Raw genomic sequence first — 57,671 nt, forward strand, 5'->3', positions numbered from 1 at the left:
GTAAAATAAAGATTAGAGTTTTGCATTTTTACCTCCTTGGTGGAATTTTTGCTATTACAATTTTAACTGCCACCAAGGAGTTTTTTTAGATGTTTTATTTATATTTGAATTTCTCACCCAAAGTATGTATTCATTACAGTATCAAGTGTTAAATAACCTTCCTTATCATAAGTTGCCATAATGATTATTCTGTCAAAAGGTTTCATAACATGAGCTACGATATTTTGAGAAATTATTTTAGGTCTCATATATTTCTTAACTCTTGCGCTGCTTAACTCTGATTTAGTTAGTTTGACTTTATCAATATCTCTATATATTTGGTATTTGTTAATATTTTTTCCTCTTAAAATAGGATAGCCTGTATCTGAAATTTTTCTTTGGAATGGCAAGCCTCTAAAAGTTTCTGAGATGTTATAAAGTTTTAAGCTATCTTGCATTAACTTTTTAAGAATTTCTAATTTGATTTCATCAATGTAGATTGGCAAAATTTCCAATTTTTCAATGATTTCTGAATTAACATCGTTTATAATTTCAATCCTATCGTTCCAAAAATCACCGGCTTTGTAAAAATAAGATTTTTCTTTAATTTTTTGGCTAATCAAAATAATTTGTTCAAGTCTAACATTTTCAAAAGCCTTAGAAATATCAATCAGTGTTAGAAGCTTATTTTCTTTATAAACCAGCTTTCTGGTTCTTTCCCAACTGTCAACATAAGTTATAGATTTTGGTATTACATAAGATAGAATACCTTTTTCTTTCAAAAGGTTAAATCCTTTTTCTATAAATAAAGATGCTGAATTTTTGCGAGTTTCATAAAATTTGTAATGGTCTTCTATATAATCCTTGTATTTTTTAATATCTGCACCATGTGGCGGATTACCAATCACAATGTCAAAGCCATCAACTACTCCAAACATCCACTCTGGGTCAAACCAATCAGCAGATGCATTTTGGTCAAAAATATCAAAATTAGCTATCTTTTCAGCTACTTTATCATTCCAACCATCATTAATCAAAGCATTCTTTAGCTTCTCTCTCAGCTCTTTATCTTTATTTTGTAATTGAATTTTTTCAGCTCTTGACTTAATTCTAAAATATCTGTGTCTCAAAAACTTAAGCTCCTGCTCTAACTTTTCAATCTCCTGACTTCTTAAAGATTTTTGATTAGGCTTTTCAAGTCCAATCAAAGCATTTGCAGAGATAAACTTAGTCTCAAGATTAGGCAATGTCAAAATTCCAAAGTTTGGCTTATCTCTATCTACTTTCTGGTCTAATATCAAAGATATAAAAAATCTTAGCTTGCTAATCTGTATAGCTATAGGCTGTATATCTACTCCATATATACAGTTTTCTATCAAATAAAGCTTTCTTGCGTAGTCTGGATAGTTTATGCTTTCGTCAAAATGTTCTTTTACTTCGTTTAACAACTCTTTTAAAGTGTTTTCATCTTTTGCTATTTCTAATACTTCTTTGCTTTCTTTCTTAATTCTATCTACCTGTATCTCATACCAAACTTTATTAGACGGGTCAAGCTTTTGAAGTAAAAATACAAGCTTATGAAGAATTCCCATTGGAAAAGCACCGGAGCCACAGGCAGGGTCTATTATCTTTATTTGGTCTATTGCTTCAATTAATTTTCTTTTTAAATCATCTGAAGTGTTTGGTTCTTTATCAGAATAAGAAAACAAATCATCAAGTTTATCTTCTGCTTCTGGCACTTTTGTTTTTAGATATTCTCTTAAGCTCTCTTCCACCATATAATCTACTATCTCTCTTGGTGTGTAGTAGCTACCTGTTGCCTTTCTTGCAGTGGTATTAGTTTCTGGATTATAGCTTGCAAGAAGATTTTCAAACACTTTTCCAAGTAGTTCTGGGTCAAGGGCTATCTCTTGGTCTATCGGCGTTGCTTCATCTGTTGTAAAGTTGTAGCTTTTTAAGATATCAATAAGTCCTCTAACTTCTACATTTTTGCCTAAACCATATTTGGATAAATCAACTGTTTTTTCTTCGCTAAAAAATAACTCATCACTGATTTTAGCCTGCTTCTTTTCATTTCTTGAAAATCCATCTATGTAGACTTTATCTTTATCCAAACAGTCAAAAAGTCCACCGTTTATAAATGGAATATTTTTAAACAACTCTGAAATTACTTCTTCTTTACTTATCAAAAACTTATCTTCATACCTGTATAAGCTTTTTACTCCAAAGTCTTTTTTGTTAGCAGGAAAACCTTTATCTTCTGCCCAGCCTCTTTCTTCTATAGGTCTATTTAATGTTGCAAAAAATAGATTCTGTAAAATTGCATTGTAGTAATTATTACCTTTGCCAAAGTCTTTAACTATCTTTTTTAGCTCTTTTTCATCAAATAATTTATTTGGCACTAAGCCTTTTTCTTTCAAAAACCATATAAAAATTAATCTTGTTAAAAGCCTGATTAAGCTTTGGGCGTTTCTGATTTCTCTGTCTTTTTCCGGGTCATCAGAGTATTTATAATCATCAGGAAATTTAACTTTATCAAGTGCATAGTAATACCAATTTTGAAGCTCGTTGTAAAAATCTCTTGTGATAGGTTGAGTGCTAAAAGCTTGCTTTATAGAGTCTAAATCTGTAAAATCACAATCTTGAAGCTGATTTATAAACGTTTTGTTTGGTAAGTTTGGGCTTACGTAAAACGTAAATCTTTTGTAGTGGCTATACGTTGCCTTTGTGCCATGGGTAGTCTTAAACACAAAAGAAAGTCTAAAGTTTTTATTATCGTCATAAAATACAAATAGTCCATAAAATTTTTGATACTTTTCTAAAAGTCTTTTAGCAATATCAAACTGATTTTTCTTACTTGTCCTTTCTGTAAGGTTATCAAGCTTGATGGCAAAAACTACTAAATCTGCATCTTGCTTTAATCTGATGTATCCAATTTCTTTTATGTCTGATACTTTATATTTTTCTTCAATATCTTGAATGTCGTAAACTGGGCTTATATCAACAGTAAAACCTTTGTCTAATAAATATCTTTCTAAATTTTTAAGTGAAAAATCTCTTGCAAGGGTTGAAAGCTTCTCCATCGGCTGACTTTCCTGACTTTTTATTTTAATGCAGGATATTATAAAACATTTTAATATTGTAGGGCAGTTTATAAATGCTATTATTTGTTGGAGCGGTTTTTGAACCCACTTACATAAAAAGATCAATTAAATTGCAGATGCGATTCATGAATCGCCCTTTACAGGTATTAGGTCATTTCTCTCGCTTCTCGAAAGAGGAGATCCTTCACTCCGCTGCTGGATGACAAAGAACAATCCGATAGCGTCATTCTGCAGCCGGCGAAGAATCTCAGCCTTTTATCTTTTACTTCTCACCTCTCACATCTGACTTGTAAACTCTTGATTTTCTACTGCCATAATAACTTCTTGATTTTCTAAATCCAGCAACTTTAACTGACTTTCTACTCTCTCTATAAAATCTTCTCCAATCTCTTTTTTAATCTCTTCTAACTCTTTTTTCACTTCTTCTATGTTATCCAAATACTTTTCAATCTTAACTATTCTTTGCAAGATATACTCTGAAAGGCTTGAATACTCCTCAATATCTTTGATTAAAGCTAAGACAAAAGACCTTAACTCTCCAATGTCTTTATCTTTTAAATCGTTTAATAGGTTAAGAGCGTCTCCTTCTATGGTTCTTGATTTAGGTTTTCTTTTTATGTATGCTTTTTTATCAAGAACTATTTTGTAATTAGCCCAAAAATCCTTTGATACTCTCAATCTTTCTGTCTCAGCAGTAGCTTTTATCTTTTCATAAACTTCTTCAAAGCTTACTGTTTTTGGCTGTTTTTCTGCATAATCTTTATAGCCTACAAATAAGTCTTTGCCTTTTCTTATAAAGACCATTAGCTCGTTTTTATCAGACTGCTTAGCGGTTTTTACTCTTTGAGGCATATTTTGTATTTCTTTTATAACCTCCGGATAGTTTTCTTCTATCTGCTTAAGCTCATCTCTAACTTTCGTAAAGAAGCTTTCTTCTTCATCTTCTTTGTATTCGTTTAATCTCTTATAGAGTTTTGATGCTTCTGGCTCTTCTGATGGGTCAAAGATTTTAGCATCTTCTCCAAGTATGCTATGAATCATAAACATCTTTGTTTGGGCTATCTGTCTTGACCTTACTATATCGGCTCCTTGCTCTGTTGGGAAGAAGTTTACTATATATATCTCATCATATACTTTTTTACCTATCCTGTTTATTCTTCCAACTCTTTGTATAACTCTAACAGGGTTCCACGGTATATCATAGTTTATTACCGCTCCTGCTCTGTTTAGGTTGTATCCTTCAGAAAGCTTATCCGTCGTAAGCAGGATTTTATACTTATCTTCTTGGTGCTTATACTGTGCATCAAAATTTTTTGCTATTTCTTCAAAGGTTGTTTTTCCTATATTTCCATAGGCTACTAAGACTTTATCTTTAAAATGTTTTTTTAGTATGTCATCTAAATGTTTTGCAGTATCTGTATATTCTGTAAATATGACAACTTTTCTATCTTCTTTTAAAAACTCTTCAATGCCTTTTATAAGCCTATCTGCCTTTGGGTCGTTTTGTGTAAGTCTTAATTCTTCCATCTTTTCCAAAAATTCATCAAACAGTTCTATATCGTTTTGTATGTCTTTTATAAATTTATCTTTTTGTTTAAAGTTGCTTAAGTCGTAAATTTTATAATATTCAGCGTTTATCTTTTGTTCTTTTAAATCTTGTTCATATTTTTCAAGTTCTTTTAAAATCTCGTCAGAGTCTTTTTCTGCTAAATCTTCCATTAGCTTTCTATCAAGGATAAACTTATTTGTTTTTTTGACAAAATCTAAGGCTGTTTCATGAATACTTTTAAATCTTTTTATACTTTCATAGAATGAGCCAAAGCTACTTTCAAATCTTTTAACTAAAAGCCTTCTCATAAAGTCATAAAGGTTTCTTTGATATGTAAGTAAAAAGCTTTCTTCTTCTTTTAACTCAGGCTCATCATCATCTTTAATGCCTTTTTCATATTTGATTGGAATGTAGATTGCACCTTTGAACCTTCCTCCCAGCTCTTCTTCGCTAAAAGCTGATATTACTTCATCGTAAAATCCTGACTGCTCTTTTGTAAGCTCATAAAACCACTCTATTGGGTCTTTAACTTCTGACAGGTCAACCTTTTCTTTGTAATGCTTTAAATCAAGCCTGTTTCTTCTTATTACTACCGGTTCAAGTATTGACCTTATATGTCTTGCTAATTCCTTAGTCTCTGTTTTTACGTTGTCTATTTCTACTACTACATTATTTTTACCAAAAATTTCTTTGTAGTAGTTTAAAGCTCTTTCTCTTTTTTTCTTGTTTGGAGAGTTGTAATGGTTTTTTATGTAAGAAAGTTTATTAAAAAGGCTTTCATACTCTTCAAATTTAGATTTAAGGTCTTCGTCAAATACAATGGTTGATTTTTTTGGTATGGTAAAGAGTTTTAAAAGTGCGAAAATGTCAGAAGGTCTGTTGTTAAAAGGCGTTGCTGTTAGAAGTAGTACTGTTTTTCCCCTGCATATCTCTTTAAGATAATGATAGCTAAGAGTATTTTCATTTCTAAACCTGTGTGCCTCGTCAACTATTACAACCTCTATATTATCATGCTCTCTAACAAACTCTAAGGCTTTTTCCAACTTTCCAACGGAGTAAGTTTCCCAGCCATACAGCTCAAAATCTTCTAAATACTTTCTCCATCCTATGGATTTTTCTTCATTTCCAATAAGATGAGGTGGTGCTATGACTATACCTCTTTTTCCTAATGCCTTTGCTACCATGCATGCAACAACGGTTTTCCCAAGACCTACAACATCGGCTAAAATCGTTCCGCCATGAGATTTACAGTTTGCAATAGCCTGAGAAACAGCCTCCATCTGATAAGAGTATGGCTTATAGCCCTTTCTCTCCATAAGCTCTACAAGGTCTTTAAATGTATCTTTTGTTTTATGGGTTTCAATATATGTTTTTAGTAGATAAACATAAGCTGAAAATGGGTCTACATCTCTTAACGCAGTCTCGTTTTTAATAGTATTAACAAGCTTTTTCACATCATCTTCTGACAATGGTATTGAATCTTTCCATAAATCATCAAAATACTTTTCTGCTTCTTCAAATCCATAGTCTTTTATCTCAACGTTAAACTCATTTTGACTTACAAGTCCTGCTCTTGTTAGGTTGCTGCTTCCTGTTATAAAAAGGCTTGGTGCTGATTTTTCTTTTGTTTTAAATAGATAAAGCTTTGAATGATTAGGCTCCCTGGTCTTTCTTATGACTATTATTTTTTCTTCTAAAAGTTTTACAAAAAATTCAGCTTGCTCGTATATATCTTGATTATCTAACTCTTGGCTTGTAAATGCTGTCTTTACAGAGTTTATTAAAGCTTGAAAATACTCATCTTTACTTTTAAGCTTTGTTGCTGCTTCATACAGTCCGTAGTTGCCTTTGTCTACGTTTAATCCTACTAAGATTTTTATATGTTCCTGCGAAAGCTTGCCTTCTTCGTAGAGATTTTTTAAAGTTTCGTAGAACTCTTTTATTCCCGAAAAATAGAAAAACCCAACAAGAAATTTTAACTCTGTGCTGATTTCTATAAGCTCTTGTAGTCTTCTTTTAAGGTCTTTATTTCCATGATTGGTTATAAATGTGCTCAAGGCTGGAAACCTCTTTTGTTAATCTACATTTATATTATATACGGTTGAAAATTCAAAAGATGTTAGAAAGTGAGAAGTGACGAGCATTTTTAAAGTCATTTACATGTCATCTATCACAACATTTCACATTATGACTAAAATTTTATCATTTTGTGGTAAAATATTAACAATTTTTTATTAAATGAGGTTAGAATGCTAAATTTTGCTGGTAAAAATGTACTTATAACAGGGTCTACAAGAGGTATTGGTAAAGCAATTGCAATAGAATTCGCAAAGCTTGGGGCCAATGTAATCATTACTGGTAGAGATAGAAAATCAGCTGAAGTTTTAGCAAATAATATTGAAAAAGAATATAACGTTAAAGCATTTGGAATAGATTTAGATTTGACAGGAGATATTTCAAAAAGCTTTGAAGAAATAAACAGCTTTACACAAGGAAAAATTGATATACTTGTTAACAACGCAGGAATTACAAAAGATACACTTTTTATCAGAATGAAAGAAGAAGATTGGAACAGCGTTATCAATGTAAATCTAAACGGTACGTTTAAAATCACTCAACAAGTTGTAAAACTAATGATTAAACAAAGATACGGAAGGATTATAAATATAAGCTCTATTATTGGTTTTATTGGAAATATAGGGCAGGCAAACTACGCAGCCACAAAAGCTGGATTAATAGGATTTACAAAATCCTTAGCAAAAGAGCTTGCATCAAGAAATATTACAGTTAACGCAGTTGCTCCCGGCTTTATAGAAACTGATATGACAGCAGAACTTCCGGAAGATATTAAAGCTCAGTATCTTAAGCAAATACCTTTAAACAGATTTGGAAAGCCGGAAGACGTTGCAAACGTTGTATTATTCTTGGCATCCGACTTGGCAAGTTATATAACCGGTGAAGTTATCCACGTAAACGGCGGAATGTATTAAAAAATTTTAAATATAGGAGGTATTAAAAATGTCAGTTGAACAAAAAGTAAAACAGATTATAGCAGACCAACTTGGTGTTGATATTGAAAAAATCACACCTGAAGCAAAATTTGTAGACGATTTAGGTGCAGATTCTTTAGACGTAGTTGAGTTAATCATGGCTTTTGAAGAAGAGTTTGGCATTGAAATTCCGGACGAAGATGCTGAAAAAATCACAACCGTTAAAGATGTTATAGACTATATTAACTCAAAACAATCAAAACAAGGGTAAATAAGTATGAGAAGAGTCGTCGTTACTGGTTTAGGGGCTGTAACACCAATAGGTAATAACGTAAAAGACTTCTGGTCAAATCTTGTAGCGGGCGTCAGTGGTATAGACGTAATCAAAAGATTTGACCCAGTAGCCATAGGATTGCCTGTAATCATAGCCGGAGAAGTTAAAAATCTCAATCCAGAGCAGTTTTTAGATTCTAAGGAATTAAAAAGAATGAGTGATTTCGTTAAGTTTGCTGTAATAGCAGCAAAAGAAGCAATACAAGACTCTGGATTAGAACTTGACAAGATTGACTTAACGAGGGCTGGTGTTATAGTCGGAACCGGTATCGGCGGCTTAAGGGACATTGAAGAACAGCAGAAAGTAGTAATGGAAAAAGGAGTAAGGAGAGTTTCTCCTTTCTTTATTCCTTCCGGAATCTCTAACATGGCGGCAGGTTATATATCCATAGAGTTTGGATTTAAAGGTCCGAACTCTTGTGTTGTAACAGCATGTGCAACAGGAACACATTCTATTGGTGATGCATTTAAAATAATTCAAAGAGGCGATGCTGACATTATGATAGCAGGCGGAACAGAATCTGCCATTACGCCACTTGGAGTTGCTGGATTTGCTAACATGAAAGCTTTATCAACAAGAAATAATGAACCTCAAAAAGCATCAAGACCATTTGATGCAGAGAGAGACGGCTTTGTAATGGGTGAAGGTGCCGGTATAGTGGTTTTAGAAGAGTTAGAACATGCAAAGAAAAGAGGAGCTAAAATTTATGCTGAAGTTGTAGGGTACGGACTGACGGCCGATGCTTATCATATTACAGCTCCATGTGCTGATGCAGATGGTGCAAAAAGAGTTATAATGATGGCTCTTAACGATGCAAGAATCAACCCGGATGAGGTTGATTATATTAACGCTCACGGAACATCTACTCCATTAAACGATAAAATAGAAACGTTGGCGATAAAGGAAGTGTTTAAAGACCATGCATACAAACTAAAAGTTAGCTCAAACAAATCAATGATAGGACACCTTCTTGGTGCAGCAGGTGCGGTTGAAGCAGTTGCAACTGTTTTAACTATCAAAAATGGAGTTATTCCACCAACAATAAACTACGAACATCCAGACCCTGAATGTGATTTAGATTATGTGCCAAACAAAGCTATAGAGTACCCTGTAAAAGTTGCAATATCTAACTCATTTGGATTTGGTGGAACCAATGCTTGCTTAGCATTTAAGGCTTTTGAAGATTAAATAAAATGATATGGAAGAAAAAAATCTATCTGCCGATAATTACGAATCGGTAGGAGAATTTAAAGATAGAATAAAAAAGCTTGAACAAATCATCGGATACACTTTTAAAGATAAATCTCTGCTGCTAGCAGCTATAACTCATAGGTCTTTTGTAGCTGAATACCATAAAAAAATACCAGATTATGAAGTTTTAGAATTTCTTGGAGATGCAGTTATATCCTTAATCATCAGTGAAATTCTTATTAAACAGTTTCCCCATGCAAGGGAGGGAGAGCTTTCCCAGTACAGGTCCGCTATTGTAAGCGAAGCTTACTTGTCAAAATTGGCAAGAAATGTACATTTTCAAGATTTTGTTTTGATAAGCAAAGGTGAAAAATCTCAAAAAGGAGCAGAGAGGGAATCACTCCTTTGTGATGTGTTTGAAGCAGTTTTTGGGGCAATATACACAGACTGCCAGTATAATTTAGACATACCAAGAGAGATATTCAACAAAAATTTTAAAGAAATTGTTATAAACGACATACAACAAGAAAATCTACCAAGAGATTATAAATCTCTTTTACAGATAGAAACCCAAAGACTTTATGGTAAAATACCAACATATAAATTAATTTCATCAGAAGGTCCAGAGCACGATAAAACGTTTACAGTAGAATGTCATGTTGAAGAAATAAAAACAACAGGAAAAGGAAAATCAAAGAAAGAAGCAGAAGCAAAGGCAGCAAAAGAAGCTTTCAAAAAACTAAAATCAGAAAGGTAAGCAAAAATGAGACTTGGAGTTAATATAGACCATATAGCAACCCTTAGAGAGGCAAGAAAAACAACAGAACCAGACCCAGTAAAAGGAGCTTTGATAGCCATTGAAGCCGGAGCCGACCAGATAACATTACATTTGAGAGAAGACAGAAGACACATACAAGATGAAGACCTATTTAGATTAAAGTGTGAATTAAAAGACACAAATATCCCTATAAACTTAGAGATGGCACCAACCTATGAGATGCAAAATATAGCATTGGAAGCACTGCCAAACAACGTCACCTTAGTCCCGGAAAAAAGACAAGAAATTACCACAGAAGGTGGATTAGATGTTGTATCTATGGTAGATTATCTTAAAGATTTTATCAAACCAATAAAACAGCAAGGTATTACAGTTAGTCTATTCATAGACCCAGACTTTAAGCAGATAGACGCGTCTGTAGAAGTAGGTGCTGATGCAATAGAGATACATACAGGCGAGTACGCAAATGCTTATGGTAAAAACGTAGAAAAAGAACTTGAAAGAATAAAAAAAGCTGCAAAATATGCTAAGGAAAAAGGTCTAAAAGTGTATGCAGGACACGGTCTAACATATCAGAATGTTTCAGAGATAGCAAAGATAAAAGAAATTGAAGAATTAAACATAGGACATTCTATCATTGCAAATGCTATATTCTTAGGATTATACGAAGCAGTTAGAAAGATGAAAGAGATAATCTTAAATGCGAGGAAAGAATTAGAAAGTGAATAGGTTAAACATTGATGAATACACATTAAGCGTTGCTAAAAGCGAGTTGTTTATATTGGTGATTTTTACAGAATTTAAAAAGGAGGTCCTTAGGATTTCGTCCTCAAGGATGACAAAAAAAGATTGGTTGATAAACATTAGAGAAAAAGATAATTTTATATGTCATTCTGTAGCCGGCGAAGAATCTCATGTTTTTTTAAATTTCTCACCCGACGTATAAAGGTATAATTTAATTACTTATATCATTTTATCATTTTAAATACCCTGGAGGAGCAATAAATGTGCGGAATTGTTGGTTATATAGGACATAGAAAAGCAGTGCCAGTGCTACTTCACGGACTTCAGAGATTAGAGTATAGAGGGTATGATTCTGCAGGTATCGCTGTTTTAGACGAGAATAAAAAACAGATAATTATTGAAAAGCAGGTTGGTAAGGTAAAGGATTTACAAGAGTATTTATGGGGCAAAGATATAAATGGTTCAATTGGTATAGCACATACAAGATGGGCAACCCATGGGCCACCATCTATAGAAAACGCCCATCCACATATAAGTAAAAGTGAAGCTATAGCAGTAGTTCACAACGGAATCATAGAAAACTACGCTTCATTAAAAGAAATGCTTATAAAGAAAGGCTATACTTTTAAATCCCAAACAGATACAGAAGTAATCGCACATCTTATAGAAGATTTATACGATGGAAATCTTCTAAACACTGTTTTAAAAGTGGCAAAACAGCTTGAAGGAGCTTATGCTATTGGAGTTATATCCACCTTAGAGCCGGATAAAATAATTGGACTAAGAAAAGGTAGCCCTTTAATCGTTGGACTTGGAGAAGGTGAAAACTTTATAGCTTCCGACATACCGGCGGTTTTAGAATACACTAAGAAATTCATCACTCTTGATGATGAAGAAATGGCAGTTTTAACAAAAGATAAAGTAGAAATTTACGATATAAACGGAAATAAAAAAGAAAAAAAGCCATTTACTGTGAACTGGGACATAGCTGCTGCTGAAAAAGGCGGTTATAAACACTTCATGTTAAAAGAAATATACGAACAACCAAGAACAATCACAGATACGCTTGCAGGATTTTTCTCAAACTTAGACAATCCTGTTTTTAGGCAGTTAGATAAAATTCAAAATATTGTGATCATAGCTTGCGGAACATCATACCATGCAGGATTGGTCGGCAAATTCTGGATAGAAAAGTATGTAAAAATACCGGTTGTAGTTGATTATGCTTCTGAGTTTAGATACAGAGACTTTCCGGTTTCAGATAAAACATTAATTATAGCAATCAGCCAATCTGGAGAAACGGCAGACACAAGATTTGCAGCAATCGATGCAAGAAAAAAAGGAGCAAAAGTTCTATCTATCGTCAACGTAGTAGGTAGCTCTTTATCAAGAGAAAGTGATTATGTTTTATACACCTACTGCGGTCCGGAGATTGGAGTTGCAGCAACAAAAACTTTTACAGCTCAGTTAATTACATTATTGCTTTTTGCTTTAAAATCAGGTCTTGAAAGAGGAAATATAACAGCGTCGGAATTTGAAGAGCATCACAAAAAGTTAAGCCATTTACCAACACTTATAAACGAAGTTTTAAAAGAAGATAAAATTATAGAAGAAATTTCTTATAAATACCATAATGCTAAGGATTTTCTGTTCTTAGGTAGAGGCTTAAATTATCCTATAGCGTTTGAAGGAGCATTAAAACTTAAAGAAATATCTTACATCCATGCAGAAGGATACCCTGCTGGAGAAATGAAACACGGACCTATTGCACTGATAGACGAAAACCTTCCGGTGGTATGCTTAGCTCCAAAAGATAGCTTATATGAAAAGATGATCTCTAATATTCAAGAAGTAAAAGCAAGAAAAGGCATCGTAATAACCCTTACAGATTCCGAGGATAAAGAGATAAAGGAGCTTTCAAATGAAATCGTTAAAATTCCTCCTGTTTCGGATGAAAACCTATATCCGATAGTCTTATCAGTTCCATTACAATTGCTTGCTTATCATATAGCTGTTATACTTGGCAAAGATGTTGACCAACCAAGAAACTTAGCAAAAACTGTTACGGTAGAGTGAAAATTAAAATTTATAAAACATAGGGTAGTTAAAAGAACTGTGTTTAAATTGTATTTAATTTTAAACTCTGAGAAAGTTTTTCCGAAATGATTCATAGAATTTAATAGATATGAAGGTTTCGAGAAAATGAAATTGAGTAGAATTAAATTACCATCCTTAGATAGAATTTTACCGTTTTCCAAAAAAAACAAATTATTTACAGGAATAGAGCTTGATACAGATTATGCGAGGGTGACAGTTTTAGAGAAAGATAACGAAGATTTAATATTTTCAATTATGCCGTTTGAGATACAACTTACTGGAGATAATTACCAAGATGGACTTATTTTAAGACAGGAGATTGAAAGAAGGGGCTTGAATGTAAAAATTGCCAATTTTAGTATTCCTGTGTCTGCAGTCTTAATTAAAAATTTAAAGCTTCCAAAAGTTAGTGAAAAAGAAATGATTGATGCAATAGAATGGAATATTAAAGAAGATATAGAAAACTTGAAAGTTGAAACTGTTTATGATTATTCAATAATAAATGAAGATAAAGATTTTTATGATATTGTAGTTGTGATTACGAAGATTAATCAAATAAATAGGGTATTAGAAGTCGCGGAAAATGCTAAGATTAAAGTTGACATAATAGAACCATCAGCAACAGCATTGTTAAACTTGGCATTTTTACAAAAAGAAAAGGTTGAAAAGAACAGAGAGGAAAATAATATCTGTTTGATCCACCTGGATAAAAATGACTCCTATCTATTATTTTCTAACAATAATATAATAATACAACCAATAGAAATGAATTTTAAACTTTACGAATTGCTTGACCCAGACGCAAAAGAGCAAGAAGTTACCAGATTAATAAATGAGATAAATTATTTCTTCTATACGTTACAAGAACCAAAGATAGTGTACACTTCAGGATTGTTTGTAAAGTATCCAGAAATAAAAGCTTACACACAGTTAAAATTTAGCACAAGATTTGTTCTTGAAGACATAGACCCAGTTCTTTCATCAGACATAAAATATAACGGCAACTTTCCAATACAAATTTATAATACTTCAATAAGCTTGGCACACAGAGGATTAGAATGATAAAAATAGACTTAAATCCAAGAAAAAAGAAAAGAGGGTCGGCTTTAGCTGCACCATCTATTAGTCTAACGTCCTTTAAGTTGGAAAACATAAATAAATTGTTGACAGTCTTATTACCGGTTATTTTAGTAGCAGGCTTATTATTTTATTACTTTTACTTAGGGCTACAGATTGAAAATTTACAACAAAAAAAGACAATGTTAATCGCAGAAAAAGAAAAATTAAAGGCTATAGAAAATAAAATAAATCAGCTAAAAAAAGCAATAGCTGAGGAAGAAAAACAAAAAAATGAGTTAGAATTAAGATTTAAGACTTTTCAATATTTAGCAGATTCAAGGAAATCTCTAACGCCAAAATTAAACAGTATTGTTATACCAATACCTGACGGACTATGGCTTGAATCTATTGAAATATCAAAAGACTCTGGGAAAATTACCGGAAACTCCCTTAAACCAGAGCTTGTAGCACAATATTATAAGTCTCTTAGCAGCTCTTATAAAGATATCGTATTCAATGGAACAGAGAAAAAAACATCACCAACAAATATTATTTTCTATAACTTTACATTCGAACTTAAAAATGAAGCTCCAGAAAAAAGAGAGGGGACATAATGGATCTAACAAATATAAAAGAGCAATGGGAAAATACTCCAGTATGGCAAAAAGCTCTTTTGTTAATATTGTTAACAGTTGGAATTTTATATCTTATCTTCACAATTTTAATTTCCCCAAAATATGATGAGTATAAAGCTTTAAACGAAGAAGTTCAGAATCTGGAAAATGAGATAGAGCTTTTAAAATCATCTGTAAATCCACAAATTCAACTTGTCTTAGAAAAAAAACTACAACAGGTTAAAACTGACATAAAAAACATTGAAAACAAACTGGAAGTAATGAAAAAAATCATTCCACCAGAACCAAACTTAGATGATATTTTAAATGTTGTATCTTTAAGTGCAAAGAAAAGTATGCTAATTTTAAACTCTTTTAAAGTTGAAAAAGAAGAGGAAGTGATCCTCTACTACAATAAAAGTACAAATAAGTTAGAAGTGTTTAATCCTACGCCAAACAAAGATAAAAAAGAAGAACAGAAAATTCCGGAAAACGCTATAAAGCTAAAGAAAATCAACATTACCGCAAATGTTTCTGGAAATTTTAATTCTATAAAAAACTTTTTAGATGAAATAGCAAAATCTGAAAGATTTATAAGTGCAGAGAATGTTTCTATAAAAAAGGAAGGTGGATTGTTGACTGGAGTAGTGAAACTTGCAGTTTATTATATGCCAGAATGATTTTAAGCTAAACGTGTAGCAAGGAAGCAAGCAGTATTACGGAGGATGCATCATGAAAAAAACTTTAATTTTATTGACATTATTGAGTGTAAAATTTTCCTATGCCGGGAAAGTAGATTTGCCCCCACTTTCAGATATAGGACCTTTTATGGGATTGGAGGCAACTGTTGGCTATATTCAAAAAGAGAATGGTGAAAAGTTTATGGTAATAGAAACACCGGAAGGAACAAAGCTTGTAAAAGTAAGGAAAAGTCCAAAGGAATTGATTGAGAAAAATGTTAAATAGAGTTATCTTTTGTATAGACAAACATTCTACGTGTAGCAAATATCCAAATATACATACCAGCCTGTTCCAAAAAAGTTTTTGATAGGCATTATCTTATCTGGCTATCATTTTGTAACCGTGTAAGAAGCTCCAATTTTTCTTTTCAAGTCAAAAAATCAAAAAAGAGATCCTTCGGCTTTACAGCCTCAGGATGACAAGGAAAGGTAAATTTACAAAAATTTTGGAACACTCTCTATATTATTTTTAAAAATCAATCTGTGTTACTTTGCCACTTCAACGAATCTTGATTCTCTGATTGTTACTACTTTTATCTGTCCTGGGAAGTCAAGCTCGTTTTCTATTCTTTTAGCAATTTCTTTTGTAAGTAAGTATGCTTCTTCATCGGATATTTTTTCTGCATTGACGATAACTCTAACTTCTCTACCTGCTTGAATTGCAAAAGATTTTTCTACATTTTCAAACGAGTTGACTATAGCCTCTATTTTTTCAAGCCTATTTATGTAAGATTGTAATACTTCTCTTCTTGCTCCTGGTCTTGCAGCAGAAAGTGCATCAGCAGCAGCAACTAATACTGCTTCTGGGTACCTTGCCGGCTCGTCTCCATGATGGTAAAGGATGGCGTTTATCACATAATCAGGCTCTCCATATCTTTTTGCAATCTCAGCACCGACCTTAGAGTGGGCTCCCCCAACTTCGTGAGATATTGCTTTTCCTATATCATGCATAAGTCCGCCCCTTCTTGCTTTCTTTTCATCAAGCCCAAGCATTGCAGCCATCATACCTGCTAAGTATGCAACCTCTTTTGTATGAAGTAGTACGTTTTGAGTATAAGATGTTCTGTAGTTTAACTTTCCAATGTAGTAGAAAAGTTCAGGATGGACGTCAGTAAATCCAAGTTCCAAACATGTTTCTTCTCCAAGCTTTCTTATATGCTGATCCATTTCTTCTTTCACTTTTTCAACAACTTCTTCAATTCTTCCCGGATGGATTCTTCCATCTGCTATAAGTCTTTCTAAAGATATTTTTGCTATCTCTCTTCTCAATGGGTCAAAAGATGATATTGTTACTATATCCGGTGTATCATCAATGATTAAGTCAACGCCTGTTGCAAGCTCAAAAGCTCTTATATTTCTTCCTTCTCTTCCGATGATTCTTCCTTTTATGTCGTTGCTTGGAAGGTCAACTACGGAAACAGTATAAGATGTCGTTACCTCCGGTGCCAATCTTTGTATTGCAGTTACAAGGGTCCATTTAGCTTCTTTTTCTGCCTGCTTTCTTGCCTCTTCTTCTATCTCTCTCATTAATTTAGCAGCTTCAAGTTTAGCTTCTTCTTCAACTTTCTTCATAAGCTCTGCTTTTGCTTCATCTTTTGTCATGCTTGCTATTCTTTGAAGTTCAAGAATGTACTGCTGCTCTGCATTCTTTAGCTTTTCTTCTTTTTCTTTTAAAATGTTTTCTAAAGCCCTAATCTCTTCTTCTAATTTATGTATTTCTTGCTCTCTTTTTATTATTTCCTCTTCTTTATGCTCAATTCTTGCAAGTCTCTTTTCTAACTGAGATTCCCTCATTAAAAGCTGTTTTTCCAAATTTTGAAGCTCTTCTCTCTTTTGCTTAAGCTCATTTTCAAGCTCTTGTTTTCTCTTTAAAAGTTCTTTTTCTATAATGAATTCTTGTTGTTCTTTAAGCTTTAAAGCCTCTCTTTCTATTTCTAAAGCTTTTAGTTTAGCTTCTTTCTCAACCTCCTTTAAAATTCTTTCAGCCTCTCTTTCGGCTTCTTTTTTGATTCTTTCAGCTTCAGTTACTGCTTGTTTTTCAATCTCTTCTTTTCTTTCTAATACTTTTTTGTACTCTTCTTCTTTTTCTTTTAGTTTTTTCTCGATTGTTATTTTACTTGCATAAAATCCAGCTCCGCCTGCCAAAATTGCAGAAGATAAACCAACTAATATTTCTGTCATTTTTAATCCTCCTTTTTTGTTTTGTAAATTTGTGTAGGTGTAATAATATAGTCCATTTTAACATCATGAGGGTCATGGGGAATTTTGTCTACAATTTGAAAATCAAATCCCAAACCAACCTTAAATAACGGCTTGATTTTTGGCAAAAATCTGTCATAGTAGCCTTTCCCGTAGCCTAATCTGTATCCATGTACATCAAAGGCTACAGCCGGAACGATCACTACGTCAATTTTTCCTTCATAAACATCCCCTCTTGGCTCTTTTATTCCGCCATAACCAATATACATGTTTTCTAAATCATGAATTTGAATAGGTAGAATATCGAGTCCTTTAACTTTTGGAAGTAGTACGATTTTAGAAAGATTTAATAGATGGTTGATTATAGGTTTTGTGTCAACTTCTCTTCTGTGGGGATAGTATAGCATAAATACATTATAGTCAAAAAGCCATGATAAGGTTAGAAGGTTTTTTAGTACTTTAAGAGAGTCTTCTTCCCAATCTGAATAAACTTCTCTCTTTGTAAGTATCTTTTTTCTTATTTCTTCTTTCAAATATGACCTCCCAATTTCTTGGAAGGTCAGGGCTGAAAAAGGCCCCCACAGAAGCCGACGGGATGGTTAGCCATGCTCTGAGCACAGCCCCAATAAGTGGGTGGTCGCACTGTAAGACCTTCGAGCTTCGCAAGGAAGCTACCTGGTCTTTACAGAATATAGACCTCCCTTTTCCTTGTCTATAGCCCAGAAAAATCTACACCATCCCTATCGTACCCCGCAGGTAAGCCTTATGTAATTTATATAAAATTAAATTTATCTTCAAATCTTTCAGCTCCTGATTCCTTCCTAAGTTCTTAAACTAATATTAGGATAATTTAATTTAAGTTTATTTAAAATTTCTTCAACTATGATGCTGACCTCTTCATCAGACAAGCTTTTCTCTGGATTGAAAAACTCAACGTTAAAGGCAACGCTTTTTTTATTTTCAGATAAGAAATATACATCAAAAAGTTTAACTTCTTTAACATATTTAGAAGCTTTTAATATATCTTCTTTAAGTTTGCCAACTTTTACACTTTCCTCAACTACAAAGGCAAGGTCTCTGTAGGCTGATGGGAATTTTGGCAGTTCTTGGAATACTACCGGCTCTTTTTTAAGATAATACGTATAAAGGTATCCATCCAGCAAGTTTTCCTTTCCAATCTCTCTTGGGACATATCTTAATTTTAACTCTGCTACATAAGTGTCTTTTGGTATTTCAAGCTGACGTGCTATCTCAGGATGGATTTTTCCAATAAATCCTATGTCACAGTCATTTACCTGTATGTTTGCAGATTTGTATGGATGTAGGAATACTTCTATGTTTTCATCTATAAGCTGATAGTTTTTGATTCCAAGTTTAGTTAGCAGATTTTCCACTACACCTTTTAGCTTTAAAAAGTTCCAACTGTGAGTTGTGCTAAATTTTCTTTCTTTTTCTGTGTAGTTAAACCCATCAACAAGCTTTCCAACTGCTAAACATCCTACTCTTATCTCTTCAAAATCTTTAAAGAATGTAGATGAAAGCTCGAAAATAGATAAGTCTTTTCTTCCAAATCTTAGGTTTTCTTTTAGATTTTCAAGTAGGCTAACTACAATCCTATCCCTTAAAACGCTATGGGATTTTAAAATGTAGTTAGTTATTTTAATCTCAGGAATGGGAAGTTTTAAAGTATTGTAGATTTCTTCTGATGTGAAAGTGTAGTTTAAAACTTCTGTAAATCCATTATCTAAAAAGTAAGCTCTTACTTTGTTATCAAAGTCATAGTATAAAGATTTTTCGTATGCTTCAACCGGAACTCTTGGATAGGTAGGTGTAAAGTTGTCATAACCATAAATTCTTGCTACTTCTTCAACTAAATCAATCGGTCTTTCTAAGTCATAAGCTCTAAACGGTGGAATTTCAGCACTGATTTGATTTTCTTGAATTTGTGTAGGTATTTCTAATCTTTCTAAAATAGATTTAATCTCTGACGCATCAATTTTTTCACCAAGAACTTTTTCTACAAGCTCCGGCTTTAATACTACCGTCTTTGGTGTGTAAGGTTTAACATAAGCATCTTTATAAGCTTCAACTTCTCCACCGGCTAAGTTTAAAATCAATTGGGCTGCAAAGTTTGATGCTTTTGATGTATGCTCTACATCTACACCTCTTTCAAATCTGTAAGAGGAATCTGTTAAAATTCCAAGTCTTTTTGATGTTTTTCTAACGCTTGCCGGGTCAAAAACTGCTGCCTCAAGCAAGATGTTCTTAGTATTTTCATCAATCTTGGAGTTTTCTCCACCAATAACGCCGGCTATAGCTAATACTTTTTTGCTGTCAGCTATTACTACATCGGTAGGTTTCAGTTCTTTCTCTTGACCGTCTAAGGTGATTATTTTTTCGCCCTCTTTTGCATATCTGACTGTTATACTACCTTCAAGCTTATCAAGGTCAAAAGCATGTAGTGGCTGCCCTTCTTGCAGTAATACATAGTTAGTAATATCAACGATGTTGTTTATTACAGATATACCGGATTTAATAAGTTTTAATCTAACATCAAGGGGTGAGTTTTTAATTCTTACATTTTTTATGATTGTTCCAATGTATCTGTAAACTTTGTCTGTTTCAATATTGATAGGTGTTTCTTTGTCTGTTAAAACAGGCTTTGGCTGAATCTCTTTTCTTCTTAGATTAAAAATAGCTCCAATCTCCCTTGCAAGCCCTCTAACGCTTAATGCATCACCTCTGTTTGGCGTAATTTCTATCTCTAAGATATAGTCTTCTCCAAGACCAAGAATCTTATTTGGGTCTGCTCCTACCGGCGTGTTTTCGTCTAATATAAAAATACCTTCCGATTTTTCTTCTACTTCAAGCTCTTCCAATGATAAAAGCATTCCTTCCGAAGTATAAGAACCAAAAGATACAGGCTTTATTTCTCTGCCTTTTATTACAGCTCCAACCTTTGCAAGAATTACAACATCATTTTCTTTTACATTGTCAGCACCGGTTACGATTTGATATTCTCTGCTACCATCGCTAACTTTGCAGATAAAAAGTCTATCTTTTTCTGGATGTTTTATGACTGATAAAACTTTTACAGTTGTTAGGTTTGGAATGTATTGTCCGAATTTATAAAAAGTTGTTTCAATGCCTGTAGTGTTTAGCTTTGCTACTACATCTGAGACCGGAATGTCTATATCTATAAACTCTTTTATCCACGAGTAAGGGACTTTCATTCTATACCTCTAAACTGAAGGTTGAATCTTAGGTCGTTTGTAAAAAGGAGTCTGATGTCCGTTATTTGATATCTAAGCATTGCTATTCTTTCTATTCCAAGTCCAAAAGCAAAGCCGGTATATTCTTCCGGGTCTATGCCGACAGCTTTAAACACATTTGGGTCAACCATTCCACAACCAAGAATTTCAAGCCATCCTGTATTTTTACAAACCCTGCACCCTTTGCCTTTGCAAACAGTACAACCTACATCAACCTCAGCTGATGGCTCTGTAAATGGAAAGTAGCTTGGTCTAAATCTGATTGGAATATCTTTGCCAAAAATGTTTTCTAAGAATATTTTTAAGATACCTTTTAAATCTTTGAAGCTTACGTTTTTATCGACCATCAAACCTTCTATCTGATGGAACATTGGGGAATGGGTTGGGTCCATATCCTTCCTGTAAACTCTTCCTGGAGCTACTATTGCAATAGGTGGCTTTTTCTTAAGCATACTTCTAATCTGAACTGGTGATGTGTGAGTCCTAAGAAGCATGCCGTTGGATGTGTAAAAAGTATCCTGCATATCTCTCGCAGGATGATGCTCCGGAATATTTAACATTGTAAAGTTATAATCTTCATACTCAACTTCCGGACCGCTTTCTACGGTAAAACCCATAGATTTAAAGATTTCCGTAATCTCTTTTAACGTTGTTAAAACAGGATGAGAAGCAGAAGGCTCAAACCATTCTGCCGGTAAAGATATATCTAATCTTTCTTTTCTTAAAATTTCTTCAAGCTTCTTTTTTTCAATTTCTTCTTGCTTAGCTTTTAATGTTTCTTCTAAAAACTCTTTAATGGAGTTTGCAAGCTGGCCAACTTCTTTTCTTTCCTCCGGTGATAAGCTGCCAAGAGATTTTAAAACAGAAGTAATCAATCCTTTTTTTCCAAGATATTTGACCTTTATCTCATTTAAAACTTTTTCATCAAAAATATCTTGAACTTCTTTTTTAATCTCCTCTTTAAGCTGAAGAAGCTGAGCCTTTATATCCATAAAAGCCTCTTGTTTAAGCTGCTTGTAATGCTTTTTTAGCAGTTTCTACTAATTTTGCAAAAGCTTCCACGTCATTTACAGCCATATCTGCAAGGATTTTTCTGTCAAGCTCAATTCCAGACTTTTTAAGTCCGTTGATAAATTGGCTGTAGCTTAGTCCGTTTAATCTTGCAGCTGCGTTAATTCTTGTGATCCAAAGTGCTCTAAACTGTCTTTTTCTGTCTTTTCTATCTCTGTAAGCATAGTTTAGAGAGTGCATTACTTGTTCTTTAGCTCTTCTGTAAGACCTGTGCTTTTGTCCGTAGTATCCTTTTGCAAGCTTTAAAATCTTCTTTTTATGCTTCTTTGATGACGGTCCTTTAACTCTCATTTTAAATTACCTCCTTTATTTTTTTCAATTAAACATCGTTTGGTAAAAGTGCTTTTACTTTATGCTCTAAATTCTTTGGAACGTATTGTGGCTTTCTTCCTTGTCTTTTTCTTTTAGAAGATTTTTTAGTGTTGTAGTGAGAAACTCCGCCTTTTGTGTACTTAACTTTTCCTGTAGCAGTGATTTTTAATCTTTTAGCCGCTGTTCTATTAGTTTTCATTTTAACCTTTGCCATAAAATATTCCTCCTTTTAAAAAAATTGTAAGAAAAAATTATACCATATGATTTATGCTTTGGGTGAAATTGGGAATTTTGATAAAGCTTAAGTAAGAGGAAGGAAGAGTAGTAAGATTAAACAGATACCTCATTTTTATCTCGCTATTCGATCCTTACGTATAGGCAATTCATGAATTGATTCAGCACCCATAATCTTTTACTACCTCGCTTATACGTTAGAAATTCAGTAAAAGTAGGAGATTCTTCGCTGACCATAAAATAAAATGGCAGCTTTACTTTTGTAAGAGCAATCTCGAATCATCCCTCTTTTACTTTTCCGCTTCATTTTAATTATCCATGAAAACGTAAGTCCAAATGAACTCTTTTTAGAGAACCTTCAACTTAAAACCTCAGGTCGACCGGAAAGGTAAACTTGTGAGAATTGTGGAACACTTTTCATTTTCTGCTTGACAGATAGAAAATTTTTTTGTATATTTATAATAGCTTTTTAATTTTTTAACTGTACCTTGGCAATTGAATAGGTAAGCCCGCACAAGCTTATTTTACGTGAGAACGTGAAATGTGAGACGTGAAAAGTTAGAGATAAGTTTATCAATATCTTAGTGATTTTTGTTTGATTGCTTGACGGCTTGGTGAGATGATTTACAAGTCAGTAAAGCTAAGGTATTGATAATGTGATTTTATTTTTTGATGTTTGATTTAAGCCTGTGTAGTAATGGCTTGAAAGAGATTTTTTGAAAAGTGAATGTAAGTATTTTTTAAATTAAACTTTTTAATTTTGAAATTTTTAATGCTTAATTTTTTGAAAATTTGTAATTTTTTATTTTAAAATTTTTTGAGATCGGGAAGTTAAGGAGTGATATTTTCCGCCCCTTTCTGAGTTTTGGGTTTTCAGTAGTTGGCTTGTGATGGGATGTTAAAAGATAAAATATAATAATATATTTTCTGTATATCGAGGTTTGCTGCAAAAAACTTCAACTTGCGGATTTTTTAAAAATTTGGTATAATGTTTTACAACTTGGCAATTGAATAGGCTTTCTGCGATTTTATTTTTGATTAAAAATTTAACGGGTTTGTAGCCTACCTATGAGGAATTGAAACCTTATAGAAGGTGGGGCTTCCTGCTTCAACGCATGAGTTTGTAGCCTACCTATGAGGAATTGAAACACTACTTTACCGACACCTAATCTTTGGATATATTCAGGTTTGTAGCCTACCTATGAGGAATTGAAACCTTTTTCTTCTTCACTCAAATCTTTATGCAACTCATGTTTGTAGCCTACCTATGAGGAATTGAAACCCAAGAGGCTTAAAATTTCCCTGACGAGGCCTTTGGCGTTTGTAGCCTACCTATGAGGAATTGAAACAGGAGTAGGACGTGCCCTTTTCAAATAATAGTTACCAGTTTGTAGCCTACCTATGAGGAATTGAAACTGAGCTTAGTTTTACCTGCAGATAATCAGGGAGGTGGAGTTTGTAGCCTACCTATGAGGAATTGAAACCGGTCGTCATCTCCGCTGTACGGGGAACTCCCATACGTTTGTAGCCTACCTATGAGGAATTGAAACCCTTTACACCCATTGTCATCAGAGGAAGAGGATGATGTTTGTAGCCTACCTATGAGGAATTGAAACGTGTTCTTTAAAGATGTAGGTTCTGGAGATTATCTCGTTTGTAGCCTACCTATGAGGAATTGAAACCTTAATGCTTTGGCAAGAGACCAAGAACAGAAGATAAGGTTTGTAGCCTACCTATGAGGAATTGAAACTTGTATCACATGTAAGATAGAATTCTTCTTTATTTAAGTTTGTAGCCTACCTATGAGGAATTGAAACTCTTCAGAGAGGATTTGTCCTTCTTCCAACCTCTTTGTTTGCAGCCTACTTATGAGGAATTGAAGCCAAGTCTTATTTCAGCTGTAATGTATTTTCCTATTCGTTTGCAGCCTACCTATGAGGAATTGAAACATTTTGAAAAGGTTTTGATAATGGTATTTCTTCTTTGTCATTCTATAGCCGGCAAAGAATCTCACTTTTTCATTTTCTAAAAGATAAGATCCTTCACTTCGTTCAGGATGACAAAGAACGACCCAATGGTGTCATTCTGCAGCCGGCGAAGAATCTCATGTTTTTCTTTTAAAGTCAGAAAATCAAAAAAGTGGTTCTTCGGACTAAAGTCCTCAGATGACAGGAAAAGATAAACTTACGAGAATTTTGGAACACTATTATCAAAAATGCTATAATAAATACTCTTAAATACTCTATTTCGGGTGATTAAAATTGATTACAGACTCAGAAAAACAAAAACTTATTGACTATACAATAAAGCTTGTTAATATTCCATCTGTTATAGGCAATGAAAAAGAAATAGCAAACTTTGTAGAAGATTTTTTGAAAAATTACAATCTAAACATCATCAGACACAACAATTCTATAATAGCTTATGATAAATTAGAGCCATCAAAAAAGACAATTGGGTTTATTGGTCATCTTGATACAGTACCCGGAACAAATGATTTTACCGGTCAAATAATAGAAGATAGGATATACGGACTTGGTGCAAGTGATATGAAAGGTGGTCTTTCTGTTATGATGGCTTTGATAGACCACTTTTCTGATAAAGAAAAATCATACAATACTATCTATGTATTTTACGAAAAAGAAGAAGGTCCTTATGTAGATAATGGATTAGAGCCGTTATTGTCTCAATATAATATAATTCAAAAATCAGATTTAGCCTTTGCCTTAGAGCCAACTAACAACATCGTTCAGGTCGGATGTCTTGGAACGATGCATGTATCAGTAATTTTTGAAGGAAAAAGAGCCCATTCGGCAAGACCATGGCAGGGAGAGAATGCAATCCATAAATCTGTAAACTTTCTAAAAAGACTTTCTGAGTTTGGAATAAAAGAATATGATTTTCAGGGAATTAAATACTATGAAGTTATGAACGCTACAATGGTTAGCTTTTCTGGCGGAAGAAATATAATTCCGGATAAATTTGAGATAAATGTAAATTACAGATTTGCACCGGGTAAGTCAATAGAGCAGGCAAAAGAAGAGCTTTTAAATCTTGTAAACAATGAAGCAAAGGTTGAGTTTACAGACGTTGCACCATCCGGCAATGTTTGTCTTGATAATCCAATTTTAAAAGATTTTATATCTAAGTACAATCTGCCAATAGAAGCAAAGCAGGCTTGGACAGATGTTGCAAGGCTATCCTTATACGGAATTGATGCTGTAAACTTTGGACCCGGAGACCCGGCCCAAGCACATCAAAAAAATGAATACATTCCTATAAAAAACTTGTTTGATAGTTATGAAATTTTCAAAGATTTTCTAAGTCATTAAGCTGTTTGATGCCGTCATAAGTATAAGTCAGCACAGATAAAACCATAACAATAAAAGTTATGATTAAAGCTGATTCATAAAGTAAATGGTTGTAAAGATTTGTAAAAACGTTTGAAATTAAAACATAAATTACTGTAAATATCTGTAAAAAAGTTGTCATTTTTCCAAAAAAAGAGGGCCTGACTCTTAAACTTCCTTTGATTAGATAAATCAAAAAACTTCCTGCAAGGATATAAACATCTCTTGATATTGCAAATAATATAAACCAAAAAGGAAACTTTATAGATAATTCCGAGTTAAAAATGAATACAAAAGCTGAAACGAGTAGAGTTTTGTCTGCTATTGGGTCAAGAATTTTACCAAGCTGTGTTTCTTGATTATACTTTCTTGCAAGATAGCCATCTATCGCATCAGTTAAACCGGCAATAGTAAAAGTTATTAAGGCAAAAATAGGCATGTTGTACCAAAGAAATGCTATAAAAACAGGAACGAGGATGATTCTTAAAAGTGTAAGAAGGTTAGGCAGATTCATTTTTTACTTTTTCTATAATCTTTGTTGTAGAGGTGTCATAAACAAAGTCTATTGTATAAACCTTGCCACCATAAGACATGACAAAATCTGCACCAACAATATTTTCTATCTTCCAATCTCCACCTTTCACAAGTACATCGGGTTTAATTTCTTTTATTAGTCTTTCCGGTGTATCTTCTTCAAAAACAATGACTAAATCTACCGGTTTTAAAGCTTGTAAAACTTTTTTTCTTTGGTCTACCGGGTTTACCGGTCTGGTTGGTCCTTTTAATCTTTTTACAGACTCATCACTGTTTAATCCAACAACAAGAAAATCTCCAAGAGATTTTGCTTTTTCTAAATAATCTACATGTCCGGCATGGATAATATCAAAACATCCATTTGTAAATACAATTTTCTTTCCTTTCTCTCTTTCTTTTTGGATAATATCTAAATAGTCCATATTATCTCCTTGGCACTATTATAATGTAGTTTAGCAAAAAAATAGGAAAAGATATTAAAAAATATATGCTATTGTTAAAAATTATGGAGATAAAAAATCCTGCGATTAAGGGAATATATCCAAGGATAAGCTGATTTTTGAAAGATATCTTTTTTCTGCTAAAAAACAGATAAGCCGGTAAAACAGAAAAAATGGATAAAATATAAACCGGATAGCCAATATCAAATGGACTTAAAGGTATTTTTAAAAGTATCAATAAAGCAAAAAAGATAAAACTGCTAAATAAAAATGCAAAGTAAAGCTTTCTTTTTTCTAAAAGCTGGCCCAACCTTAACTTCCAACTCTCTTAATAAAACCTTTTATGTCATGCGCTCTTTGATAGTCTCTTGCTTCTTTTTCAGTTTTAAACTTTCCAACTAACACTTTATGAAGTCCATTTTCTTCTATGATGTAAGCATTAGGATATTTTGCTTTTTCTATTTCAGCCTTTTCTCTTGTTGAAAATGCTCCTACTTGAATAGAAAATCCACCGGATGATATTAATGAAGTTGTTTCTTTGCTATCAACATTCTTATTTTCTTTTGGTTCTTCATGTTGTTTAGGTTTTTCTTCTTTTGCTTGTTCTTTAGAAATAGGTTTTTCTTGCTGCTTAGGTTTTTCGATTTGTTTTTCTGCTGTTTGTTGTTTTTCTACTGATTTTGTTTTTTCAGGTTGTTTTTCAGATGGTTTTGGTTTTTCTTCTTTTGGCTGTTCTTTAGCTAATTGTTCTCTGGCTGGTTCTTTATCTTGAGCCGGTTTTTTAGTTTCTTCAGGTTTTAATTTGGACTGCCCTGTCAGCTGTTCTTCTTGCTCAGGTTGTGGCAGTTTAGGCTCAGCGGTTGGTTGCTGTGGTGGCTGGGTAGGTCGTGGTTGTGCTTGAATTTGTTGTGGTGGCGTTGCTGGTTTTTCTAAGTTTGTTGCTACTTTTATATCCGGCTCAGAAATTGTTTTTTCTGACTTAGAGTAATAATTTAATCCAAGAGCTATGAAAACAAGAGTTATCAATAATCCTGAAAGGAAAATAATCAATCTTTCCATCATTTCTTTTTTTCTTTTTTTCTTTATCTGCTGAACAGCTGCTTTTAAGTCTCTGTCTTCCATCACATCCTCTCAACAGGTGTTATACCCATTATTTTAAATAAAGTCCTTAAAACATTTCTAACCGCTTTTAATAAATATAGTCTTGCTTTCATTAACTTTTCGTTATTTTCTATCAAAAACTTATGATAATAATAATATTTGTGTAATCTTGATGCAAGCTCATAAGTAATGTTGGTTATTTTGTGTGGCTGGTTTTTTATGGTTGCATCATAAATTTCGTCCGGAATGGTTGAGATATACTTCATCAAACTTCTTTCTAAATCTTCTTTTAATAAAGACAAATCAACCTCAAAATCTTCTTCTGGGTTAAAGTTAAATCGTTGCTGAGCTTCTCTAAAAACGCTACTTATTCTTGCATGGGCGTATTGGACATAAAACACCGGGTTTTCATTGCTTTTTTTAAGTGCAATGTCTATGTCAAAGTTTAAGTGTGTGTTTGGGTCCTTTGATGCAAAGAAATAGATAACTGCATCCTTTCCTACTTCTTCTACAAGTTCTCTAAGTGTTATAAAGTCTCCGGACCTTTTTGACATTTTCACTTCTTCACCGTTTTTAAAAAGCTTAACAAGCTGAATAAACAGTACATTTATCCAATCTTCTTTTACACCAAAAGCCATGATTGCAGCTTTTAACCTTGGGAAGTATCCGTGATGGTCTGCTCCCCACACGTTTATTATAAAATCGTAGTTTCTCAAATACTTATCATAGTGATATGCTATATCTGCAGCAAAGTATGTATAGCTTCCGTCAGATTTTCTTATTACTCTGTCTTTTTCATCTCCATAGAGAGACGTTTTTAGCCATAAAGCTCCATCTTTTTCATAAATTAACCCTTTACTTTCTAAAAATTTTAAAGCCTGTTCTACCTTTCCGTGCTGGTATAAATGTCTTTCACTATACCAAATATCAAACTCTACGCCGATAAGCTTTAAATCTTTTTTTATCTCATCAAGTAAAAAGTTCTTGGCATACTCAGCGCAAAATTCTATAGCTTCTTCTTCATCCAAGAAAGATAGCATTTTTTCTCTTTCATAATGATAAAGCTCTTTTGCTATGTCTTTTATATACTCTCCATGATAACCATCTTCCGGAAATGGATAACTTGGCTCTTCTATTTGTCTAAATCTTGCATAGACAGACATTCCAAGCTTTTTAATCTGATTTCCTGCATCGTTTATATAAAACTCCCTTTCAACTTTATACCCGATGTAATCATAAAGATTTGATAGTATGTTTCCTACTACTGCACCCCTACCATGTCCTAAATGAAGTGGTCCGGTTGGATTTGCGCTAACATATTCAATGTTTATCTTTCCTTTGTTTTTTTCTTTTGCTTTTCCAAACTCATCTTTTTCTTCAATTGCTTTGTTTAAGATTTGATGGTAAAAAGTATCAGAAATAAAAAGATTTATAAACCCACCGCCTGCTACTTCTACCTTTTCAAAGTAAGGGTCTTTTTCAAAGAGTGCTTTTAACTGGTTTGCAACTTCAAAAGGTTTTTTGTTTAGGCTTTTGCTGAGTATGAATGCTGCATTTGTTGACAGGTCGCCAAATTTTTCTTCTTTTGGAGACTCTATTTTTATTTTATCTTCAACACCTTCAAATAAAAGATTGTTTTGTTTAAGAATGTTTAAAATTTTATCTCTAATCTCCTGCTTCACTTTTTCTCCTTCCTTTTATACAAATTATGTAGCTGATAAAGTTTAAATAGATAAAGATAACGGCTAAATTAATTATATCAAATTTAATGGCTACAAAAGGTGTAAAGACAAGAATTCCAATAGTGTAAATCTTTATAGGGCAATTTTTCGGCAGGTTTTGATTTTTTATTAAAAATGGAATAAAGATTAATAGCCCAAGCAACCCAATATAGGTTAGGTCTAATTCTTGCTCATCAAGAAAATTTCTAAAAAATGGATATAAAAAGCTTATTAGCCAAGCTGTGATGATTATAAGTAGTATGAGAAGTTTTGACATCCCTTTATTCCCTAACCAACTCCCTTATCAACTTGCTTCGTAAACTCTCTAAAAGCTCTACATTCTCTATCTCTATCTGTGATGCTTCCTTTATACTTTTTCCCATCAAACCTTTTAAAAAATCAAACTCTTTGTTATTTAAATTCAATCTCTTTAAATCAAGCTCGCCGTTTAGGTAGGTTATCTTTAAAAGAAACAGAATTTCAAGAAGTTTTGGAAGTTTAGAAATGGTTAAAAAATACAAACTCTTTTTTAAAAGAATAAAGATTCTCTCATCTTGGTGTGGTGCAAGCTTGTATGTAAAGTTAATGATGTTAAATCCTGCTTCAAATTTTTCTATATCTTGGCTTATGTAGTAGCCGATTTGCTTATAAGAATCTATCTCGGATATGATAAGCTTGTCTTTTATTTTGATCAGTACCGCTTTAAACCAACAAAATGGAGAAAGTATTGAATAAGGCATATTTTTTAGATACTGACCGTTTTGAATGTATATGCTTTCTTTTCCAGATTTTTTTGTGTATACAGTAATAGTCAAATCTTTTTCGCCTACGAATTTTCTATTTAAAACAATAGCTTCATCTTTATAGACAGTTTCCATTACTCCTTATTCCAACTGTCAGAAACAACCATTTCAAAAGCAACAGGAACATCTTTTAAGATTAATTTTCCTGCTTTTTCCATAGATGAAGATAAAACCTCTTTTGCCTTTTCTATATCTTTTGCAGCAACTTCTACCAAGATTTCATCATGAACAAGATTAACAACCTTTGCATCTAAATCGTTTCTTTCTTTAAAGAAAAACACAACAGCCATTTTTAATAAATCACTGCCTGAGCCTTGGATTGGGTAGTTAACTGCGTCTGTAAATTTGTATGCTATTAGCTTTCTACCAAGCAACGTTTCAAGCTCAATAGACCTGTGTTTATCAAGATGTTCCTTAACTCTGTCATGCCAATCCTTAAAAGATTTGTAAAATTTAAAATAATTTTCATGAAATTTTTTAGCTTCCTGAAGAGATATACTGACGCCATAATTAGCCTTAGCATACTCTACTAGCGACTTTGGAGACATTCCATAGATTAAACCAAAGTTTATAGCCTTTGCAAGCTGTCTCTCTTCCTTTGTGATTTCATCATAACTTTTTCCGGTAATGATTGAAGCTGTTAGCTTGTGCAGGTCTTTACCTTCATTAAAGGCGGTAATCATGTTTTCATCTTTTGTATACTGGGCGGCAATTCTTAGCTCAATCTGAGAGTAGTCAGCCACTATAAACTTATATCCTTCCTTAGGTTTAAACAGATATTTAAGATTTTTTGGTATGTTTTGAAGGTTTGGACGAAGGGATGACATTCTTCCTGTTGCTGCTCCAATCTGCTTAAACTCTCCGTAAACTCTTTCATTTCTTGTAAATTGTAGTATCTCTTTGATTTTATCAATTATTTTTTTGTCTGCTCTTAGTTTTAAAAGTAGTCTGACTTCTTCTATGTCTTCATAGTCTTTTAAGAAAACATCTTGAGATGAAAACGAACCTTTTTCTGTTTTTGGTAATTTAATTTTAAGTTTGTTTGTTAGATAGTTTACCACCTGCTGTGGAGAAAATGGGTCTGCTCCTGTTTTTATTTTAAATTTCATATAGTCAGCTTGAAATTCTGATTCTTTTTGTTTTAGTAGTTTTCTTGCTTCTTCTTCATCTATCGGGATGCCTGAGAGTTCAATCTCTACAAGTGCCGGAAGTAAAGCCATTTCAAGTGCTGCTACCGGATTAATCACGCCAAAAACTTTAAAAGTTTCTCCTGATGCCTTTTTATGCAAATTATCTTGATTTAATTGATTTTTCTCTTCTTTAAAAAGATGTCTTAATGCGTCTATATCTTTTGCTGCGTATTCTATCTGCTCAGATGAAAGGTCTTTCGCCCACCAAGGTGATTTTTGATATGTTTTATCTACATCTAAGCTGACAAATCTTTTTGCAGACGCTGATAAAGAATGTCTTTGATTGCTGTCTCCTTTTGCCAATATCTGAGATGCTATCATAGTATCAAAAACGATTTTTGGAAGTATGTTTAGGTTTGTCTTTAAAAATTTTAAGTCAAACTTTAAGTTATGTCCAATAATTCCTTTGTTTTCTATCAGGTTTTGAATATGATTTTTAACCACTTCCGGATTTATCTTTAGTAAGTCGATGACAAAAGTATTCTCTTCATCACCAATTTGAATAAGCCTGATTTTATCATTGAAAAAATCTATGTTTTCAAAATCTTTTATCATTACTTCTGTATCTAAATACAGAAAAGGCTTATCTTGTAATACTTTTAGACTTTCAAGCTGATTTTCTTGTGTGATGTAGTTTATATCCATCATTCTAAATCTTGAAGCTCTATTGCTACAACTGTTTTTTCTAAAAGATTGTCTATCACTTCTTTCTCTTTATCTTCAAAAACCGGCTTAATCGCATCAGTTAGTAAAAATACTTGATATCCAAGATTTACACCGCCAATAGCTGTGTTTTTCACACAAAAATCTGTTGCCACACCACAAACAAATATTCTTCTTATTCCTCTTTCTTTTAATAAGCTATCTAAAACTGTATTTTGAAAACCTGAGTAAGCGTCAAAATCTTGTAAAAAACCTTTTGAAATGATAAATTTGTTGTCTAATGGGATTTTTAAGTCTGGATGAAACTTTGCACCTTCTGTATTTTGAACGCAATGAGGAGGCCATATTCCGCCAAATCCTTTAAAAGATATATGATTTTCCGGATGCCAATCTCGTGTAAAGAAAACAGGAAGCCCTTTGTTTTCAAATTTTTCTATGTATTTGTTTATCGTTGGAACGATTTTGTCAGCATCTTTTACAGGTAAAACTCCATACGGCATAAAATCATTTTGCATATCAACCACAACCAAAGCATCTTTATCTGCAAGCTTTACTCTCATTTTTCTTCTTCCTCTTCTTGTTTTTCTTTACATTTTATACATAAAGAAGCGATAGGTCTTACTTTTAATCTTTCGTATGGAATCTCGGCACCGCATGACTCACATATTCCATAAACGCCGTACTCTATTTTTTGTAAGGTTTGTTCTATTCTTTTTAAAAGCTTTCTTTCTCTGTCGAGATTCCGAAGTGTTAAGATTCTTGAAGTTTCAGCCTCTGCTCTTTCCATCTCATCGGCACCTTCAAATGAAAGAGCTTCTCCTGTGTTTCTTTTGGTATCCTCTATCAGCTGATTTCTCCATTCAAGTAAGATGTTTTTAAGCTCCTCTATTTGCTCAGGTGTAAGGTGTTGCATTTTTAACCTCAAACAAAATCTCAAATACATAATTTTATCACAATGTATAAATTAGAAGAAAAAGCTTTTAAATCAAGTGAAAGAGAAGAGTGCTGTAAAAATTCTTGTAAGCTTATCTTTCCGTATCATCCTGTGGCTGTAAGCCGAAGGGTCTTCTCTTTTAAAAATTAAGGAAAATAGGAGATTCTTCGCTTCGCTCAGAATGACATCTTTGAGGTCAAGATTATTTGCCGGCTACAGAATGACAAATAAGGCAATCGTTAACATACTTTTGCTTTCTCTGTCATCCTGGGGCTGCAAAGCCGAAGGATCTCTTCTTTAAATTTTATAAAAAACAATAATTTCTCACCCAAGTTATATTTTAACTTAGTTAATTTTCAAATCATCTGATTTTCTAAAACTCATTCAAATCTTTCTCCGGCTTTTATCTTATATCCTCTGATTGCGTCTTGAGTTGTTATTGGCTTTAAGTTTGGAAATTGTATTAATTTTAACAAAAGACATCCATTACCTGTTTTTACTACTATTCCCTCTTTCTCATCAGCTTTTATTATTTCTCCCGGTAAAGCGTTTACATTACACTCAACAATTTTTGCGTCTAAGATTTTGACTTCTTCATCTCTGAATTTAGCATAGGCTTTCGGCCACACTTTTAAAGCTCTGATTTGATTAAAGATTTCTTTTGCTGACCTGCTAAAATCTATTTTTCCTTCTGATTTTTCTATCGGTTTTGCGTAGGTTGCCTTTTCATGGTTTTGTGGTTTTTTATCTATTTCTCCTTTTTCTATTTTATCTAACACTTCAATAAGCAATCTTGCTCCTTCTTCTGCCAATTTATCATGAAGGCTTATAATATCATCATCTTCTGTTATTTCAACTTCTCTACATGCGTAAACATCTCCCGCATCAAGCTCTTTTATTATCTCCATTATACAAACACCTGTTTTATCTTTACCTTCCATTATTGCTCTTTGAATTGGTGCTGCTCCTCTGTATTCTGGCAAAAGTGATGCATGAACGTTTATTGTTTTATACTTTGGTATGTTAATTATCTCTTCCGGCAAAATCTTTCCATAAGCAACGACTACCGAAATATCTGGATTTATTTTTTTGATCGTTTCTAAAAACTCTTGGTTGTTTTTTATTTTTTCAGGTTGGAATAATGGAATATTATGTTTTAGGGCTTCCTCTTTTACCGGTGTTGGCTGGATTTTTTGCCCTCTTCCTCTCGGTTTATCAGGTTGAGTAACAACTCCAACGACTTGATGATTGGATTCTATTAACGCTTTTAAACTTTTAACCGCAAAATCAGGCGTTCCCCAAAATAACACTCTCATTAGTTTCCTCTTTCTTCATTTTATCTCTTGTTTCTCTAATCAAATTAACAAGCTTATCTATATTTTCTCTCGTAATCAAAGATACTGCAACAAAAGGATAACCTCTTTCAGAAAAATACTTTTCAAGATTATCTAATAAGCTTTTATCAGATAAAGCATCTATTTTATTTGCAACTACTATTTGAGGTTTTTTTATCAAGTCAGGAGAATATTTTTCAAGCTCTTTGTTGATTATGTTAAAAGCATCAATAGAGTCTCTTTCTCTAAAATCTGACACATCTATTAGATGAATTAGAAATTTTGTTCTTTCAATGTGTCTTAAAAACTCATGACCTAAGCCAAGCCCTTCTGAAGCTCCTTCTATGAGCCCTGGAATATCTGCCAAAACTATATAGTCATTAACATCAAGCTGTAAAACTCCAAGCACGGGTGTAAGAGTTGTAAATGGATAATCTGCTATTTTTGGTCTTGCCTTGGATAGGATAGATATTAAAGTCGATTTTCCTGCGTTAGGAAATCCAATTATCCCAACATCTGCCAAAAGCTTAAGCTCAAGCTCTATCCATTTTTCTTCGCCGGGCTCTCCTTTCTCCGCAACCATCGGTGCTTGGTTTGTTGGAGACTTAAACGCCGCATTTCCTCTTCCGCCTTTTCCACCTTTCGCAACTACAACAGATTGACCTTCCTTTACTAAATCAGCTATGATCTCTCCCGTCTCTGCATCTTTCACAACAGTTCCGACAGGCACTTTTAAGATTAAGTCTTCTCCATCTTTGCCTTTTTTATTTCCACCTTGACCGTGCTGTCCTCTTTCTGCTTTGTAATGTCTTTTATACTTAAAATCCATCAATGTTTGAAGACTGCTATCTGCAACTAAAATTATATCTCCACCTTTTCCACCATCACCACCAGCCGGTCCACCAAAAGGAACATACTTCTCCCTTAAAAATGCAACACAGCCATTACCGCCATCTCCAGCTTTTACATAAATCTTAGCTTTGTCTATAAACATACTTAACTACACCTATTATTGTTAAACTTATTATTGAAATTCCATTTGCTAAAATTAATGGAAGATTATTTATTCTTAATCCATAAATAAACCATAAAAATATGCCAATCCACATAAAAATCAACCATATCCAAGAGAAATCTTTGGCAGATTTGGTTTTGACTACTTTGTAAGTTTGGGGAAGATATGCAGAAGTTGTAAGAATTGCTGCTATTAAGCCTAAGGTTTGATTATCCATTACGATAATAACAGACAAGGGATTAGGAGTTTAACTGTAAAGAAATTTCTCCCAATCCCAAATGTGAAATCATACCGCTTTTTTAACTTTTCCAGCCTTTAAACACTTAGCACATACATAAATTCTTTTTGTAGAACCATCCTCAAGAACTACTCTAACTCTTCTAAGGTTAGGCTTCCAAGTTCTTCTTTCTGTTGTAGCTGAGTGTGCTACAGTATTTCCAAAAACAGTTTTTTTACCACATATTTGACAAACAGCCATCTTATAATCCTCCTTACAAAAATTAGAAGAAATATTATATCATAACACGTCGGATGAGAAATTTAATAAAAACATAAGATTCTTAGCTTAACTGAGAATGACAAAGAAAGCTCCTTTCTAATGCTTATTAATAGAGAAAAAAGGAAGGACAGATCAAGTTTCTGCCATTGATCTTTTAACCACTGTAGAATGTTTTAGACTGTCCTTCCTACAACCTGAATTAGAAAATTAGACTTTAAAGAAACTTTTGAAGTTAAATCTAACCCACTTGAGTTTGAAAAGAAAATAAAGCCTTATCTTGAGACTGTTCTAAAAATCAATATTGTCATCGTATATTGAACCCCAGATATTGATATTAAGAATCATTACTAATAATGCTTGGCTTTGCAAAAAATATTTTAACAAAATCAGTAGTGATGCAGTCAAGACCAAGCCTAACGGTGCATGCTAACGCATGCAGTCTTGACTGCATCACTGATTTTGTTATTAGATAACTAAGCAAAGCCAAGCAAGGAAAGCCAAGCATTATTTAGCTCTTAAGCTTAAGAGATAGTGTTTATTCAATCAGACGCGTGCTCCTCTATCTATCTCGTGCGCGCGCTACCAGATATAACAAAAATGTAATAACGATGACAGACAAGCAAGTAAAATCAATAGTTAAAGATTACAAGAAGATTACAAAAAGATTACAAGTTTGTAATGTTTAATGCTTGATTATCAACAAGTAAGATGAAAAATTACAAATTTGTAATGTTTAATGCTTGATTTTCAAGCCTTTATAGTCGTGTCGTACTTTAATTAGATTATTAACAAGCCCCTATAGCAGACATAGAACATTCTGAGCTGAGCGAAGCGAAGAATCTCCTATTTTTCTTTTCAAATCAAAAAATCAAAAAAGAGATCCTTCGGACTTCGTTCTTAGGATGACACGGAAAGGATGCTTACAAAAATTTTGGAACACCCTCAGCCTTATCTTAAAAAGTTTAAAAAGTCAGGTATGCTTATCATAATGGAACATACAGGAGTTTATCATTTAAAGCTTGCTGATTATCTGTATGAAAATAACTATCAGGTAGCAGTGGTAAATCCATTTTCAATAAAGAAATTTATGGAAGCTAAAATGTCAAGAGTTAAAACAGATAAAGCTGATTCATACTTCATAGCAGGAAAGTACAGCATGTGTAAAGAAAAGTGGCAAGATAAAGAAAATGGAAATCTATATGCAAGAAAGATACTATATATGGCAGCATTATCAGCAATAGGGTTTTACAAATAACATTCGGAGGCTGTAAGGTTAAGGATCTCATGTTTTGATTTCTTTTAAAAGAAAAGTAGAAAGGAGCGGATGCGGATATTCCTCGGATGGCTTTAGAGAGAATAAAAAAATTAATTAATTTTTGGATTTAGTTAAAATTTTAAAGCAGTTTAAGAGCTAATTGGCAAATTGGTATATATTATATATAAAAAACAAGCTATTGATTAAGCAGGAGGTGAAGTTTTATGAATAAACCAGAAATTTTAGCTCCGGTAGGGCATTATGAAGGACTTGCAGCTGTTATTAAAGCTGGTGCAGACGCAATTTATATGGGTGTTGGAAAACTAAATCAAAGGGCTTTAAAGTCTGAATTTGACATAAACGATGTAAAAGAAATTAGAAAGATTACTCAGGACAAAGGTATAAAGCAGTATATAGTCTTAAACTCCATCGTGTTTGAAGATGACTTGCCTTGGGTAAATGAGACATTAGACCAGTTAAAAGAGATAGGTGTTGATGCAGTTATAGGCTGGGATATGGCAGTATTATCCGGTGCCATAAAGAGAGGTATTACTACACATTTATCAACAATGGCTTCTGTTTCTAACTCACAAGCTGCAAAGTTTTATGAAGAACTTGGCGTAAAAAGAATAGTTCCTGCAAGGGAAGTAAAGCTTGATGGGCTAATCCAGCTCAAAGAAAAAACAAATCTTGAGATTGAAATATTTATCCACGGTGCAATGTGTATGGCTATTTCTGGAAGGTGTTTTTTAAGTCATGATGTATTTGAAACATCCGGCAATAGAGGAGAATGTTATCAAGTTTGCAGACATGAATTTGAAGTAAAAATAACTTCAAAAAACACTGGAACAGATTTTATTCTTGGTTCAGATTATGTTTTATCTGCAAGAGATTTGGTTACCATTAATTTTGTTGATAAGTTGATGTGGGCTGATAGCTGGAAGATTGAAGGAAGGAATAAAAATCCTGATTATGCATATCTTGTAACCTATGCTTACAGAGAGGCAAGGGATAGAATATTAAACGGAGAGTGGCAGACAAAGGGCTACCAAGACCTTTGGGATCTATTAGAAAGGGCATACCATAGAGAATGGGACAGTGGTTTTTACTTTGGTCAAGGATTGTTTGGTTTAAATCAAAGTATAGCAAAAGAGAAAAAAGTATACGTTGGTGAAGTAATCAAGTACTATCCAAAAATAAGTGTTGCTGAAGTAAGAATTATAAACAATCCTATGAAAATAGGAGATACTATCCATATAATCGGAAAAACAACCGGCGTTGTAAGACAAAAAGTTGAGTCTATGCAGGTTGATAGAAAAAATATTGAAGTTGCAGAAAGAGGAATGGTTGTAGGCTTAAAGACAGTTGAAAGAGTTAGAGAGGGCGATAAAGTTTATGTAATGCAAGAGGTGGACGTAGAAGAATTGCTTAAGAAAGGCGACAGTGCAAAAGTTGGTTGATTTAAAAAATGAGTTTCTTTTGTACGTTATCCTTGCTTTAGTCTGAAGGATTTCCTGTTTTATTGTTATTTGAAAGAGTAAGAGTGTTCCAAAATTCTCGTAAGCTTACCTTTCCATATCATCCTGAGGCTGTAAGCCGAAGGATCTCCTCTTTTGATTTTTTGATTTGAAAAGAAAAACAGGAGATTCTTCGCCGGCTGCAGAATAACGAAAAAGTTTGCTTTTTTTCTAATGCTTGTCATTCAACCTTTCGATGTCATCTTAAGGACATAAATCCAAATGGTCTACTACTTAAAAAGACAATAAAGAGCATGAGAATTTGGAAGTAAATTATAGTCATCTATAGCCGTACAAAGAGCCATTTGTTTTAACCAAATTCCTCATCCTGACGTATTACCTAATTTAATAACTTATCAAATCTGCATCAAAACCCAAGCTCTTTAAATTAGCTTTTGCTTTAATCAAAGTCTCTTCATACTCCTTAACCGGGTCAGAATCCCAAACAATACCACTTCCAACGTAAATTGAACATCTATCCTTTGTAAAAATCATCTGTCTTATAGCTACACTCATAACAAAGTCTAAATTTGGTTTTATCAAAAACGTTGCTCCACAGTAAACAGACCTTTTTTTATCTTCAAGCTCATCTATAATTTCCATAGCCCTTTTTTTTGGTGCTCCAGTGACAGACCCGGGCGGGAACGTATTTAAAATAACTTCTTCAAAAGATAGTTTTTCTTTTAATATCCCTTTCACGGTAGAACTCATCTGAAATAGTGTTGAATACTTATCTACTTTAAAAAGCTCTTCAACTTTTACATTATTGGCTATTTTTGATAAATCATTTCTCATTAAATCTGTAATCATTAAATTTTCTGCTCTTTCTTTTTCAGAATTTATAAGCTGATTTTTTAATACTTCATCTTCTAACTCATTTAAGCCTCTTTTTATAGTACCTTTTATTGGCTTTGTGATTATCTCTCTTCCTTTCTTTTCTAAAAAAAGCTCCATAGAACCAGAAATAAGAGAAAAATTTAGATTTTTTATAAACATCATATAAGGCGTAGGCTGAGTTTTCACAAGGTTCAAAAAGACGCTAAAAGGATAAAAAATTCCATAAACATCAATTCTATGAGATAGATTGGCTTGGTATACATCTCCTTTTGATATGTAATCTTTTATTTTCTCTACTTTTTGGATAAATTCAGATTTCCTTGTGTTAAACTTTATCTGCTTGATTATTGATTTTTCGGATGGTAAATCTAAACGCTCTTTAAACTCAAACTTTTTATATAGATTTACAAAAATTTTAGGCAAAGCTAAATCATCCTTCTTTAAATTTTTAGAATTTAGAATGTGCTTATTAAAGTCATAACTAATAAATCCCAATGCATAAAGATTATGTCTTTTTATAAGCTTTTCTAAAATCAGTAAAGGTCTTTTTGTTTTTATTTCATCTTCATTTATCCTAAGAATGTCATTATCATAAACGACCTTGAATATTGGTTTTTCAAATACATAAAAACCCTTTTTATCAAGCCAACCATTTTCAGATGTGTATAAAACTGTTTGCCCTGCTTTCATTAACTCCTTCCAAAAAGTTGAAATGATATAATAATTACTATACCATCTTAAATAGTAGGAGATAAATTTTGAACCTTGACAATTTAAAGTTTAATCAAGATGGATTGATTCCGGTTATTACTCAAAACTATTATACTGGAAAAATATTAATGCAAGCATACGCAAACAAAGAAGCTATAGAAGAAACATTAAAATCTGGATATGCAACTTATTTTTCCCGTTCAAGAAATGCTTTATGGAAAAAAGGTGAAACTTCTGGAAATTATCAAAAAATCATGGATATAAAGGTTGATTGTGATGAAGACAGTATTATATACCTTGTTGTAGAAGAAGGTCCGGCATGCCATACAGGAGAAGAAAGCTGTTTTTATAGAAATCTAAATCTTGAAAAAGATTTCAAGCCGGTTCCTTTTGAGATACTTCATAAACTCTATGAAAAGATTCAAGAAAGAAAAGAGACCATGCCAGAAGGCTCTTACGTTGCATCTCTATTTAAAAAAGGAAGCGACAAAATAATTCAAAAAGTTGGTGAAGAAGCCGTAGAAGCTGTTATAGCGTTAAAAAATAAAAATAAAGATGAAATTGTGTATGAAACATCCGATTTACTTTTTCATCTGTTGATTGCATTGGTTGACGCCGGTGTTAAACTATCTGATATAGAAGAAGAATTGTTAAAAAGGTATAAGTAGAGGTCTGATAATATGGCTACTCAAAGCGTAAGTAAAGAATTTTTAAAGGAGTTGTATGAAAAAGATTATTATAGATGGGTAAATGAAAATCTTCAGCTTTTAAAAGAAAAAGAATATGACTCCGTTGACTGGGAAAATCTTCTTGAGGAGATTGAAGATTTGGGAAGGAAACATTTGGAGAGTGTAATAAGCTACATGGCGATAATCTTACAGCATCTTTACAAGATTGATAATTTTAAAATTTACGAATATTCAGGTAAGGGCTGGATTAATAGTGTACTGCATGCAAGAAAGAGCTTAGAAAAACTTTTTTTAGAATACCCATCTTTAAAACAAAAAGCAGTTGAAAATATTGAAAAAGCTTGGAAGCGAGCAGTAATAGATTTAGTATATTGGTTTCAAAGACCGGAGAATGAAGAATTAGCTAAAAAGTTTTTTGGAAGATTGCCAACAGAAAAAGATTTTCCAGAAAAATGTCCATATACATACAAGCAGATTTTTGAATATAAACCATGGATTAAGGAGGATTATTAAAGATGGAAAGAGCTACAGATTTCTGCTTACCAGGAATTGATGAAAAAGGAAATGAGATTAATTTTTGTCTTAAAGACTATCTTGGAAAAGATAAAGACATTATTCTTTACTTTTATCCAAAGGACGATACACCCGGTTGTACAACGGAAGCATGCGATTTTAGAGATAATTTAAATATATTACAAAATTACGCTATAGTCGTTGGAGTTAGTCCAGATAGCATTGAAAGCCATAAAAAATTTAAAGAAAAGTATGGTTTGAATTTTATTCTTTTGTCTGATAAAAACAAAGAAGTCATGAAACAGTATGGAGCTTATGGCAAAAAAGTTATGTATGGCAAAGAGACAGAAGGAGTTATTAGGTCTACATTTATAATTTCACCCGATGGCAGTATTAAAAAAGCTTGGAAAAATGTAAAAGCTAAAGGTCATGTTGAACAAATATTAAAATTTCTTGGAGTTAAGTCTTGATAAAAGATGTTGAAGCTTTAATATTAGAAAACAGATTTATCTCTGGAAAAACTTACATGCTAAGGCTCAAAGCCCCAGAAATTGCAAGATTTGTAAAGCCGGCTCATTTTGTCATGATAAAGCCAACGCTTCAAGATTTTTACGACCCATTGCTTAGAAGAGCCTTTGCCATAGCCGATGTAGAAGATGACACTATAGTTGTTTACTATGACGTTTATGGAAAAGGAACATATGCAATTTCTCAAAAGAAAGAAGGAGAAACGATAAACGTCCTTGGACCACTTGGCAACAGACTATTTCCTGAAGATTATGATAATTATATCGTTGTAGGTGGTGGCATTGGTTATACCGGCTTAAGTTTATTTTTAAAGCAGTTAAAAAAGCACAACAAAAGATTTGTAGCAATTTACGGAGCAAGGAAAAAAGAAGATTTATCAATGATTAAATGGAATGAAGAAAACCAAATACAGCCAATATATTATACAGAAGATGGAAGCTTTGGAAGAAAAGGATTAGTCACGCAGGATTTAAAAGATATTATAAAATCAAATCCAAATGCACCACTAATAGTTTGCGGTCCAAAAGGAATGATGAAAGCAGTAGCAAAAATAGCCAAGGAAGAAAATGCATTATGCTATCTATCCCTTGAAAGTAGAATGGCTTGCGGAATTGGTATCTGCGTTGGCTGTGTAGTCAAGGATGTTAAAAATGATACATACGTAAGAGTATGCTATGAAGGTCCTGTCTTTGAGGCTAATGAGATTGAATTATAAAAATTTCAAAAAAAGCTTAATATTCTTCACAGGCTTTATGACAATTTTATTACTTCTCACCTCTTTTAATTCATTTGCCGAGACAACTATTGAACCAAAAATAATTGAGTATAAAGGTGTAAAAGCTGAAGATTTAAGAAAGGTAAATCAACAAGTCAATGCTTTATATCTAAGACAAAAACAGTTAGAAGAAAAAATAAGTCAAATCGAAAAACTTAAAAATGTATCACAAACAGATAAAAAACTAATTGAGTATTTCTTAACAGAAATTGAAGAGCTAAAAAAGAATCAAGAAGAGCTAAAAAATCAAATAACAAATTTTGAAAAAGAAACAAAAAAATCTTTTTTTATGTTAAACCTAATTCAATTTATAACCTTTGGAATATTTGTTGTTTTCATGACCTTACTTTATAACTACAAGAAAGATACCGGTAGAGAAATAAAGGAAGTTAGCGAAAAAGTTGATAAAATTCAAGAAAGGTCAGATGCTGAAATGATTTTATCTCTTATTGAAAAAGCTAAAACCGACCCAAAAGCAGCAGAAATATTACAAACATACTTAAAAAGCAGAGGTGAAGCAGATGAAGTATGAAATAACAAAGATCTTTAGATTTGAAGCAGGGCATAGAGTTTGGAAGCAAAACCTTGCAGAAGGTAAAACCGCAGTCCTTTCAGGATACGCATGTACAGATAACAAATGCAGAAATTTACACGGACACAGCTATATTCTTGAAGTAACCGTTGGCTCTGATACATTAAACGAGCAGGATGTTGTCGTGGATTTTTATCATATTAAGAATGCTTTGAAAGATTTAGTAGACAACGTGTTTGACCATTCTTTTATAATAGACAAAAACGACCCGCTTTATCCAATATTTAAAGAGCATTTTAAAGACTTAAAGATTACCGAAGTTGATTTTTGTCCAACAGCTGAGGCATTGGCTAAATATTTTTATGATTATTTGGCTCAAAAGCTTAAAGAAGCAAATCTTGAAGAGGATATAAAAGTAGTTCAAATTACCCTTTGGGAAACTGCAACAGGTAAAGCAACTTATAAAGGTGAGTAGTATTTGGAAATAGTAAAACTTCTGCCTGTAATATTAATTATGTTAATCTTTACAGGATTATATTTTTTTGTTGGTGTTAAGTTTATAAAAAAGTGGAGGAAAAAAGGTGGCAATCATTAAGCCATACAAAGGAATCTATCCAAAGATAGACCAAACGGTTTTTGTTGCTGAAAATGCTGTAATCATTGGAGATGTTGAGATAGGTAAAGATTCAAGTATTTGGTATAATGTAGTTATAAGAGGCGATGTTAACTACATTAGAATTGGCGAAAGAACTAACATCCAAGATGGAACTATTATTCATGTAGACCATAAAAGATATCCAACAGTAATAGGTAATAATGTGACAGTAGGTCATAAAGTTATGCTTCATGCCTGCACGATAGAAGACTACTGTTTAATTGGGATGTCTGCAACTGTTATGGATGGTGTAATTGTAGGGAAATACTCAATAGTTGCAGCAGGAGCATTGGTCACACCCGGTAAAGTTATAGAGCCATACTCTTTGTGGGCTGGAGTACCTGCTAAATTTGTAAGAAAATTAACAGAAGAAGAGATAGCTTGGTTAGAAAAATCTGCTGAAAATTATGTAAAATATAAAAATAGCTATTTAGAAGAGGAATTAAAATGAATGAAACGTTTGAGCTTTTACTTGCGATTGTAGTTTTTATTATCGCAGCGTTAGTAATTGTTGGTTTGATGGTATATTGGAGTAAAAACAACACAGTTGTAGATGAAAGAGATAAAAAATACTATGGCAAAGAGGTAGAAGATGAAAAGAGCAGACATAGTTAAAAAAATAGCAAGAAACGAAAAAATAATGTTAGATAAAAAAGAGATAGCTACCATCGTAAATGAAACATTTGACTTAATCTCTGACTATTTAACAAACGATATACACGAAGGAAAAAAAGTGATGATCTCAGGCTTTGGAACGTTTATCATTAAAAAAAGGAAAAGTAAAATCGGAAGAAATCCAAAAACCGGTGAAGAGAAGTTGATTCCTGACAGACTCGGCATAACTTTTAAACCTGGCAAGCTTTTAAAGAAAAAAGTAAATTCAAAACAATAAATAATCGGAGCGTGGCGCAGGTGGTAGCGCACTGGCATGGGGGGCCAGAGGTCGCCCGTTCGAATCGGGTCGCTCCGACTTGTAAGTCAGAAAGTGAGAAATAAAAGGAGAAAATAGTGAAAAAAATAGTTTTTCTTACAAATGATGATGGCTATCAGTCAAAAGGATTGCAGTCAATAAGAAATAGATTGATAGAAGAAAATTTTAGAGTAATTACAGTAGCACCGGATAGAAACATGTCCGGAACAAGCCATTCATTAACATTTACAAGACCATTAAAGATAGAAAAAATTGAAGAAGATTTTTACTATATCGTAGATGGAACACCTGCCGACTGTGTCCATCTTGGATTGAATGTAATTCTTCAAAATCAAAAGCCAGATTTATTAGTATCCGGTATAAATACAGGACCAAACATAGGTAATGACGTTTTTTATTCTGGAACAGTCGGAGCAGCAAGAGAGGGAACGCTTTTTGGCATTCCATCTGTAGCCTTTTCTGTAGGCTCTTCTAAGAATCCAAACTTTGAAGATGTGTCAAAAGTGGCTGTTAAAATAGTAAAAGCATTACTTATTAAAAACCTTCCAAAAGGAACATTCCTTAACGTAAACATTCCAACAATTCCGGCAGAAAAAATAAAAGGATTTTTGCTTACAAAACAAGGAAGAGGAGCATATAAAGAGGAAATCGTTAAGTATTTATCGCCTTCAAAGGAAGAGTATTACTGGATAGGTGGAGAAGAAGCACTATTGGAAGAATGCTCACCCGGCACAGATTACACAGCAGTAAAAAATGGATATGTATCTATCACACCAATCAGATTAGACCTTACAGATTATGAAGCCATAGATATTTTAGATAAAGAAAACTTTATATCTGAAATTGTGAGGCTCTAAATGGGTCTAATATCCTTCCAAGAATTTGAAAGATTAGCAAAAGAATTTAATGTAATTCCAATTTACAAAGAAATCTTGCTCGATATAGATACACCGTTATCTGTTTATCTTAAAATTTCATCACCGGATAGATTTAATTTTATTCTTGAAAGTGTAGAAAGAGGAGAGCAGATAGGCAGATATTCATTTATAGGCTCTTCGGAAAACTTTTACATCAGAACAAAAAAAGATACAGTTGAGATTTACAACAAAGGACAGATAGAGTATAAAAAAACAACAGACCCTGTCGGAGAAATAAAAAACTTAGTTAAAGAGTTTAAGCCATATAAAGATGAAAGCTTGCCGCCATTTTATGGGGGGTTTGTTGGGTATATAGGTTATGATGTTATCCATTTTTACGAACCTATTCCGGATATAAAAATAGACACTTTAAAAATCCCGGATTTATTTATGTTTTTAAGTGATGAAGTTATCGCTTTTGACAATCTTACTAACAAGATTAAAATAATTGTCTGTGCAATAATAAACAAAAATGAAGATTTAAAAATCCAGTATGATAAAGCTGTAAATAAACTAAATGCAATTGAAGAAAGGCTTAACAAAACAATAGAAGAAAAAAGATTAACATTAAAAGAAAAAGAAGTAAACCTTGAAAATTGGAATTCTAACTTTAAAAAAGAAGATTTTGAAAAAGTAGTTTTAAAGGCAAAAGATTACATAAAAGAAGGAGATATTATACAGGTTGTACTATCTCAAAGATTTTCAAAGAAGATAAAGACAGACCCATTAAACATTTACAGAGCTATAAGAGTAATAAACCCTTCTCCGTATCTGTTTTACTTAGATTTTAAAGATTTAAAAATTATTGGGTCTTCTCCCGAAATACTTGTTACAGTAAAGGATAAAAAAATACTTACAAAACCTATAGCCGGCACAAGACCAAGAGGAAAGACTGTAGAAGAAGACTTGAAACTTAAAGAAGATTTACTCAGTGATGAAAAGGAAAGGGCAGAACATTTAATGCTTGTAGACCTTGCAAGGAATGATGTAGGCAAGGTAGCTGTTAAAGGTAGTGTTAAAGTAGATAGATTTATGTATATAGAAAATTACTCCCATGTTATGCATATAGTTTCCGATGTTTCCGGAATTTTAAGAGAGGATTTACATCCACTTGATGTTTTAAAATCAGTTTTTCCTGTTGGAACTGTTAGCGGAGCTCCAAAAGTTAGGGCAATGCAGATAATAGAAGAGCTTGAACCGGAGAAAAGAGGAGTATATGCAGGGGCGGTAGGATATATATCCTTTGATGGCAATCTTGATACAGCAATAGCAATCAGAACTGCGGTAGTAGTGAACGATACTGTTTATATACAAGCTGGAGCTGGAATTGTTGCAGACTCAGTCCCAGAAAAAGAATGGCTTGAGACAGTAAACAAGGCAAAGGCTATGATGAAAGCGGTTGAAGTGGTTGAGGATTAGAAAGTCGGTGATAAGAGGATATATTTCAAAGTGAGAAAGAAGTTCCTCAAGAACCTAAATATCTTGGCTTTAAAACTATTGCTGGAAAAAAACAGGACGGTGCTACATAGCAGATGCTACAGGTTTTGCTTATGGAGATAGTTTTATCATAGGACTACCTTTTATAGCTGATAAAGGTTATGATTCAATAAATATAATACAAAAATCTTAGACATTGGACTTATCCCTGCTATAGAGATAAAACAAACTCTTAGAATAAAAATAAAGCATTCAGTGAGGCAGTTATCAAAGGAAATTAGAATTTTACATGATTTTAACCTAATTTTGAGAAGTAATTTTTTAATCTTTCGCACCAGTCTTATAGAAATACAATAAAAATTAGAATAGCTCCAAGACTTATAAAAGTTATTATTTACTAATCCCTATAAAAAACATCTCTTGTGTAAACCTTTTCTTTCACATCATCTAAATCGGAGCTGTATCTGTTAGCAAGGATAATGTCAGATTCTTTTTTTAATCTCTCTAAGGATACAACATCAAAATCCATAAACTTATTTTCTTTTAGTAAAGGTTCAAAAATTACAACTTGAACATCTTTTGCCCTTAAATACTCAATTATATCTATAATTGCAGCTTCTCTAAAATTATCTGAATCTGATTTCATCGTAAGTCTATAAACGCCAACGATTTTTGGGTTTAAGCTTATAACTCTCTCTGCTATATAGTATTTTCTTGCAATATTTGATTCAATTGTAGCCTTGATTAAAAAGTGTGGTATTCCTTTTTCTAAGTAGTTGGCCATTAATTGCTTTGTATCTTTTGGTAAACAGTAGCCCCCAAATCCAAAAGATGGATTATTATAATACATGCCTATTCTTGGGTCTAAACATACCCCTTCTATGATTTCTTTAGAATTTAATCCATGACTTTCAGCAAAAGTATCAAGCTCATTAAAAAATGCAACTCTCATGGCTAAGTATGTGTTTGCAAAAAGCTTTATGCTTTCTGCTTCAATAGAGCCTGTAAATAAAACCGGGACATCTTTTTTTATAGCACCTTCTAACAACAGATTTGCAAACTCTTTTGCCCTCTCGCTTTTTTCACCTACCACAATCCTTGATGGATATAGATTATCATATAAAGCTTTACCTTCTCTTAAAAACTCAGGAGAAAAAATAATATTTTCTGTATTAAATTTTTTCTTTATGCTTTCTGTGTATCCAATAGGAATAGTAGATTTAATAACCATTACAGCGTCAGGATTTATTGCCAAAACTTCTTTTATGACAGATTCTACTGATTTTGTATTAAAGTAGTTTGTAATAGGGTCATAGTCTGTAGGAGTTGCAATTATTACATACTTTGCATCTTTGTAAGCTTCCTGCGGGTCTAAGGTAGCTTTTAGGTTTAAATTTTTAGTAGCTAAGTATTCTTGAATATCTTTATCTATAATTGGAGATTTTTTTTCATTGATTAGTTTAACTTTTTGAGGGTCTATGTCTTTAATTACAACTTGATGGTTTTGGGCAAGCAAGATAGCATTAGATAATCCAACATAACCAGCACCTGCAACGGCTATTTTCATTAAATTTTTATCTCCTTTTTGTTTATAATGTAATATAATTATAACAAATTCAAATTCATAATCATTGCAAAATATTCATTCTTTGCTATAATATCAAAATCTCAAGAAATAAAGGAGCTTGGAATATGAACCTAACAACTGAAGAGTTTTTATCTTTAGCCCAAGATAAAGATCTTTTTCCTATTATAGATAAAGTTTTCAGCGAAAAAAGGCTAACTTCTGACGATGCTTTAAAGCTTTTTAATTCTACTGATATATTGACAATTGGATTTCTTGCAAATTACGTAACAGAAAAGAAAAACGGAAAATATGCTTACTTTGTGATAAATAGACAAATAAATCCAACAAATATCTGCGTTCTTGATTGTAAATTCTGTGCGTTTGCTCAGATGGATAAAAATGACCCAAAGGCTTATGAGATGAGTTATGAACAGATTTTAGAAAAAGCTAAACATGCAGTTGAAAATGGAGCATCAGAAGTTCATATAGTTGGCGGTCTTCATCCAGATTGGGATTTTGAAAAGTATTTGAATATAGTGTCATTGATAAAGAAGAATTTTCCAAGCTTACATATAAAGGCGTTTACTGCTGTTGAGATAGATTATTTTTCTAAATTATCCGGTTTAAGCTATGAAGAAGTTTTAATAAAACTTAAAGAAGCCGGACTTGGCAGCCTTCCGGGTGGCGGGGCAGAAATTTTTTCTCCGGATGTAAGAAGAATTATTGCACCTAAAAAATTAGGATACAAAAAATATTTGGAAATTCATAAAATAGCTCATAGGCTTGGATTATATTCTACAACAACAATGCTGTACGGACATGTAGAAAGTTATAAAGATAGGGTTGACCATATGGAAAAAATAAGGCAGCTTCAAGACGAAACAGGCGGTTTTACCTGCTTTATACCTCTTGCATATCAACCTGAAAACAATGATTTACCGGTAAGTGATTACACTACAGGTATTGATGATTTAAAAACCATTGCAGTTGCAAGGCTGTTTTTAGATAATATCCCGCATATAAAGGCTTACTGGGTTATGATAGGAGAAAAAACAGCTCAGATAGCCTTAAACTTTGGAGCTGATGATATGGATGGGACTGTAATGGAAGAAAAGATAGCCCACTTTGCAGGTGCAAAATCTCCTACCCAGCAGCAAAAAGAAAAATTAATAAGACTTATTAAAGAAGCCGGAAAAATTCCTGTAGAGAGAGACACGCTGTATAACCATGTCAGAGTTTACGACTAAAAAATTAACTTTAAAGAATTATCTAATAGCATTTTTTGTTTTTATTTTGACGGCTATTGTTTTTGTTATTTCAATAGTTGCGATTCCGTATTTGTTATTTCTAATACTAAAAATATTTTTTCTCAGCTTAGAGTTTACTGTTTTATTTGTTATTTTCTTTTGGATTGTAGCCATTGGTATAGTTACAATTTTAAGGCTTTTGGAATATAGTGAGAGGCAGGAAGTTAGATAAGGCTACTTACAAAAATTTACATCATCAATCCCCGGCATTTAAAGAATTTAAATCTTTTTATCTCTCATTTATTTATTGTGTAGGCAATTCATGAATTGTCTCTACTTTCTCGCCATTTTAAAATTTTAAATAAAGAGATCCTTCGGCCTTACGGCTTCAGGATGTTCTATGTTAAATGTCAAGTACACAAATTTTCATCAAATGGTTTTCTACTTTTTAATACACCATATGCCTGCCTTAATAACTTATGTGCTACAGCTACTAATTCTAACTTTTTAGCTTTACCTTTACTTATTAACCTTTCGTATAATTCTCTACAGTATTTGTTAAACCTTATTGCTGATAATGCTGCCATGTATAATATCTTTCTTGCATATGGATTTCCCATTTTCTTTATCTTGCCACTTTTCTTTACACATGCTGCACTTTCATATGGACTTGGATTTAAACCAGCAAAGCTAGCTGCTTCCTTTACACTTTTAAATCCCAGATAACGGAAGTGAATTCTTAGGTGAGTTTACCAAAGCATTAAAGAAAAAAGATATAAAACATTATTTTAACTATCCAAGATATCCAAAAGGACAAGCATATGTAGAGAGAATGAATATGAAGATTACGAATTAGAAGATATTCATGAGTTTAATAAAAAGATGTTGCAATATATGCTATGGTATAACACAGAAAGACCTCATCATAGTTTAAACAAAAAATCACCTTTACAATACTTTTGTGATATTATGAATTCAAGAAAGTCGGGATTTTCCAAAACCGGTATGACCTATACAATTGCTTGACAAGAATAAAAAAAATGTATATAATATTATTTCAACGTTGGGCGGTTAGCTCAGATGGCCAGAGCACCTCCCTTACAAGGAGGGGGTCAGAGGTTCGACTCCTCTACCGCCCATTAAAAAAATGAACGGAGCCGTAGTTCAGCCAGGTCCAGAACGCCTGCCTGTCACGCAGGAGGTCGTGGGTTCGAATCCCATCGGCTCCGCTTTTTAATACAAAAGAAGGTATAAAATGCATCGTAAGAGGGAAAAATCAGACTATATAGTTCAAAACGTAGATTTAGCCTTTGATATTTTATTTTACATAGCCAGAAGGCAATATGCAAAACCTAAAGATTTAGAAGAAAAATTCCAAACAAATTACACAAATCTTGAAAAAATCTTAGAAGTCCTTATAATCCGTGGTTATTTAGATTATAATAAAAGAAAAAAAATATATTCCTTAGGAATAAAAAACTTTGAACTCGGTCATTCGTATATTTCTCATACTGAGATTAGAAAACAAGCAAGACCTTTTCTACAAAAATTGGCTGAAGAGTTTCAAGAAAACGTATATCTTGCAATACGCAGTGGACATGAAATTGTGTATATAGATTCTTATGAAATTCCACGAAGTGTAATAGTTAAATCAAGAGTTGGAAGATTACTTCCAATGTATGCATCAGCTTCCGGAAAAGTGCATCTCGCATTTATGGATAAAGAAGATTTAGAAGAATTTTTTAGAGAAGTAAAATTAGAAAAATTTACTGAAAATACAATAACAGATAAAAACCTACTATTAAAAGAATTAGAAGAAGTTAGAAGAAATGGGTATGCTATAGATAATGAAGAGTGGGAAAAAGAAGTTAGATGCATCTCTGTTCCGGTCAGAGATTACACTGGTGATGTTGTAGCAGCGATAACGTTATCTGCTCCCGCGTTTAGAATGCCTTTTAATTTAGTCCATGGAAAAATGAAGGATAGTTTTAAGCAAGCTTCTCAAGAGCTATCGGAAAAGCTTGGATATTCAAAAGAAATTCAACTTTAGAAACTCTGTCTAATTACTCGAAATAATATATCAATTCAAAAACTTTAATACAAAGGGTTTTGTGTGTCCACTTTATTCTACATTTTACACAAAAAGAAAAAATCTAACTTATATGATTTTTAAGCTTCTATAAAGTCCTAAGAATCTTCTCTTTCATCGCTATTTGGAAAGAAAAGAAGGACAAAAAGGGGGCTCTTTGTCTGATATAGAATGAAAATGTTGGTTTTTTGAAACACTTCTAATTCTAAAAAACCGAGCTTGTTCCAAAAATCGAAAAAACTTCTTCTCAAAATTAAGACTTATAGGATAGATAAAAATATACAAATTAAAATTATGTAGAAATCCCAAAGAATAGGCCAAGCAATAGTTAACTTCTTAGCTTTACTTTCACTCTAAGAGTTTACTTTATCTTTATAGCAGGGAATTGAATCATCCTCTGCTTTTGCATATGATAGAATAAATAGCATAAATGCAAAAGACTTTTTAGAGAAATCAGTAGAGGATGATATGAAGATCCTTTTGATTGAAGATAATTTAGATTTAAATAACACAATTAGAGAAGTTTTAGAGCTAAACGGTTATATAGTAGATTCAGCTTTTGACGGAGAAGAGGCTTTAAATTTTATAGAGAATTCAAGTTATGATGTAATTATATTAGATTTAATGCTTCCGGATATTAATGGATTAGAGATATTAAAAACTATTAGAAGTAAGGGTGTAGATACGCCAATTATAATTCTTACTGCCAAAAACCAAACAAAAGATAAAATAACAGGACTTGATTTAGGGGCGGATGATTATATTACAAAGCCTTTTGATGTTGACGAACTTCTTGCAAGAATAAGAGCCATTGGAAGAAGAGTATCCACTGAAAAAAAGGATATAGTTTTAATAGACGACTTAGAAATAGATTTAAAAAACAAAGTTGTTAAAAAAGCCGGGAAATTCGTAGAACTAACCCCAAAGCTATACTGTATTTTAGAGCAATTAGTAAGGAATAGAGGGAAAATTGTAAGCTATGAAACTCTATTAAGTAAATGCTGGGAAATAACGGAAGTACCTTCAAGGGAAACAATGAGAGCAAATATAAAAAACTTAAGAAAATTGATAGACCCAGACAAGAAAATTATAAAGACAATAGAAGGTGTTGGATATAGAATTGAATAAATTCCATTTAGACGAATTCCAAACTGTCAGAATAAAGATAACTATTTTACTTACCTTTATTATATCCTTGATTACAGTTATTCTTTCATACTCTATATATCTTTCTTACGAAAATCAAAAATTAGTTGAGATTGAAGATGATATTAAGCTAAAACTAATTCAAGTTATTGATGCTATCGATAAAGATATTTCTCAAATATTTAAATTATCTATGGAAGAAGATACTTTTATTTGTCTATACAATTTGACAGACTATCAAAAACTTTGCATAAATAACTTAAATAACTTTTACATAGAAAAAAAATCAATAAATCCAAAAAACATTAAAATTTTTGAAGGAAAGAATCAATCTGGAAGTTTGATTTTGTATGGTTATAGATACAAATCTCAAAAAGAATATTTCATAGTAATTGGCAAAGATGAAAGTTATCTTAAAAATGATTTAGAAAAGCTAAAAAAATCGATTTTTTATTCAATCGGCCTTGTAATAATGTTATCAGGCTTTTTAGCTTACTCAGTCTCAGGAAGACTTTTAGAACCAATCAAGAAAAACAAAGAAAATCTTGAAAATGTTTTGAATATAATCTCTCATGATTTAAGAACGCCAATAACTATTATCAAAACTAATTTTTATTTAATGAAAGCTAAAAATTTTCAAAATATTGAAAATAACATAAATCAGATAGAAAAAAATATTAATTATATTCAAAATATACTAACAAATATAGAAGCTTTAAAATCTGTTGATAAAAAAGAGATTGAGGAAATTAATATAAACCATCTCGTAAAAGATGTTTTAGTTAAGTTTGAAAATAAGATTCAAGAAAAAAATTTAAGGATAGTATTTTCAGAAAAAGATCAAATAAACACAAATGCCAATTACGTAGATATGGAAGTATGTTTTTCTAACTTAATCGAAAATGCGATAAAGTATAACGAAAAAAATGGAATAATAGAGGTCGAATTTGATAAATCAAAAATTAAGATCAAAAATACAGGGAAATCTATAAACAAACCTGAAAAAATATTTGAAAGATTTTACAGAGAAGACAGTGCTGGAACCATAGAAGGACTCGGTTTAGGATTATCTATAGTTAAAAAAATATGTGAAAAGTATGGTTTTAAAATAAGTTATAGCTTTAGAGATAATATGAATAATTTCATAATCAAGTTTCGATAAATAAGCCACAAATCGAGTGAGAAATCGGGAATTTCGATAATACTAAAGCCTTCAGAAGCAAAGATGCTTAAAGTAAGCTTACCTTTGCCAGTCATCACTTTATGTATGGGCAGCACATGAATTGCCCAATACCCATCAGTCTATAGCTTTCTTGCTTTTAAAATTCTATAACTGTATTTAAGATATTCCTTGGGGGTGAGAAATTAGTGGTTTTTATAGAATTAAAAAAAAGAGAGATCCTTCGGCCTCAGGATAACAGAGAAAGATTGAATGATAAGCATTAAAGGAAAGGATAACCTTGGGGTGTCATTCTGCAGCCGGTGAAGAATCTCTTGTTTTTCTTTTGAAATCAAAAAATCAAAAGAGGAGATCCTTTAGATAAGGCTCTCAGGATGACACGGGAAAGGTAAAGTTGCAAAAATTTTGGAGCACTCTTATCTTTTGGATTTTTCGCACAAGTTATGAATAAAAATTAATTTTTAAACTACCACTTTATTTCTTCCTAGCTCTTTTGCTTTGTATAGTTTTTCATCTGCTTCTTTTATTATTTCATTAATATGCTTATTTTTATCTACCTCAGCTAAGCCAAAGCTTGCAGTTAATTTTATTTCCTTACCATCGTAATGTAGCGGGTTTTCTTCAAGGTCTTTCCTAATTCTTTCTACAATTTCTGCAGCATCTTTTAACTCTGTATTTGGAAGTAAAATTAAAAATTCTTCTCCGCCGATTCTAAATACATAATCAGATTTTCTTAAATTTCTTTTTATAATATTTACAAAATGTTTTAAAGCTTCATCTCCAGCAAGATGACCAAAAGTATCATTAATTTTTTTAAAGTAATCCAAATCAGCTATGGCAAGTGTAATGGGAGCATCGGTTATTTGGGAAATTTCTAAAAGTTTTTGAATAATTGCTTCAAAACTTCTTCTATTAAAGGCTCCCGTTAAAGGGTCTATCGACATTTCTAATTTTATGAATTTTGTGTTTAAGTACAAAAATTCGTTTCCTATCCAAATTACTATATTTTGAATATTTAGAATCATAAAGTAAAGGTCCTTAAATTTTTTGTTTTTCTTATAACTTTCTGCAATTTCAATTAGATTATGAAAATCTTTATGCAGGTGTTTTAAATCTTTCATAAGATTTACTTCACTAATATAATCTTTTCCTCTTTCTTTAAGCCATATACCAAAATCGCAGTTTTCATGTGAAATATTGTTAAATACTTTGTTTTCTTCTATTGATACTAAAAAATTCTTAAAATAGCGAATATGGTGCCTAAATGGTTCTGCAAGAAGTGGATGAAGTTCTTTGGTTACTATGTACTCTTCCATAAAGTCTAATCTGCTCTTTAATAAGGATATTTCATCTTTTAAATATCCCAAGGATAGTTCATTTTCCATTTCTTCGAATAGTCTTTCTATTCTTTTTGCCTCTCTTAAATCTATAGTGTTTGGTAGGTGTGCTATAAAGTTTTTTCTCAAAAAATCAAAAATTGATATAGCTTCATTAAAAATAATTCCTAAGTTAGCAAGGTCAAAACCTAATTCCTGAAGTTGGGAAATTTTATTCTTATTTTCTAATACATCTTTTATTAAGTATTTGATTTTTAAAAATGTTTCTTTACATATTGCAGATTTAAAATTTTTCTCTGCATATGTTAAAAGTCTACCAAAAATAATATCGATCTTATCTTCTGAAAATTTAAATTCCATTTTTACACACCTAAATTAACTTTGCAAAACTTTCTACCCATTCGTAGCTTTGTATCGTAATGTCAGCTATTCTATCCTTTGGAATATTAAGTTTATTAACATATTCTTTAATTTTATTTTTATCATTCTTTTCTACAGCTATTGCTAAAGACAATAATTCTCCAAAATACCCTCTTCCTTCCTTTATATCTTTTTCTAACTCCTCGCTTAAATTTAGATGTCTTAGAATTATCGAAAGCGGAGCTTTGAAGATTCTTTCTGCAAAGGATAAAATTCCAAATAAAAACGCTGTTTCAGCTATGTTTATATCATTATTCATTTCTTTACTTAATAATTCCATAAATTTTCCTCTGAAAAGTGCAGCTTTTACTACCTCCCTATCTGTATCTTTATTAGATACTGACATCATAGATATTAACATTAACCAATTTATAAGGTTTTTCTTTCCCAAATATGTAACTGCTCTATTGACTGATGTTATAGGGTTTCTTAGATAAAAAAATGAAGAGTTTACATATTTCAATAATGCTACACTTATTTCAGGATTAGCTTTAATTGCTTCTGCAATTTCATTTAAATCATCTTCTTCATGAACATACTTAATTATTTTTAAAGTATCTAATTTGTTAAAAATATCAGTATCCGACTCTAATTTTTCCGGTTCTTTAAAAAACTCTCCTTCAAATAGTTCAAATCCAAGGTCTTTTGCTTTATTAAAATCATAAAAACTATCTACATTATTGGCTATCATTGTAAATGGAAGTTGACGTAAATTATGAATTAGATTTATTTTTTCATCAGATAGGGCAGAAACATCAATAAATACAAAGTTAAACAAACCTGAAAAAGATATTAAAAAATCAATATCACTATCTTCTAAACTATTTAAATCTATTGCAAATCTATATCCATCATTTTTGTATTCTTTAACTTTTTCTTGAACATTTTTGGATTTAAGATTTGTATAATCAATCGTAATAGTAAATATCTCTTTTGGTATTAAATTTAAAAACTCTGTAAATATTAAGATATCTGAAGTTACTTTTATAAAGGCCTCTTTTCCGGACAAAATTGATACAACATCTATATCCGAGATTAACGAATATAATTTTTTAACCGTTTGGTGAAAATCCTCATTTTCATAATCATACTTTATTTCATATGCAACTAAATTTTGACTTTTATCAAATATGGGAGCTTTACATAAGTATATGTTTTCCATATCTTCCCTCCTATATTTACGCCTCTATTTTTTCTTTGACAGAAACTATCTCTTCTTTATACTTCATACTTTTTGGATATAAATATTTTGCCATAAGAATGGAAATTTCATAAAATAATATCAAAGGTATGGCAAGCATCAATTGGCTGATTGCATCCGGTGTAGGTGTAATTATTGCTGCAATAATAAAAGCTAAAACTATAAAATAAGGACGAGACTTCATCAAAAATTCCGGAGTTACTAATCCTAGTCTTGCTAATAAAGATAATATAACCGGCAGTTCAAAAGTTAATCCGAAAGCTAAAATCATTCTAAGGACAAAAGATATATATTCCTTAACTGAAAAGATAGCTTCTGCTCCAAGTTGGATATTGC

General features: G+C 32.4%; 56 protein-coding genes, 3 tRNA genes, 3 pseudogenes and 1 CRISPR repeat array (1 of these 63 running past the window's edge). Of the genes and pseudogenes, 33 read left to right on the forward strand and 29 right to left on the reverse strand.

The window, feature by feature from the left end:
- Positions 1-113: 113 nt before the first annotated feature.
- Together Q0929_RS00480 and Q0929_RS00485 are read right to left on the reverse strand one after the other, a co-directional pair.
- Positions 114-3,062 (reverse strand): N-6 DNA methylase, encoded by a 2,949-nt coding sequence (locus Q0929_RS00480; RefSeq protein ID WP_299237633.1) that lies wholly within the window; start codon positions 3,060-3,062, stop codon positions 114-116.
- Between the two features lie 297 nt (positions 3,063-3,359).
- Positions 3,360-6,689: a helicase-related protein gene (locus Q0929_RS00485; RefSeq protein ID WP_299237634.1), complete on the reverse strand. Its 3,330-nt coding sequence runs from the start codon at positions 6,687-6,689 to the stop codon at positions 3,360-3,362.
- Between the two features lie 192 nt (positions 6,690-6,881).
- Here Q0929_RS00485 and fabG point away from each other — a divergent pair, with 192 nt between their 5' ends.
- The 10 genes from fabG (at position 6,882) to Q0929_RS00535 (ending at position 15,405) form a co-directional block, all read left to right on the forward strand.
- Entirely contained in the window at positions 6,882-7,622 is a 741-nt protein-coding gene (gene fabG / locus Q0929_RS00490) for a 3-oxoacyl-[acyl-carrier-protein] reductase (protein ID WP_299237636.1), read from the forward strand.
- 28 nt (positions 7,623-7,650) lie between these two features.
- Positions 7,651-7,893, forward strand: coding sequence for an acyl carrier protein (gene acpP, locus Q0929_RS00495; RefSeq protein ID WP_299237637.1), 243 nt, complete (start codon positions 7,651-7,653; stop codon positions 7,891-7,893).
- 6 nt (positions 7,894-7,899) lie between these two features.
- On the forward strand, positions 7,900-9,144 hold the full coding sequence (gene fabF / locus Q0929_RS00500; protein WP_299237638.1) for a beta-ketoacyl-ACP synthase II: 1,245 nt from the start codon (positions 7,900-7,902) through the stop codon (positions 9,142-9,144).
- 10 nt (positions 9,145-9,154) lie between these two features.
- Positions 9,155-9,904: a ribonuclease III gene (gene rnc, locus Q0929_RS00505; RefSeq protein WP_299237639.1), complete on the forward strand. Its 750-nt coding sequence runs from the start codon at positions 9,155-9,157 to the stop codon at positions 9,902-9,904.
- Between the two features lie 6 nt (positions 9,905-9,910).
- Entirely contained in the window at positions 9,911-10,654 is a 744-nt protein-coding gene (locus tag Q0929_RS00510; RefSeq protein WP_299237640.1) for a pyridoxine 5'-phosphate synthase, read from the forward strand.
- A gap of 276 nt (positions 10,655-10,930) precedes the next feature.
- Entirely contained in the window at positions 10,931-12,745 is a 1,815-nt protein-coding gene (glmS, locus tag Q0929_RS00515) for a glutamine--fructose-6-phosphate transaminase (isomerizing) (protein WP_299237641.1), read from the forward strand.
- Between the two features lie 126 nt (positions 12,746-12,871).
- Positions 12,872-13,828: a pilus assembly protein PilM gene (locus Q0929_RS00520; protein WP_299237642.1), complete on the forward strand. Its 957-nt coding sequence runs from the start codon at positions 12,872-12,874 to the stop codon at positions 13,826-13,828.
- Positions 13,825-14,439, forward strand: coding sequence for a PilN domain-containing protein (locus tag Q0929_RS00525; protein ID WP_299237643.1), 615 nt, complete (start codon positions 13,825-13,827; stop codon positions 14,437-14,439). Before Q0929_RS00520 ends, Q0929_RS00525 begins: the two co-directional genes overlap by 4 nt.
- Entirely contained in the window at positions 14,439-15,119 is a 681-nt protein-coding gene (locus Q0929_RS00530; RefSeq protein WP_299237644.1) for a hypothetical protein, read from the forward strand. Before Q0929_RS00525 ends, Q0929_RS00530 begins: the two co-directional genes overlap by 1 nt.
- 52 nt (positions 15,120-15,171) lie before the next feature.
- Positions 15,172-15,405, forward strand: a complete 234-nt coding sequence (locus Q0929_RS00535; RefSeq protein ID WP_299237645.1) for a hypothetical protein — start codon at positions 15,172-15,174, stop codon at positions 15,403-15,405.
- Positions 15,406-15,665: 260 nt separating this feature from the next.
- On the opposite strand, the gene rny is transcribed toward Q0929_RS00535, so the two are convergent.
- The 6 genes from rny to rpmI all read right to left on the reverse strand — a co-directional run bounded on the left by rny (position 15,666) and on the right by rpmI (position 22,247).
- On the reverse strand, positions 15,666-17,360 hold the full coding sequence (gene rny / locus Q0929_RS00540; RefSeq protein ID WP_299237646.1) for a ribonuclease Y: 1,695 nt from the start codon (positions 17,358-17,360) through the stop codon (positions 15,666-15,668).
- Between the two features lie 2 nt (positions 17,361-17,362).
- Complete coding sequence (locus Q0929_RS00545) at positions 17,363-17,911, reverse strand: 5-formyltetrahydrofolate cyclo-ligase (RefSeq protein WP_299237647.1); 549 nt, start codon at positions 17,909-17,911, stop codon at positions 17,363-17,365.
- Between the two features lie 288 nt (positions 17,912-18,199).
- Positions 18,200-20,611 (reverse strand): phenylalanine--tRNA ligase subunit beta, encoded by a 2,412-nt coding sequence (pheT, locus tag Q0929_RS00550; RefSeq protein ID WP_299237648.1) that lies wholly within the window; start codon positions 20,609-20,611, stop codon positions 18,200-18,202.
- Complete coding sequence (gene pheS / locus Q0929_RS00555) at positions 20,608-21,642, reverse strand: phenylalanine--tRNA ligase subunit alpha (protein ID WP_299237649.1); 1,035 nt, start codon at positions 21,640-21,642, stop codon at positions 20,608-20,610. Before pheS ends, pheT begins: the two co-directional genes overlap by 4 nt.
- Positions 21,643-21,655: 13 nt before the next feature.
- Positions 21,656-22,012 (reverse strand): 50S ribosomal protein L20, encoded by a 357-nt coding sequence (gene rplT, locus Q0929_RS00560; RefSeq protein WP_299237650.1) that lies wholly within the window; start codon positions 22,010-22,012, stop codon positions 21,656-21,658.
- A gap of 28 nt (positions 22,013-22,040) precedes the next feature.
- Positions 22,041-22,247 carry a 50S ribosomal protein L35 gene (gene rpmI / locus Q0929_RS00565; RefSeq protein ID WP_012460340.1) on the reverse strand — a complete coding sequence of 69 codons (207 nt, stop codon included), beginning with the start codon at positions 22,245-22,247 and terminating at the stop codon, positions 22,041-22,043.
- A gap of 1,073 nt (positions 22,248-23,320) precedes the next feature.
- Positions 23,321-24,216: a CRISPR direct-repeat array (repeat unit 30 nt; unit sequence GTTTGTAGCCTACCTATGAGGAATTGAAAC).
- Positions 24,217-24,528: 312 nt separating this feature from the next.
- Here rpmI and dapE point away from each other — a divergent pair.
- Positions 24,529-25,599 (forward strand): succinyl-diaminopimelate desuccinylase, encoded by a 1,071-nt coding sequence (gene dapE / locus Q0929_RS00570; protein ID WP_299237651.1) that lies wholly within the window; start codon positions 24,529-24,531, stop codon positions 25,597-25,599.
- Here dapE and Q0929_RS00575 read toward each other — a convergent pair.
- The 15 genes from Q0929_RS00575 to Q0929_RS00645 form a co-directional block, all read right to left on the reverse strand.
- The gene (locus tag Q0929_RS00575; RefSeq protein WP_299237652.1) at positions 25,577-26,131 is read right to left on the reverse strand and encodes a CDP-alcohol phosphatidyltransferase family protein; all 555 of its coding nucleotides are present in this window, start codon (positions 26,129-26,131) and stop codon (positions 25,577-25,579) included. The genes dapE and Q0929_RS00575 overlap by 23 nt on opposite strands.
- Positions 26,118-26,573: a D-glycero-beta-D-manno-heptose 1-phosphate adenylyltransferase gene (rfaE2, locus tag Q0929_RS00580; protein ID WP_299237653.1), complete on the reverse strand. Its 456-nt coding sequence runs from the start codon at positions 26,571-26,573 to the stop codon at positions 26,118-26,120. Before rfaE2 ends, Q0929_RS00575 begins: the two co-directional genes overlap by 14 nt.
- A gap of 1 nt (position 26,574) precedes the next feature.
- Positions 26,575-26,901: a hypothetical protein gene (locus Q0929_RS00585; protein WP_299237654.1), complete on the reverse strand. Its 327-nt coding sequence runs from the start codon at positions 26,899-26,901 to the stop codon at positions 26,575-26,577.
- A gap of 2 nt (positions 26,902-26,903) precedes the next feature.
- A complete protein-coding gene (locus Q0929_RS00590; protein WP_299237655.1) occupies positions 26,904-27,713 on the reverse strand; it encodes an SPOR domain-containing protein in 810 nt (269 codons plus the stop codon).
- On the reverse strand, positions 27,713-29,374 hold the full coding sequence (argS, locus tag Q0929_RS00595; RefSeq protein ID WP_299237656.1) for an arginine--tRNA ligase: 1,662 nt from the start codon (positions 29,372-29,374) through the stop codon (positions 27,713-27,715). Before argS ends, Q0929_RS00590 begins: the two co-directional genes overlap by 1 nt.
- Positions 29,358-29,690, reverse strand: a complete 333-nt coding sequence (locus tag Q0929_RS00600) for a hypothetical protein (RefSeq protein ID WP_299237657.1) — start codon at positions 29,688-29,690, stop codon at positions 29,358-29,360. The genes argS and Q0929_RS00600 overlap by 17 nt, the downstream gene beginning before the upstream one ends.
- 4 nt (positions 29,691-29,694) lie before the next feature.
- On the reverse strand, positions 29,695-30,291 hold the full coding sequence (locus Q0929_RS00605; RefSeq protein ID WP_299237658.1) for a recombination protein O N-terminal domain-containing protein: 597 nt from the start codon (positions 30,289-30,291) through the stop codon (positions 29,695-29,697).
- Positions 30,291-32,054 (reverse strand): bifunctional 3'-5' exonuclease/DNA polymerase, encoded by a 1,764-nt coding sequence (locus Q0929_RS00610; protein ID WP_299237659.1) that lies wholly within the window; start codon positions 32,052-32,054, stop codon positions 30,291-30,293. Before Q0929_RS00610 ends, Q0929_RS00605 begins: the two co-directional genes overlap by 1 nt.
- Positions 32,051-32,629, reverse strand: a complete 579-nt coding sequence (locus tag Q0929_RS00615; RefSeq protein ID WP_299237660.1) for a nicotinamidase — start codon at positions 32,627-32,629, stop codon at positions 32,051-32,053. Before Q0929_RS00615 ends, Q0929_RS00610 begins: the two co-directional genes overlap by 4 nt.
- Positions 32,626-32,982: a TraR/DksA C4-type zinc finger protein gene (locus tag Q0929_RS00620; RefSeq protein ID WP_012459320.1), complete on the reverse strand. Its 357-nt coding sequence runs from the start codon at positions 32,980-32,982 to the stop codon at positions 32,626-32,628. Before Q0929_RS00620 ends, Q0929_RS00615 begins: the two co-directional genes overlap by 4 nt.
- A gap of 401 nt (positions 32,983-33,383) precedes the next feature.
- Positions 33,384-34,319, reverse strand: coding sequence for a methionyl-tRNA formyltransferase (gene fmt / locus Q0929_RS00625; RefSeq protein ID WP_299237661.1), 936 nt, complete (start codon positions 34,317-34,319; stop codon positions 33,384-33,386).
- A complete protein-coding gene (gene obgE, locus Q0929_RS00630) occupies positions 34,291-35,331 on the reverse strand; it encodes a GTPase ObgE (RefSeq protein ID WP_299237662.1) in 1,041 nt (346 codons plus the stop codon). Before obgE ends, fmt begins: the two co-directional genes overlap by 29 nt.
- On the reverse strand, positions 35,312-35,569 hold the full coding sequence (locus Q0929_RS00635) for a SemiSWEET transporter (RefSeq protein WP_299237663.1): 258 nt from the start codon (positions 35,567-35,569) through the stop codon (positions 35,312-35,314). The genes obgE and Q0929_RS00635 overlap by 20 nt, the downstream gene beginning before the upstream one ends.
- Positions 35,570-35,638: 69 nt before the next feature.
- Complete coding sequence (gene rpmB / locus Q0929_RS00640; protein WP_012459563.1) at positions 35,639-35,830, reverse strand: 50S ribosomal protein L28; 192 nt, start codon at positions 35,828-35,830, stop codon at positions 35,639-35,641.
- A gap of 355 nt (positions 35,831-36,185) precedes the next feature.
- Positions 36,186-36,356 (reverse strand): hypothetical protein, encoded by a 171-nt coding sequence (locus tag Q0929_RS00645; RefSeq protein WP_299237664.1) that lies wholly within the window; start codon positions 36,354-36,356, stop codon positions 36,186-36,188.
- A 438-nt stretch (positions 36,357-36,794) separates the two neighbouring features.
- Between Q0929_RS00645 and Q0929_RS08925 the strand changes: the two are divergent.
- Both Q0929_RS08925 and Q0929_RS00655 read left to right on the forward strand, forming a co-directional pair.
- A pseudogene (locus tag Q0929_RS08925) lies at positions 36,795-36,995 on the forward strand (transposase); the annotation flags it as partial.
- 335 nt (positions 36,996-37,330) lie between these two features.
- The gene (locus tag Q0929_RS00655) at positions 37,331-38,566 is read left to right on the forward strand and encodes a peptidase U32 family protein (RefSeq protein WP_299237666.1); all 1,236 of its coding nucleotides are present in this window, start codon (positions 37,331-37,333) and stop codon (positions 38,564-38,566) included.
- Between the two features lie 402 nt (positions 38,567-38,968).
- Here Q0929_RS00655 and Q0929_RS00660 read toward each other — a convergent pair whose 3' ends face one another.
- Positions 38,969-40,150, reverse strand: coding sequence for an anthranilate synthase component I family protein (locus Q0929_RS00660; protein WP_299237667.1), 1,182 nt, complete (start codon positions 40,148-40,150; stop codon positions 38,969-38,971).
- Between the two features lie 68 nt (positions 40,151-40,218).
- Between Q0929_RS00660 and hisIE the strand changes: the two genes are divergently transcribed.
- From hisIE to Q0929_RS00725, 13 genes and pseudogenes are all read left to right on the forward strand, one after another.
- Positions 40,219-40,839 (forward strand): bifunctional phosphoribosyl-AMP cyclohydrolase/phosphoribosyl-ATP diphosphatase HisIE, encoded by a 621-nt coding sequence (gene hisIE, locus Q0929_RS00665; protein ID WP_299237668.1) that lies wholly within the window; start codon positions 40,219-40,221, stop codon positions 40,837-40,839.
- A 12-nt stretch (positions 40,840-40,851) separates the two neighbouring features.
- On the forward strand, positions 40,852-41,373 hold the full coding sequence (locus tag Q0929_RS00670) for a DUF29 domain-containing protein (RefSeq protein ID WP_299237669.1): 522 nt from the start codon (positions 40,852-40,854) through the stop codon (positions 41,371-41,373).
- 2 nt (positions 41,374-41,375) lie between these two features.
- Positions 41,376-41,843 (forward strand): peroxiredoxin, encoded by a 468-nt coding sequence (locus Q0929_RS00675; protein WP_299237670.1) that lies wholly within the window; start codon positions 41,376-41,378, stop codon positions 41,841-41,843.
- Positions 41,840-42,616, forward strand: a complete 777-nt coding sequence (locus Q0929_RS00680; RefSeq protein ID WP_299237671.1) for a dihydroorotate dehydrogenase electron transfer subunit — start codon at positions 41,840-41,842, stop codon at positions 42,614-42,616. Before Q0929_RS00675 ends, Q0929_RS00680 begins: the two co-directional genes overlap by 4 nt.
- Before the next feature lie 37 nt (positions 42,617-42,653).
- Positions 42,654-43,208, forward strand: coding sequence for a viral A-type inclusion protein (locus Q0929_RS00685; RefSeq protein ID WP_299237672.1), 555 nt, complete (start codon positions 42,654-42,656; stop codon positions 43,206-43,208).
- Positions 43,198-43,683: a 6-carboxytetrahydropterin synthase gene (locus tag Q0929_RS00690; RefSeq protein WP_299237673.1), complete on the forward strand. Its 486-nt coding sequence runs from the start codon at positions 43,198-43,200 to the stop codon at positions 43,681-43,683. Before Q0929_RS00685 ends, Q0929_RS00690 begins: the two co-directional genes overlap by 11 nt.
- A 106-nt stretch (positions 43,684-43,789) precedes the next feature.
- A complete protein-coding gene (locus Q0929_RS00695) occupies positions 43,790-44,314 on the forward strand; it encodes a gamma carbonic anhydrase family protein (RefSeq protein ID WP_299237675.1) in 525 nt (174 codons plus the stop codon).
- On the forward strand, positions 44,311-44,478 hold the full coding sequence (locus Q0929_RS00700) for a hypothetical protein (RefSeq protein WP_299230015.1): 168 nt from the start codon (positions 44,311-44,313) through the stop codon (positions 44,476-44,478). Before Q0929_RS00695 ends, Q0929_RS00700 begins: the two co-directional genes overlap by 4 nt.
- The gene (locus Q0929_RS00705; protein WP_299230017.1) at positions 44,456-44,755 is read left to right on the forward strand and encodes an HU family DNA-binding protein; all 300 of its coding nucleotides are present in this window, start codon (positions 44,456-44,458) and stop codon (positions 44,753-44,755) included. Before Q0929_RS00700 ends, Q0929_RS00705 begins: the two co-directional genes overlap by 23 nt.
- 5 nt (positions 44,756-44,760) lie before the next feature.
- Positions 44,761-44,833 (forward strand) — tRNA-Pro (locus Q0929_RS00710).
- A gap of 38 nt (positions 44,834-44,871) precedes the next feature.
- Complete coding sequence (surE, locus tag Q0929_RS00715) at positions 44,872-45,651, forward strand: 5'/3'-nucleotidase SurE (RefSeq protein ID WP_299237677.1); 780 nt, start codon at positions 44,872-44,874, stop codon at positions 45,649-45,651.
- Positions 45,652-47,130, forward strand: a complete 1,479-nt coding sequence (trpE, locus tag Q0929_RS00720) for an anthranilate synthase component I (protein WP_299237678.1) — start codon at positions 45,652-45,654, stop codon at positions 47,128-47,130. It abuts the gene before it with no gap.
- A 97-nt stretch (positions 47,131-47,227) separates the two neighbouring features.
- Positions 47,228-47,424: pseudogene (locus Q0929_RS00725) on the forward strand (hypothetical protein); the annotation flags it as partial.
- A 121-nt stretch (positions 47,425-47,545) separates the two neighbouring features.
- Here the strand turns inward: Q0929_RS00725 and Q0929_RS00730 are convergent.
- Positions 47,546-48,715, reverse strand: coding sequence for a nucleotide sugar dehydrogenase (locus Q0929_RS00730; protein ID WP_299237679.1), 1,170 nt, complete (start codon positions 48,713-48,715; stop codon positions 47,546-47,548).
- Between the two features lie 125 nt (positions 48,716-48,840).
- Between Q0929_RS00730 and mqnE the strand changes: the two genes are divergently transcribed.
- Positions 48,841-49,962 (forward strand): aminofutalosine synthase MqnE, encoded by a 1,122-nt coding sequence (gene mqnE / locus Q0929_RS00735; protein ID WP_299237680.1) that lies wholly within the window; start codon positions 48,841-48,843, stop codon positions 49,960-49,962.
- Between the two features lie 410 nt (positions 49,963-50,372).
- Here mqnE and Q0929_RS00740 read toward each other — a convergent pair.
- A pseudogene (locus Q0929_RS00740) lies at positions 50,373-50,678 on the reverse strand (transposase); the annotation flags it as partial.
- A 178-nt stretch (positions 50,679-50,856) separates the two neighbouring features.
- Here Q0929_RS00740 and Q0929_RS00745 point away from each other — a divergent pair.
- From Q0929_RS00745 to Q0929_RS00770, 6 genes are all read left to right on the forward strand, one after another.
- Positions 50,857-50,988 carry a hypothetical protein gene (locus Q0929_RS00745; RefSeq protein ID WP_343232041.1) on the forward strand — a complete coding sequence of 44 codons (132 nt, stop codon included), beginning with the start codon at positions 50,857-50,859 and terminating at the stop codon, positions 50,986-50,988.
- 39 nt (positions 50,989-51,027) lie between these two features.
- Positions 51,028-51,101, forward strand: a tRNA-Val gene (locus tag Q0929_RS00750).
- A gap of 14 nt (positions 51,102-51,115) precedes the next feature.
- Positions 51,116-51,191: transfer RNA gene (locus Q0929_RS00755), tRNA-Asp, on the forward strand.
- Positions 51,192-51,217: 26 nt separating this feature from the next.
- Positions 51,218-52,012, forward strand: coding sequence for an IclR family transcriptional regulator (locus tag Q0929_RS00760; RefSeq protein ID WP_299237682.1), 795 nt, complete (start codon positions 51,218-51,220; stop codon positions 52,010-52,012).
- Between the two features lie 507 nt (positions 52,013-52,519).
- The gene (locus Q0929_RS00765) at positions 52,520-53,179 is read left to right on the forward strand and encodes a response regulator transcription factor (protein WP_299237683.1); all 660 of its coding nucleotides are present in this window, start codon (positions 52,520-52,522) and stop codon (positions 53,177-53,179) included.
- Positions 53,160-54,359: a HAMP domain-containing sensor histidine kinase gene (locus Q0929_RS00770; protein ID WP_299237684.1), complete on the forward strand. Its 1,200-nt coding sequence runs from the start codon at positions 53,160-53,162 to the stop codon at positions 54,357-54,359. The genes Q0929_RS00765 and Q0929_RS00770 overlap by 20 nt, the downstream gene beginning before the upstream one ends.
- A 479-nt stretch (positions 54,360-54,838) precedes the next feature.
- Here the strand turns inward: Q0929_RS00770 and Q0929_RS00775 are convergent, their stop codons facing one another.
- The 3 genes in view from Q0929_RS00775 to tatC are tightly spaced (at most 16 nt apart) and all read right to left on the reverse strand, a layout consistent with a single transcriptional unit that may run on beyond the window.
- On the reverse strand, positions 54,839-56,074 hold the full coding sequence (locus Q0929_RS00775) for a sensor domain-containing diguanylate cyclase (RefSeq protein WP_299237685.1): 1,236 nt from the start codon (positions 56,072-56,074) through the stop codon (positions 54,839-54,841).
- Positions 56,075-56,084: 10 nt separating this feature from the next.
- A complete protein-coding gene (locus Q0929_RS00780) occupies positions 56,085-57,296 on the reverse strand; it encodes an HDOD domain-containing protein (RefSeq protein ID WP_299237686.1) in 1,212 nt (403 codons plus the stop codon).
- Positions 57,297-57,312: 16 nt separating this feature from the next.
- Positions 57,313-57,671 carry the final stretch of a twin-arginine translocase subunit TatC gene (gene tatC, locus Q0929_RS00785; protein WP_012460134.1) on the reverse strand. 421 nt of this gene lie beyond the right edge of the window, so the window shows 359 of its 780 coding nt (coding positions 422-780); its start codon lies off the right edge, out of view — the gene reads right to left on this strand; it ends in the stop codon at positions 57,313-57,315.

It is taken from the genome of Sulfurihydrogenibium sp., assembly GCF_028276765.1.
Classification (GTDB): domain Bacteria; phylum Aquificota; class Aquificia; order Aquificales; family Hydrogenothermaceae; genus Sulfurihydrogenibium.

What these genes read in the sequence shown, in the direction of transcription:
- rfaE2 (WP_299237653.1), bottom strand. Translation starts at nt 26,573, where the DNA reads ATGGACTATTTAGATATTATCCAAAAAGAAAGAGAGAAAGGAAAGAAA.
- fmt (WP_299237661.1), bottom strand. Translation starts at nt 34,319, where the DNA reads ATGAGAGTGTTATTTTGGGGAACGCCTGATTTTGCGGTTAAAAGTTTA.
- Q0929_RS00615 (WP_299237660.1), bottom strand. Translation starts at nt 32,629, where the DNA reads ATGAGAGTAAAGCTTGCAGATAAAGATGCTTTGGTTGTGGTTGATATG.
- Q0929_RS00685 (WP_299237672.1), top strand. Translation starts at nt 42,654, where the DNA reads ATGACAATTTTATTACTTCTCACCTCTTTTAATTCATTTGCCGAGACA.
- mqnE (WP_299237680.1), top strand. Translation starts at nt 48,841, where the DNA reads ATGAACCTAACAACTGAAGAGTTTTTATCTTTAGCCCAAGATAAAGAT.
- rnc (WP_299237639.1), top strand. Translation starts at nt 9,155, where the DNA reads ATGGAAGAAAAAAATCTATCTGCCGATAATTACGAATCGGTAGGAGAA.
- Q0929_RS00660 (WP_299237667.1), bottom strand. Translation starts at nt 40,150, where the DNA reads ATGAAAGCAGGGCAAACAGTTTTATACACATCTGAAAATGGTTGGCTT.
- Q0929_RS00645 (WP_299237664.1), bottom strand. Translation starts at nt 36,356, where the DNA reads ATGCTTGGCTTTCCTTGCTTGGCTTTGCTTAGTTATCTAATAACAAAA.
- Q0929_RS00690 (WP_299237673.1), top strand. Translation starts at nt 43,198, where the DNA reads ATGAAGTATGAAATAACAAAGATCTTTAGATTTGAAGCAGGGCATAGA.
- Q0929_RS00700 (WP_299230015.1), top strand. Translation starts at nt 44,311, where the DNA reads ATGAATGAAACGTTTGAGCTTTTACTTGCGATTGTAGTTTTTATTATC.
- Q0929_RS00535 (WP_299237645.1), top strand. Translation starts at nt 15,172, where the DNA reads ATGAAAAAAACTTTAATTTTATTGACATTATTGAGTGTAAAATTTTCC.
- Q0929_RS00670 (WP_299237669.1), top strand. Translation starts at nt 40,852, where the DNA reads ATGGCTACTCAAAGCGTAAGTAAAGAATTTTTAAAGGAGTTGTATGAA.
- obgE (WP_299237662.1), bottom strand. Translation starts at nt 35,331, where the DNA reads ATGTTTATAGACAAAGCTAAGATTTATGTAAAAGCTGGAGATGGCGGT.
- Q0929_RS00590 (WP_299237655.1), bottom strand. Translation starts at nt 27,713, where the DNA reads ATGGAAGACAGAGACTTAAAAGCAGCTGTTCAGCAGATAAAGAAAAAA.
- Q0929_RS00510 (WP_299237640.1), top strand. Translation starts at nt 9,911, where the DNA reads ATGAGACTTGGAGTTAATATAGACCATATAGCAACCCTTAGAGAGGCA.
- Q0929_RS00675 (WP_299237670.1), top strand. Translation starts at nt 41,376, where the DNA reads ATGGAAAGAGCTACAGATTTCTGCTTACCAGGAATTGATGAAAAAGGA.
- Q0929_RS00600 (WP_299237657.1), bottom strand. Translation starts at nt 29,690, where the DNA reads ATGTCAAAACTTCTCATACTACTTATAATCATCACAGCTTGGCTAATA.
- rpmI (WP_012460340.1), bottom strand. Translation starts at nt 22,247, where the DNA reads ATGGCAAAGGTTAAAATGAAAACTAATAGAACAGCGGCTAAAAGATTA.
- Q0929_RS00775 (WP_299237685.1), bottom strand. Translation starts at nt 56,074, where the DNA reads ATGGAATTTAAATTTTCAGAAGATAAGATCGATATTATTTTTGGTAGA.
- Q0929_RS00780 (WP_299237686.1), bottom strand. Translation starts at nt 57,296, where the DNA reads ATGGAAAACATATACTTATGTAAAGCTCCCATATTTGATAAAAGTCAA.
- glmS (WP_299237641.1), top strand. Translation starts at nt 10,931, where the DNA reads ATGTGCGGAATTGTTGGTTATATAGGACATAGAAAAGCAGTGCCAGTG.
- Q0929_RS00705 (WP_299230017.1), top strand. Translation starts at nt 44,456, where the DNA reads ATGAAAAGAGCAGACATAGTTAAAAAAATAGCAAGAAACGAAAAAATA.
- rplT (WP_299237650.1), bottom strand. Translation starts at nt 22,012, where the DNA reads ATGAGAGTTAAAGGACCGTCATCAAAGAAGCATAAAAAGAAGATTTTA.
- Q0929_RS00525 (WP_299237643.1), top strand. Translation starts at nt 13,825, where the DNA reads ATGATAAAAATAGACTTAAATCCAAGAAAAAAGAAAAGAGGGTCGGCT.
- rny (WP_299237646.1), bottom strand. Translation starts at nt 17,360, where the DNA reads ATGACAGAAATATTAGTTGGTTTATCTTCTGCAATTTTGGCAGGCGGA.
- Q0929_RS00620 (WP_012459320.1), bottom strand. Translation starts at nt 32,982, where the DNA reads ATGCAACACCTTACACCTGAGCAAATAGAGGAGCTTAAAAACATCTTA.
- fabF (WP_299237638.1), top strand. Translation starts at nt 7,900, where the DNA reads ATGAGAAGAGTCGTCGTTACTGGTTTAGGGGCTGTAACACCAATAGGT.
- Q0929_RS00610 (WP_299237659.1), bottom strand. Translation starts at nt 32,054, where the DNA reads ATGATGGATATAAACTACATCACACAAGAAAATCAGCTTGAAAGTCTA.
- Q0929_RS00520 (WP_299237642.1), top strand. Translation starts at nt 12,872, where the DNA reads ATGAAATTGAGTAGAATTAAATTACCATCCTTAGATAGAATTTTACCG.
- rpmB (WP_012459563.1), bottom strand. Translation starts at nt 35,830, where the DNA reads ATGGCTGTTTGTCAAATATGTGGTAAAAAAACTGTTTTTGGAAATACT.
- Q0929_RS00635 (WP_299237663.1), bottom strand. Translation starts at nt 35,569, where the DNA reads ATGGATAATCAAACCTTAGGCTTAATAGCAGCAATTCTTACAACTTCT.
- Q0929_RS00730 (WP_299237679.1), bottom strand. Translation starts at nt 48,715, where the DNA reads ATGAAAATAGCCGTTGCAGGTGCTGGTTATGTTGGATTATCTAATGCT.
- acpP (WP_299237637.1), top strand. Translation starts at nt 7,651, where the DNA reads ATGTCAGTTGAACAAAAAGTAAAACAGATTATAGCAGACCAACTTGGT.
- Q0929_RS00655 (WP_299237666.1), top strand. Translation starts at nt 37,331, where the DNA reads ATGAATAAACCAGAAATTTTAGCTCCGGTAGGGCATTATGAAGGACTT.
- Q0929_RS00530 (WP_299237644.1), top strand. Translation starts at nt 14,439, where the DNA reads ATGGATCTAACAAATATAAAAGAGCAATGGGAAAATACTCCAGTATGG.
- fabG (WP_299237636.1), top strand. Translation starts at nt 6,882, where the DNA reads ATGCTAAATTTTGCTGGTAAAAATGTACTTATAACAGGGTCTACAAGA.
- Q0929_RS00745 (WP_343232041.1), top strand. Translation starts at nt 50,857, where the DNA reads ATGCTATGGTATAACACAGAAAGACCTCATCATAGTTTAAACAAAAAA.
- Q0929_RS00575 (WP_299237652.1), bottom strand. Translation starts at nt 26,131, where the DNA reads ATGAATCTGCCTAACCTTCTTACACTTTTAAGAATCATCCTCGTTCCT.
- trpE (WP_299237678.1), top strand. Translation starts at nt 45,652, where the DNA reads ATGGGTCTAATATCCTTCCAAGAATTTGAAAGATTAGCAAAAGAATTT.
- Q0929_RS00765 (WP_299237683.1), top strand. Translation starts at nt 52,520, where the DNA reads ATGAAGATCCTTTTGATTGAAGATAATTTAGATTTAAATAACACAATT.
- Q0929_RS00480 (WP_299237633.1), bottom strand. Translation starts at nt 3,062, where the DNA reads ATGGAGAAGCTTTCAACCCTTGCAAGAGATTTTTCACTTAAAAATTTA.
- pheT (WP_299237648.1), bottom strand. Translation starts at nt 20,611, where the DNA reads ATGAAAGTCCCTTACTCGTGGATAAAAGAGTTTATAGATATAGACATT.
- pheS (WP_299237649.1), bottom strand. Translation starts at nt 21,642, where the DNA reads ATGGATATAAAGGCTCAGCTTCTTCAGCTTAAAGAGGAGATTAAAAAA.
- Q0929_RS00760 (WP_299237682.1), top strand. Translation starts at nt 51,218, where the DNA reads ATGCATCGTAAGAGGGAAAAATCAGACTATATAGTTCAAAACGTAGAT.
- Q0929_RS00605 (WP_299237658.1), bottom strand. Translation starts at nt 30,291, where the DNA reads ATGGAAACTGTCTATAAAGATGAAGCTATTGTTTTAAATAGAAAATTC.